The 55,915-nt window shown below is 72.8% G+C and carries 54 protein-coding genes and 1 riboswitch (2 of these 55 only partly in view); of the genes, 26 read left to right on the top strand and 28 right to left on the bottom strand.

Annotated elements, in window-relative coordinates; all coding sequences use genetic code 11:
* Positions 1-1,062, top strand: partial view of a ricin-type beta-trefoil lectin domain protein gene (locus tag ACFY29_RS21405; protein ID WP_386988755.1) — the 3' portion only. Its footprint begins 45 nt before the window's first position; 1,062 of the gene's 1,107 nt are visible here — the last part of the coding sequence; its start codon lies beyond the left edge, outside the window; its stop codon occupies positions 1,060-1,062.
* Positions 1,063-1,104: 42 nt separating this feature from the next.
* On the opposite strand, the gene ACFY29_RS21400 is transcribed toward ACFY29_RS21405, so the two are convergent.
* Together ACFY29_RS21400 and ACFY29_RS21395 are read right to left on the bottom strand one after the other, a co-directional pair.
* On the bottom strand, positions 1,105-2,199 hold the full coding sequence (locus ACFY29_RS21400; RefSeq protein ID WP_386988752.1) for a hypothetical protein: 1,095 nt from the start codon (positions 2,197-2,199) through the stop codon (positions 1,105-1,107).
* Between the two features lie 21 nt (positions 2,200-2,220).
* On the bottom strand, positions 2,221-2,541 hold the full coding sequence (locus ACFY29_RS21395) for a helix-turn-helix transcriptional regulator (protein WP_328426421.1): 321 nt from the start codon (positions 2,539-2,541) through the stop codon (positions 2,221-2,223).
* Positions 2,542-2,685: 144 nt separating this feature from the next.
* Here ACFY29_RS21395 and ACFY29_RS21390 point away from each other — a divergent pair, with 144 nt between their 5' ends.
* The 5 genes from ACFY29_RS21390 to ACFY29_RS21370 all read left to right on the top strand — a co-directional run bounded on the left by ACFY29_RS21390 (position 2,686) and on the right by ACFY29_RS21370 (position 7,296).
* Positions 2,686-3,822, top strand: coding sequence for a hypothetical protein (locus ACFY29_RS21390; RefSeq protein ID WP_386988750.1), 1,137 nt, complete (start codon positions 2,686-2,688; stop codon positions 3,820-3,822).
* 90 nt (positions 3,823-3,912) lie between these two features.
* Positions 3,913-4,980, top strand: coding sequence for a nitronate monooxygenase (locus ACFY29_RS21385; RefSeq protein ID WP_386988747.1), 1,068 nt, complete (start codon positions 3,913-3,915; stop codon positions 4,978-4,980).
* Positions 4,981-5,046: 66 nt separating this feature from the next.
* Entirely contained in the window at positions 5,047-6,138 is a 1,092-nt protein-coding gene (locus tag ACFY29_RS21380; protein ID WP_386988744.1) for a cellulose binding domain-containing protein, read from the top strand.
* A gap of 112 nt (positions 6,139-6,250) precedes the next feature.
* The gene (locus ACFY29_RS21375) at positions 6,251-6,886 is read left to right on the top strand and encodes a hypothetical protein (RefSeq protein WP_386988741.1); all 636 of its coding nucleotides are present in this window, start codon (positions 6,251-6,253) and stop codon (positions 6,884-6,886) included.
* 68 nt (positions 6,887-6,954) lie between these two features.
* Positions 6,955-7,296, top strand: coding sequence for an MmcQ/YjbR family DNA-binding protein (locus ACFY29_RS21370; protein ID WP_328425504.1), 342 nt, complete (start codon positions 6,955-6,957; stop codon positions 7,294-7,296).
* Positions 7,297-7,337: 41 nt separating this feature from the next.
* Here ACFY29_RS21370 and ACFY29_RS21365 read toward each other — a convergent pair whose 3' ends face one another.
* Positions 7,338-9,374: a glycosyl hydrolase family 28-related protein gene (locus ACFY29_RS21365; RefSeq protein WP_386988737.1), complete on the bottom strand. Its 2,037-nt coding sequence runs from the start codon at positions 9,372-9,374 to the stop codon at positions 7,338-7,340.
* A gap of 220 nt (positions 9,375-9,594) precedes the next feature.
* Between ACFY29_RS21365 and ACFY29_RS21360 the strand changes: the two genes are divergently transcribed.
* From ACFY29_RS21360 to ACFY29_RS21350, 3 genes are all read left to right on the top strand, one after another.
* Positions 9,595-10,707 carry an NYN domain-containing protein gene (locus ACFY29_RS21360; protein ID WP_386988735.1) on the top strand — a complete coding sequence of 371 codons (1,113 nt, stop codon included), beginning with the start codon at positions 9,595-9,597 and terminating at the stop codon, positions 10,705-10,707.
* A 181-nt stretch (positions 10,708-10,888) separates the two neighbouring features.
* Positions 10,889-11,107 carry a hypothetical protein gene (locus ACFY29_RS21355; RefSeq protein ID WP_252419515.1) on the top strand — a complete coding sequence of 73 codons (219 nt, stop codon included), beginning with the start codon at positions 10,889-10,891 and terminating at the stop codon, positions 11,105-11,107.
* Between the two features lie 278 nt (positions 11,108-11,385).
* Positions 11,386-11,562 carry a hypothetical protein gene (locus ACFY29_RS21350; protein WP_328425513.1) on the top strand — a complete coding sequence of 59 codons (177 nt, stop codon included), beginning with the start codon at positions 11,386-11,388 and terminating at the stop codon, positions 11,560-11,562.
* Between the two features lies 1 nt (position 11,563).
* On the opposite strand, the gene ACFY29_RS21345 is transcribed toward ACFY29_RS21350, so the two are convergent.
* The 6 genes from ACFY29_RS21345 to ACFY29_RS21320 form a co-directional block, all read right to left on the bottom strand.
* Complete coding sequence (locus ACFY29_RS21345) at positions 11,564-12,343, bottom strand: MerR family DNA-binding transcriptional regulator (protein WP_386988731.1); 780 nt, start codon at positions 12,341-12,343, stop codon at positions 11,564-11,566.
* A 44-nt stretch (positions 12,344-12,387) separates the two neighbouring features.
* Positions 12,388-13,155: an ABC transporter permease gene (locus ACFY29_RS21340; protein WP_328425517.1), complete on the bottom strand. Its 768-nt coding sequence runs from the start codon at positions 13,153-13,155 to the stop codon at positions 12,388-12,390.
* A complete protein-coding gene (locus tag ACFY29_RS21335; RefSeq protein ID WP_386988727.1) occupies positions 13,152-13,949 on the bottom strand; it encodes an ABC transporter ATP-binding protein in 798 nt (265 codons plus the stop codon). The genes ACFY29_RS21340 and ACFY29_RS21335 overlap by 4 nt, the downstream gene beginning before the upstream one ends.
* Positions 13,950-14,013: 64 nt before the next feature.
* Complete coding sequence (locus ACFY29_RS21330; RefSeq protein ID WP_386988725.1) at positions 14,014-15,075, bottom strand: Gfo/Idh/MocA family oxidoreductase; 1,062 nt, start codon at positions 15,073-15,075, stop codon at positions 14,014-14,016.
* A gap of 259 nt (positions 15,076-15,334) precedes the next feature.
* Positions 15,335-16,000 (bottom strand): response regulator, encoded by a 666-nt coding sequence (locus ACFY29_RS21325; protein WP_386988722.1) that lies wholly within the window; start codon positions 15,998-16,000, stop codon positions 15,335-15,337.
* Positions 15,988-17,280: a histidine kinase gene (locus ACFY29_RS21320; protein WP_386988719.1), complete on the bottom strand. Its 1,293-nt coding sequence runs from the start codon at positions 17,278-17,280 to the stop codon at positions 15,988-15,990. Before ACFY29_RS21320 ends, ACFY29_RS21325 begins: the two co-directional genes overlap by 13 nt.
* A 193-nt stretch (positions 17,281-17,473) precedes the next feature.
* On the opposite strand from ACFY29_RS21320, the gene ACFY29_RS21315 reads away from it, so the two are divergent.
* The 6 genes from ACFY29_RS21315 (at position 17,474) to ACFY29_RS21290 (ending at position 24,714) form a co-directional block, all read left to right on the top strand.
* On the top strand, positions 17,474-18,169 hold the full coding sequence (locus ACFY29_RS21315; RefSeq protein ID WP_328425527.1) for an SDR family oxidoreductase: 696 nt from the start codon (positions 17,474-17,476) through the stop codon (positions 18,167-18,169).
* Positions 18,163-19,797, top strand: a complete 1,635-nt coding sequence (locus ACFY29_RS21310; protein ID WP_386988715.1) for an MFS transporter — start codon at positions 18,163-18,165, stop codon at positions 19,795-19,797. Before ACFY29_RS21315 ends, ACFY29_RS21310 begins: the two co-directional genes overlap by 7 nt.
* A gap of 211 nt (positions 19,798-20,008) precedes the next feature.
* Positions 20,009-20,323, top strand: coding sequence for a hypothetical protein (locus tag ACFY29_RS21305; RefSeq protein ID WP_328425531.1), 315 nt, complete (start codon positions 20,009-20,011; stop codon positions 20,321-20,323).
* A gap of 57 nt (positions 20,324-20,380) precedes the next feature.
* Positions 20,381-21,160: a TetR/AcrR family transcriptional regulator gene (locus ACFY29_RS21300; RefSeq protein ID WP_386988712.1), complete on the top strand. Its 780-nt coding sequence runs from the start codon at positions 20,381-20,383 to the stop codon at positions 21,158-21,160.
* A gap of 169 nt (positions 21,161-21,329) precedes the next feature.
* Positions 21,330-22,532 carry a low temperature requirement protein A gene (locus ACFY29_RS21295; protein ID WP_386988709.1) on the top strand — a complete coding sequence of 401 codons (1,203 nt, stop codon included), beginning with the start codon at positions 21,330-21,332 and terminating at the stop codon, positions 22,530-22,532.
* Positions 22,525-24,714: a hypothetical protein gene (locus ACFY29_RS21290; RefSeq protein ID WP_386988706.1), complete on the top strand. Its 2,190-nt coding sequence runs from the start codon at positions 22,525-22,527 to the stop codon at positions 24,712-24,714. The genes ACFY29_RS21295 and ACFY29_RS21290 overlap by 8 nt, the downstream gene beginning before the upstream one ends.
* Before the next feature lie 35 nt (positions 24,715-24,749).
* Here the strand turns inward: ACFY29_RS21290 and ACFY29_RS21285 are convergent, their stop codons facing one another.
* The 3 genes from ACFY29_RS21285 to ACFY29_RS21275 form a co-directional block, all read right to left on the bottom strand.
* Positions 24,750-25,145 (bottom strand): hypothetical protein, encoded by a 396-nt coding sequence (locus ACFY29_RS21285; protein ID WP_386988704.1) that lies wholly within the window; start codon positions 25,143-25,145, stop codon positions 24,750-24,752.
* The gene (locus tag ACFY29_RS21280; RefSeq protein ID WP_355607477.1) at positions 25,142-25,591 is read right to left on the bottom strand and encodes a hypothetical protein; all 450 of its coding nucleotides are present in this window, start codon (positions 25,589-25,591) and stop codon (positions 25,142-25,144) included. The genes ACFY29_RS21285 and ACFY29_RS21280 overlap by 4 nt, the downstream gene beginning before the upstream one ends.
* A gap of 373 nt (positions 25,592-25,964) precedes the next feature.
* The gene (locus ACFY29_RS21275; RefSeq protein ID WP_386988700.1) at positions 25,965-26,843 is read right to left on the bottom strand and encodes an alpha/beta fold hydrolase; all 879 of its coding nucleotides are present in this window, start codon (positions 26,841-26,843) and stop codon (positions 25,965-25,967) included.
* 154 nt (positions 26,844-26,997) lie between these two features.
* On the opposite strand from ACFY29_RS21275, the gene ACFY29_RS21270 reads away from it, so the two are divergent.
* From ACFY29_RS21270 to ACFY29_RS21260, 3 genes are all read left to right on the top strand, one after another.
* Complete coding sequence (locus ACFY29_RS21270; protein ID WP_386988698.1) at positions 26,998-30,315, top strand: BTAD domain-containing putative transcriptional regulator; 3,318 nt, start codon at positions 26,998-27,000, stop codon at positions 30,313-30,315.
* A gap of 124 nt (positions 30,316-30,439) precedes the next feature.
* On the top strand, positions 30,440-32,011 hold the full coding sequence (locus tag ACFY29_RS21265) for a Na+/H+ antiporter (RefSeq protein WP_386988695.1): 1,572 nt from the start codon (positions 30,440-30,442) through the stop codon (positions 32,009-32,011).
* A 203-nt stretch (positions 32,012-32,214) separates the two neighbouring features.
* The gene (locus ACFY29_RS21260) at positions 32,215-33,525 is read left to right on the top strand and encodes a hypothetical protein (protein ID WP_386988692.1); all 1,311 of its coding nucleotides are present in this window, start codon (positions 32,215-32,217) and stop codon (positions 33,523-33,525) included.
* A 43-nt stretch (positions 33,526-33,568) separates the two neighbouring features.
* On the opposite strand, the gene ACFY29_RS21255 is transcribed toward ACFY29_RS21260, so the two are convergent.
* The 4 genes from ACFY29_RS21255 to ACFY29_RS21240 form a co-directional block, all read right to left on the bottom strand.
* A complete protein-coding gene (locus ACFY29_RS21255) occupies positions 33,569-34,312 on the bottom strand; it encodes an amino acid ABC transporter ATP-binding protein (protein ID WP_355607464.1) in 744 nt (247 codons plus the stop codon).
* A complete protein-coding gene (locus tag ACFY29_RS21250) occupies positions 34,309-35,091 on the bottom strand; it encodes an amino acid ABC transporter permease (RefSeq protein ID WP_355607461.1) in 783 nt (260 codons plus the stop codon). The genes ACFY29_RS21255 and ACFY29_RS21250 overlap by 4 nt, the downstream gene beginning before the upstream one ends.
* A 47-nt stretch (positions 35,092-35,138) precedes the next feature.
* The gene (locus ACFY29_RS21245; RefSeq protein WP_328425555.1) at positions 35,139-36,008 is read right to left on the bottom strand and encodes an ABC transporter substrate-binding protein; all 870 of its coding nucleotides are present in this window, start codon (positions 36,006-36,008) and stop codon (positions 35,139-35,141) included.
* A 274-nt stretch (positions 36,009-36,282) separates the two neighbouring features.
* Positions 36,283-36,395: riboswitch (SAM riboswitch) on the bottom strand.
* 86 nt (positions 36,396-36,481) lie between these two features.
* The gene (locus tag ACFY29_RS21240; RefSeq protein WP_386988688.1) at positions 36,482-38,431 is read right to left on the bottom strand and encodes an amino acid transporter; all 1,950 of its coding nucleotides are present in this window, start codon (positions 38,429-38,431) and stop codon (positions 36,482-36,484) included.
* Between the two features lie 222 nt (positions 38,432-38,653).
* Between ACFY29_RS21240 and corA the strand changes: the two genes are divergently transcribed.
* Positions 38,654-39,784, top strand: coding sequence for a magnesium/cobalt transporter CorA (gene corA / locus ACFY29_RS21235; RefSeq protein ID WP_386988685.1), 1,131 nt, complete (start codon positions 38,654-38,656; stop codon positions 39,782-39,784).
* Between the two features lie 15 nt (positions 39,785-39,799).
* On the opposite strand, the gene ACFY29_RS21230 is transcribed toward corA, so the two are convergent.
* Both ACFY29_RS21230 and ACFY29_RS21225 read right to left on the bottom strand, forming a co-directional pair.
* Entirely contained in the window at positions 39,800-39,991 is a 192-nt protein-coding gene (locus ACFY29_RS21230; RefSeq protein WP_146218288.1) for a hypothetical protein, read from the bottom strand.
* 214 nt (positions 39,992-40,205) lie between these two features.
* The gene (locus tag ACFY29_RS21225) at positions 40,206-40,721 is read right to left on the bottom strand and encodes a 2'-5' RNA ligase family protein (protein WP_328425566.1); all 516 of its coding nucleotides are present in this window, start codon (positions 40,719-40,721) and stop codon (positions 40,206-40,208) included.
* Positions 40,722-40,797: 76 nt separating this feature from the next.
* Here ACFY29_RS21225 and ACFY29_RS21220 point away from each other — a divergent pair, with 76 nt between their 5' ends.
* A complete protein-coding gene (locus ACFY29_RS21220; protein WP_328425568.1) occupies positions 40,798-41,307 on the top strand; it encodes a DinB family protein in 510 nt (169 codons plus the stop codon).
* Between the two features lie 9 nt (positions 41,308-41,316).
* On the opposite strand, the gene ACFY29_RS21215 is transcribed toward ACFY29_RS21220, so the two are convergent.
* The gene (locus tag ACFY29_RS21215; RefSeq protein ID WP_386988680.1) at positions 41,317-42,363 is read right to left on the bottom strand and encodes an NAD(P)-dependent alcohol dehydrogenase; all 1,047 of its coding nucleotides are present in this window, start codon (positions 42,361-42,363) and stop codon (positions 41,317-41,319) included.
* Between the two features lie 161 nt (positions 42,364-42,524).
* Between ACFY29_RS21215 and ACFY29_RS21210 the strand changes: the two genes are divergently transcribed.
* Both ACFY29_RS21210 and ACFY29_RS21205 read left to right on the top strand, forming a co-directional pair.
* A complete protein-coding gene (locus ACFY29_RS21210) occupies positions 42,525-42,914 on the top strand; it encodes an SCP2 sterol-binding domain-containing protein (protein ID WP_386988677.1) in 390 nt (129 codons plus the stop codon).
* A complete protein-coding gene (locus tag ACFY29_RS21205; protein WP_386988674.1) occupies positions 42,911-44,974 on the top strand; it encodes a glycogen debranching N-terminal domain-containing protein in 2,064 nt (687 codons plus the stop codon). Before ACFY29_RS21210 ends, ACFY29_RS21205 begins: the two co-directional genes overlap by 4 nt.
* A 64-nt stretch (positions 44,975-45,038) precedes the next feature.
* Here ACFY29_RS21205 and ACFY29_RS21200 read toward each other — a convergent pair whose 3' ends face one another.
* The 3 genes from ACFY29_RS21200 to ACFY29_RS21190 all read right to left on the bottom strand — a co-directional run bounded on the left by ACFY29_RS21200 (position 45,039) and on the right by ACFY29_RS21190 (position 47,430).
* Entirely contained in the window at positions 45,039-45,761 is a 723-nt protein-coding gene (locus tag ACFY29_RS21200) for a Pr6Pr family membrane protein (protein ID WP_386988672.1), read from the bottom strand.
* A 228-nt stretch (positions 45,762-45,989) separates the two neighbouring features.
* Positions 45,990-46,811, bottom strand: coding sequence for a hypothetical protein (locus ACFY29_RS21195; protein WP_386988669.1), 822 nt, complete (start codon positions 46,809-46,811; stop codon positions 45,990-45,992).
* Between the two features lie 115 nt (positions 46,812-46,926).
* The gene (locus tag ACFY29_RS21190; protein ID WP_355607434.1) at positions 46,927-47,430 is read right to left on the bottom strand and encodes a DinB family protein; all 504 of its coding nucleotides are present in this window, start codon (positions 47,428-47,430) and stop codon (positions 46,927-46,929) included.
* A gap of 133 nt (positions 47,431-47,563) precedes the next feature.
* Here ACFY29_RS21190 and ACFY29_RS21185 point away from each other — a divergent pair, with 133 nt between their 5' ends.
* Complete coding sequence (locus ACFY29_RS21185; RefSeq protein WP_386988667.1) at positions 47,564-48,499, top strand: DUF72 domain-containing protein; 936 nt, start codon at positions 47,564-47,566, stop codon at positions 48,497-48,499.
* 90 nt (positions 48,500-48,589) lie between these two features.
* Here the strand turns inward: ACFY29_RS21185 and ACFY29_RS21180 are convergent, their stop codons facing one another.
* On the bottom strand, positions 48,590-48,958 hold the full coding sequence (locus ACFY29_RS21180; protein ID WP_386988664.1) for a hypothetical protein: 369 nt from the start codon (positions 48,956-48,958) through the stop codon (positions 48,590-48,592).
* A 175-nt stretch (positions 48,959-49,133) separates the two neighbouring features.
* On the bottom strand, positions 49,134-49,772 hold the full coding sequence (locus ACFY29_RS21175) for a hypothetical protein (RefSeq protein ID WP_355607426.1): 639 nt from the start codon (positions 49,770-49,772) through the stop codon (positions 49,134-49,136).
* 206 nt (positions 49,773-49,978) lie between these two features.
* Between ACFY29_RS21175 and ACFY29_RS21170 the strand changes: the two genes are divergently transcribed.
* Positions 49,979-50,149, top strand: coding sequence for a hypothetical protein (locus ACFY29_RS21170; RefSeq protein ID WP_328425588.1), 171 nt, complete (start codon positions 49,979-49,981; stop codon positions 50,147-50,149).
* Positions 50,150-50,191: 42 nt separating this feature from the next.
* On the opposite strand, the gene ACFY29_RS21165 is transcribed toward ACFY29_RS21170, so the two are convergent.
* Positions 50,192-51,055 (bottom strand): alpha/beta fold hydrolase, encoded by an 864-nt coding sequence (locus ACFY29_RS21165; RefSeq protein WP_386988660.1) that lies wholly within the window; start codon positions 51,053-51,055, stop codon positions 50,192-50,194.
* Between the two features lie 124 nt (positions 51,056-51,179).
* Positions 51,180-52,436 carry a hypothetical protein gene (locus ACFY29_RS21160; protein WP_386988657.1) on the bottom strand — a complete coding sequence of 419 codons (1,257 nt, stop codon included), beginning with the start codon at positions 52,434-52,436 and terminating at the stop codon, positions 51,180-51,182.
* A gap of 99 nt (positions 52,437-52,535) precedes the next feature.
* Here ACFY29_RS21160 and ACFY29_RS21155 point away from each other — a divergent pair, with 99 nt between their 5' ends.
* Positions 52,536-53,264 (top strand): uridine kinase, encoded by a 729-nt coding sequence (locus ACFY29_RS21155; protein ID WP_386988654.1) that lies wholly within the window; start codon positions 52,536-52,538, stop codon positions 53,262-53,264.
* Between the two features lies 1 nt (position 53,265).
* Here the strand turns inward: ACFY29_RS21155 and ACFY29_RS21150 are convergent, their stop codons facing one another.
* Together ACFY29_RS21150 and ACFY29_RS21145 are read right to left on the bottom strand one after the other, a co-directional pair.
* Complete coding sequence (locus tag ACFY29_RS21150) at positions 53,266-53,961, bottom strand: hypothetical protein (protein ID WP_386988651.1); 696 nt, start codon at positions 53,959-53,961, stop codon at positions 53,266-53,268.
* A 47-nt stretch (positions 53,962-54,008) separates the two neighbouring features.
* Positions 54,009-54,674, bottom strand: coding sequence for a class I SAM-dependent methyltransferase (locus ACFY29_RS21145; RefSeq protein WP_328425598.1), 666 nt, complete (start codon positions 54,672-54,674; stop codon positions 54,009-54,011).
* A 278-nt stretch (positions 54,675-54,952) separates the two neighbouring features.
* On the opposite strand from ACFY29_RS21145, the gene ACFY29_RS21140 reads away from it, so the two are divergent.
* A protein-coding gene (locus tag ACFY29_RS21140) for a DNA topoisomerase IV subunit B (RefSeq protein WP_328425600.1) crosses the window boundary here: on the top strand, positions 54,953-55,915 show its 5' end (the start). It continues 1,095 nt past the right edge of the window; only the first 963 of its 2,058 coding nucleotides appear in the window; it begins with the start codon at positions 54,953-54,955; its stop codon lies beyond the right edge, outside the window.

Below are 55,915 nucleotides of genomic sequence, written 5' to 3'. Positions count from 1 at the left end.
GTCCTCGGCGCCGTGCTGGCGCTGGCCCAGGTCGCACCCGCGCAGGCCGAGTCGAACGGCGGGGTACGGGTGATGCCGCTCGGTGACTCGATCACCGACGGGTACAACGTACCCGGCGGGTACCGGATCAACCTGTGGCAGCGGCTGGCCACCGGCGGTTACACGGTCGACTTCGTGGGCTCGGGGTTCAACGGGCCGGCCAGCCTCGGCGACCACGACCACGAGGGCCACTCGGGTTGGCGCATCGACCAGCTCGATGCCAACATCGTGGCCTGGTTGCAGGCCACCACCCCGCGTACGGTGCTGCTGCACATCGGCACCAACGACGTGAACCAGAACTACGACCTGGCCAACGCTCCGGCCCGGCTCTCCGCCCTGATCGACAAGATCAGGGCGACGGCGCCAGAGGTCGAACTCTTCGTCGCCACCATCACCCCGGAGACCGACCCGACCCGGGAGGCGCGGGTGCAGGCGTACAACGCGGCGATCCCCGGCATCGTGGCGCAGAAGGGGAGCCGGGTGCACCTGGTCGACATGCACGCCGCGCTCGGCACCGCCGACCTCGCCGACGGCGTCCACCCCAACGCCGGCGGGTACGACAAGATGGCGGCCCGCTGGTACGACGCGCTGCGGTCGGTGCCCGGCAGCCTGATCCCGCCGGGACCTCCGGTCGGCAGCCCGGTCGGCCTGACCAACCCGAACTCCGGGCGCTGCCTGGACGTCTCCGGTGCCAGCACCACCGCTGGTGCCCAGACCATCATCTGGGACTGTCACGGCGGTGCCAACCAGCGCTGGACCCGCACCGCCGCCGGGGAGCTGCGGGTCTACGGCGACCGGTGCCTGGACGTGGACGCCGGGGGGAGCGCCGACGGCACCAAGGTGCAGATCTGGACCTGCAACGGCAGCGGCGCCCAGCGTTTCACCTTCCGCGCGGACGGGGCGATCGTGCTCACCGCCGTCGGCAAGTGCGTGGACGTGGCGTCCGCCGGCACCGCCAGCGGCACCAAGGTGCAGCTCTGGACCTGTAACGGCACCGGCGCCCAGCGCTGGTCCGTGCGGTAGCGGTCGCGGGGCCAGCCCGCCGCGGCCGCGGGTGGCGCGGGGTCAGTCGACCAGCGCCACCGGGGACCGGTCGCGGCGGGGCGCGGCGGCCAGCCCCAGCGCCAGCAGCGCGCACACCGCGCCGACCAGGAAGAGCAGCGAGGCCACCGGCTGACCGAGCCACTCCCACAGTGGGTGCCACGCCGGGTGCGACTCGCGGAGGTGGTGCTCCAACAGTTGCGGCGCGGCCAGCAGCACCGGCAGCCACCACAGCACCATGGTCGTGCCGAAGAGGACGCTCGCCGCGCCACTCACCCGGCGTCCCTCGGTGCGTCGGCTCGCCCAACCGAAGACCAGCCAACCGGCCACCGCACCGAGCAGCGCGCCGAGCACCCCGGCGGGGGCCACCGCCGGCGGCGGCGCCCGGTGCACCTCGACCGCCAGATAGGTGGCGTCGAGGGCGGTCTGGGAGGAGACCGAGGCGTTCAGGATGGTGTCGCCGCGCCGGGCGACCAGGGAGGTTTCGGTGATCGCCAGCGGAGTGGCGCACAGCTTGTCCGCGCAGCTCGTGCCGCCGGTCACCTCCGGGTCGTACACCCGCCAGCCGGCGTCGGTCAGGCGTTGCCGTGCCACCGTGACGATCTGCTCGGCGGGCACCGGTGGCGCGCCGAAGGCGGCGGCGCCGGTGGCGCTCTCCTGGTATTCGCCGCCGTCGCCGAGGAGCACCGTCTTGACGTTGCGCAGGCTCAGCGGCTGCCCGTAGACCACGAAGAGGGCGGGCGGCGTGTCGATGTCGCCGAGGTCGTGCCCGGGGAAGACCTCGGTCAGGATGGCACCGGCCTCGGCCCGGTCGGGTTGCGGTCGAGAGGTCTCCCAGGCGGCCCGGCTGGCCAGCGCGCCGGCGAAGAGGCCGCAGATGACCGAGGCGAGCGCGGCCCATGCGACGACCGTGCGACTGGCGGGACGGCCGAGCCGGCAACGCAGCCCGGCCCGTACCAGGTCGGTGGTTTCCCGGACGGTGGGCCGGGTGCGGCCGGTCGGTGCCATGTCGAGCAGCAGTGAGATCACCTCCGTGGCGCGGGCCTGCCGCCACTCGCGGGGATAGCAGCGCAGCAGCCGCCGGTACCGGCGGGCCAAGGAGGGGTCGGTCGGCGGCATGACCATCCTTCGGATCCGAGATCAGGCGGGGCGGGAACGCAGGTGACGCAGCCGCGCCTCGGCGGCGGTGGTGAGCTGGCGGAGCCGGGCCGTCTCCGCGTCGAGTGCGGCGATGCCGCCGCCGGTGAGCCGGTAGTAGCGGCGTAGCCGCCCGTCGACGGTCTCGTCGTGGTCGTGGGCGATCAATCCTTCGGCGGCCAGCCGGTCCAGCGCGGTGTAGAGGGTGCCGGCCAGCACGGTGACCCGCCCGTCCGACAGCTCGGAGACCTCGCGGACGATCCCGTAACCGTGCCGTGGACCGTTGGCGAGCGCGGTGAGGATGAGGAACGTCGGCTCGCGCATTCCTGCCATGCCAGCACTATAGATAGATCATCGATGCATAGGGAAGGATCTGGTCGGTTCCCCGTCGATGTTCACCACCTGCGGCCGGGATCAGCCAGGATTGGCGAGGCGGCCGGGCCATGGCCGCGACGAGGAGGGCGCACGATGGGGGTACGGAAGCGGGTGACCCGGTACCGGCACGCCCGCGCCGGTGCGGCGCTGGCCACCCTGCTCACCGGTGCGGTGGTGCTGACACCGGGCGCGGCGGTGGCCGGCGCGCCGGGGGCCGGGGCGCCGGTGTGCGAGGTGCGCGACGAGCGGCTCACCGAGATCTCCGGGCTGGTCGCCACGGACACCGGGTACGTGGTGGTCAACGACGGCGCCGACAACGAGGCCCGCCGTCAGATCTTCTTCCTCGACCGGCGCTGCGCGGTGGTGCGAACGGTCGGCTATCCCTCCCGGCCCCGGGACACCGAGGACCTGGCAATCGGCTCGGACGGCACCATCTGGGTCGCCGACATCGGCGACAACGACCGGTCCCGGGAGACGATCGCGCTGTGGCGGCTCGCGCCCGGCGCGGACCGGCCGGTGCTGCACCGGATGGCGTACCCGGACCGCCCGTACGACGCGGAGGCTCTGCTGCTCGACGCCGACGGCCGGCCGTTGGTCGTCACCAAGGGAGGCAGCGGCACCGTCTTCCTGTACGCACCGGCTACCGCGCTGCGGCCGGCCGCGACGACGCCGCTGGCCTTGGTCGGCCAGGTGGTCCTGCCAGCCTCGACGACCAGCAACCCGTACTTCTTCGTCGGCCGGGGTGTGGTCACCGGCGCGGCGAGTGCGCCGGACGGGCGCCGGGTGGTGCTGCGCAGCTACGCCGACGCCTTCGAGTACGACGTGCCCGACGGCGACGTGGTCGCCGCGCTGACCACCGGCACCCCGCGGATCACCCCGCTGCCGGACGAGCCGCAGGGCGAGTCGATCACCTACAGCCGCGACGGCCGGTCGCTGCTCACCGTTTCCGAGTCTGCCAACCAGCCGCCGGGCACCCGTCCCGCGATTCTGCGGTACCCCACACCGACAGGGCCGGCTGCCTCCCCGCGTCCACCGGAGCCTTCCACCGCCGGCGCGGAGCCTTCCACCGCCGGCCCGGAGCCTTCCACGGCCGCCCCGGCCAGCCCGGCGGCCGGGAACGCGGGTGCCGCGGGCAACCGGACCTGGCCGGTGGCGGCGGGCGCCGGGACGCTGGTGGCGCTGCTCGGGCTGGCCGGGGTGCTGCGGTGGCGGCGCGCCGCCCGCCGATGACCGGTCCCTCAGTGGACCCGGGCAGCCGCCGGGGGCTCATCTGCGGCTGACCGATCTGACCGCCGAGCACCGGCCCGAGGAGTCGGGCCGATGCGACAGGATGGGTGGATGTCGGTGCTGTCCGCGTTACGCCACCCGATCGTCGCCGCCCCGATGGCCGGCGGCCCGTCCACGCCTGCGCTCGTGGCGGCCGCCTCCGCCGCCGGTGGGTTGGGCTTCCTGGCCGCCGGGATGATCGACACCGGCCGGCTGGCCGCCGACATCGCCGAGGTCCGTGCGCGCACCGACCGGCCGTTCGGGGTCAACGTCTTCCTGCCCGGTTCCGGCAGCGTCGACGAGGCCGGCATCCGGGCGTACGCCGACCGGCTCGCCCCGCAGGCCGGCCAGCATGGGGTGACCCTGGGCGAGCCGGTGGGCGGCGACGATGGGTACCCGGAGAAGCTGGCGGCGCTGCTCGCCGACCCGGTCCCGGTGGTGTCCTTCGCGTTCGGGCTGCCCGACCGTGCCGCGGTGGCCGCCCTGCGCGAGCGGGGTACCGAGGTGTGGGCCACGGTCACCCGGCCGGACGCCGCCACTACCGCCGCCGAGCTCGGCGTGGACGCCGTGGTGGTGCAGGGCACCGAGGCCGGTGGGCATCGCGGCGGCCTGCCGGACGACGACGACTACGCGCTGCTGCCGCTGCTCCGGCTGGCGGCCGCCGGCTGTCGCCTCCCGCTGGTGGCCGCCGGCGGAATCGTCGACGGCCCAGGGGTGGCCGCCGTGCTGGCCGCCGGCGCCGCCGCCGCGCAGCTCGGTACGGCGTTCCTGCGCTGCCCGGAGGCGGGCACCTCGCCGCTGCACCGGGAGGCGGTGGCCAGTTGGACGCCGACCGCCCTGACCCGGGCGTACACCGGCAAGCGAGCACGTGGTGTGGTCAACGAGTTCCTGCGCCGGCACGACGCGACGGCGCCGACCGGCTACCCGCAGGTGCTGCACCTGACCCGCCCGCTGCTCGCCGCCGCCCGGCGCGACGGGGACGCCTCGGTGGTCAACCTCTGGGCCGGGCAGGCACATCCCCTCTCCCGGGACGTGCCGGCGTCCGCGCTGGTCGCCGCGCTGAGCGCCGGTGCTCGGGCCGCGTTGGCGGCGGCGGCCGAGCGGTCGACCCGCTGGGGCTGAGCGGGCTGCCGACAACTGGCCCGGGCGGGCGGTACGGGCCGTGCGCGAAACCCGTAGAGTCGCGCCGTGATCGAGATCGGTGCGCAGGTCGACCTGTCCCACCCGCCTGACCGGGTCTGGCTCGCATTGACGGATCGGGAGCTGCTCGGCCGGTGGTTCGCCGAGGCCGAGACGGTGGCGGGCGTGCCGGACCGACTGGTGCTGCAGACGGCCGGGTTGCCTGGCTTCGACGCCAACGTCGAGGTCGAGGTGACCGAGCGGCGGGTGCCGGAGCTGCTGGCGCTGCGCTGCGACGAGGCCGGCCGGCTCACCGAGCTGACCTGTGCCGTCACCGTCACGAAGCAGGGCTGCCGGCTGGCGGTCCGCGAGGTCACGACGCACGGCACCTGGTCCGCCGAGCAGAGCGAACCGCGCGAGCAGCAGCTCCGGCAGGCGCTGGCCGTTCGCCTGCCGGCCATCCTCGACTGGCTCGCCTTCCAGCAGGTCGACCTTCGCCGTGGCGAGGCCGGGATGACGGCCGAACTGCCGATGATCGGCGTGGTCGGCACCGGACGCGCCCGGGCCCGCCGTCGCCGCACGGTGGTCGCGGTGCTGGCCGGTGCCGTACTGCTGGCGGGGCTGGCGGCGTGGGTCACGATGCCGGCCGAGTCGGACCACGCCGCCGCGCCACTCCCGACGACATCACCGACGCCGACCGTGGCGGCCGACGCGCCCACCGACACTCCGAAGGCGACGGCGGCCTCGGCGCGCCCCTCGCGGACCACCGCGTCGCCGACCACCAGCCCGAGCCGTACCCCGACGGCCAAGCCGTCCCGTACCCCGACGGCGGCCCCGCCGCCGCCGACGCAGCCGGTGACGGCCCGCTACGACACCGACTCCAGCCGGCTGTTCGGCTACACCGGCGAGGTGGTGGTCGAGAACCCGGGCAGCGCGCCGGCGGAGCAGTGGGCCGTGGTCGTCACCCTGGCCGAGGGCAGCACCATCGACGACGTCGACGGCGCGGACTGGCGGCAGGACGGGTTGGCGGTCACCTTCACCGGGCCGGCCGTGCCGACCGGCGGGTCGCAGACGTTCCGCTTCGACGTGCGCGACAGCCGGCCCAAGGCCAGGGAACCGGAGGGTTGCACGGTGAGCGGCAACCCGTGCGCGGGCCTGTGACCCGAGCGCCGCTGCGGCGACCATCAGACCACGCCCACCGGTGCTCTCGGCCGACGGTGGGCGGCCCCGACCCGGGGGTGGCCGGCCGGTAGGCCGTCCCTAGGCTGGCGGCATGGCACTGCTGCACCGGGCGACTCTGCGCCCCTCGAAGCTCGACCTGCTGGCGACCTGGCTGCCCGGCCGACCGTGGTACCACGGGCCGGCCGGCGTGGAGGTGCTGAGCCGCGGCGCCTACCGCTTCGACGACCCGGCCGGCGAGGTCGGCATCGAGACGATGCTGGTCGGCACCGCCGACGGGCCGGTCCACCAGGTCCCGCTCACCTACCGCGCCGCGCCCCTCGATGGCGCCGACGACTGGCTGGTGGGCACCACCGAACACTCGGTGCTCGGCCCGCGCTGGGTGTACGACGGCTGCGCGGACCCGGTGTACGCCACGGCGCTGGCCCAGGCGATCCTCGCCGACACCGGTCAGGCGGAGCAGTACATCGAGGTCGACGGTCGGCGCGAACTGCGCGAGCCCACCATGACGATCGCCGCCAGCGGCGCCGGGGACGCCGACGTGGTACCGGTCGGCGCCGTGCGGCGGGTGGTCGACGAGGACAGCACGCTGATCGTCACCGACTCCGTCGAACTGGCCGTCGTCCGCCGGCCCGGGGGCGGGGACGCCGCTGCCTCCGGGGCCACCCTGTTCGGCACCTGGAACGGGCAGCCGACGAGCGTGCCGCTGGCGTACGCCCGGCCGCGCTGACGTCACGGCGGCCCGGTCCGCCCGTTCGCGGGTCGACGGACGGGCCGGCCGGCCGTTACGGTCGGGGCGTGGTCACCGTCGCCGACGTGCGAGCCCTCGCCCGGACGCTGCCGCGCAGCAGCGAGCACCTGATCCGGGACCGGGTGAAGTTCCGGGTCGGGTCGATCGTCTATGTCGCGTTCTCGCGGGACGAGGCGACGATGGGCTTCGGGTTCCCGAAGCAGGAGCGGGCCGGGTTGGTCGCCGCCGAGCCGGAGTTGTTCTTCCTGCCAGGAGAGGCCGACCTGCGCTTCCACTGGGTGTGCTGCCACACCGCGCGACTGGACCACGGGTACATGACCGAGCTGGTCACCGAGGCGTGGCGGATGGTGGTGCCGAAGTTCCTGGCCCGGCAGCGGCTGGGCAGCTGACGGACGGCGGGCGGCCCGACTGCTCGGGCCGCCCGCCGCGCTCACCAGTGCGCCGGGGGTGGCGGCGGCGAGACCGGCGGCCGGTCGTCGCAGGTGATGGTGTTGGGCAGCAGCCACGGGGCCAGCCAGCCACCGTCGTTGCCGCCGAGGTCGGTCAACGCGAACTCCGAGCCGGCCGGGGTGAAGTGGAAGGACCCGCAGTTGTTGACGCCGACCGCCCCCACGTTGCGGGCGTCCACATTGGCGAACGAGGCCGATCCGGCCGTGCGGGCGCTGACCACCGAGGTGCCGGTGCCGTCGACCCGGATGTCCCGGAAGTGCACGTTGGTGATCGAGTAGAGGTCCTTCACCGGCCAGTCGCTGACCAGCATGATCGCGTTGTACGTGCTGTCGAGGTACGCGTCGCCGGCCACCTCGATGGTCGCGTCGATGCTCCGGTCCAGGGCGAAGAACCAGATCGCGCCAAGGCCGATGTTCCAGTTCAGCTCGTACGTGCCGGCCCGGGCGGTGGTGTTGTTGGTGATCCAGAGGTGCCCGGTGAACGGCTCCGCGCCGAAGCGGGAACCGACCTGGATGCCGCTGCCCTCGCGGACCGGATCGGCGATGAGGTTGTGCGAGACGGTGTTGTCCGTGCCGCCGTAGATGGCGATGCCGTTGGCCAGCGTGGGCGACTGCACCGTGTTGTGGTCGAACGTGTTCCGCGTGTTGGCTGTCTTCTCCGACCACATCGCCAGGCCGTCGTCGCCGGTGTTGCGCACGAAGTTGTGCGCGACGAGCGAGTTGGTCACGCCGGTGTGGAAGTTGAGCGCGTCCGCGATCTGGTCGACGATGATGTTGTTCGTGACGCGTACGTTCGTCATCGGCCCGTCGAACCAGAGGCCCACCTTGGTGTGGTGCAGGTAGAGCCCGTCGATGGTCGAGTTGCTCATCGCCCCACCGATCGCGTTGACCTGGTCGGTGTCGATGCGCTCCCGGACGTCGCCCTCGATGGCGAAGCCGGAGAGGTGGACGTTCCGGCTGCCACCGTCGGCGGCGTCCCGGCCGTAGAAGCCGACGCCGGTGTGCACCGAGCCGTCCGGCGCGGGCGTGGGCAGGGCGACCTCCCGGCCCTTGATGATGGTGTACCAGTTGCCGGCGCCCTCGATGGTCACGTCGTCGACGATGATGTGCCGGTTGACCTGGTAGGTGCCCGGCGGGATGTACACCTTCAGGTGGGTGCGCCGGGCGAAGGCGATGGCCTTGTCCAGGGCATCGGCGGAGTCCCGCCGCCCGGTCGGGTCGGCGCCGAAGGCCAGCACGTTGGCCGCGAGCAGCCGGATGCGCGGCGGCGCGACCAGCTCGGAGTCGAGCAGGTCGATGACGGTCCAGGCGGCGGCGCTGCCGGCCGGCGCGGTGAGCCGGATCCGGTCACCGGCCCGGTAGGTGCGCCCGAGCAGGAGTCGCTGCTCGTTGTAGAAGTGGGTGGGCCGGAACGGCGTGCTGATGGTCGGGTACGGGGTGGTGGCCGACGGCACGCACGAGCACTCGGTGATCCACCAGTCCGGGTGCAACAGCCCGGCCTGGGGGTCGTTGGAGAACGGGTACTGGTTGTAGAGCCACGAGTACTGCGAGGTCAGCGTCATGCTGCGCAGGTGCTTGCCGTTGACCGCGACGCCCAGCGGTGCGGTGATCCCGCCGCCCTGCGGCGCGTCCGGGATGCTGTACCGCACGGTGATGGCGTTGGCGGCGCTGGGCAGGACGAACTCCACGTACCGGCCCGGGGTGAGCCGGACGGCCCGACGGCCGGAGGCCTCCGCGGGCAGTGTGTACGCGGACCGGTCCGGACCGATGATCTCGCCGTTGGTGCGGGCGTTCTCCGCCTCCTGCTCGACGAAGTCGACGTCGGCGCCGCGCCCGGCGACCAGAGCCGGATCGAGGGCGGCCCGGGTGACCACCGGCGCCGCTCCGGAGGGCGTGGGTGGACCGGCGACGGCCACGGTGGGCCCGCCGACCAGCGTGGTGAGGGCGGTCGCGAGCGCGACTGCGGTGGCGACCGATCGGCCCGGGCGTCCCCGCGCCGGCATGATGCTCCGAAACATCGGTGACCCTCCTGTGTGGGTGGTGGTGGAGGTCCGCCCGGCGTTCCCCCGACGCCCGACATTGATCGTCATGATGCAGCACCGAACACTGTGCTGCAAGACACCTATCGAACAACGAAAAGAAGCGACAGTTTGCCCGCAAGAACTGAACGGGCAGCGAAGCGACGTGTCGTGCGTCACCTGGGCCCGGCCAGGTCACCCCCGGCGTAGGCTGGCCGACGTGGATCAAGAAGACCGGATCGCCCTTTTCCTGGACTACGAGAACCTCGCGTTGGGGGCGCGCGACAACCGTGCCGGCGCGGACTTCGACTTCCGGCCCATCGCCGACGCGCTGGCCGAGCGGGGGAGGGTGGTGGTGCGGCGGGCGTACGCCGACTGGTCGTACTTCGACGAGGACCGCCGGATGCTCACCCGGTCCCACGTCGAGCTGATCGAGATCCCACAGCGGATGGGCGCCTCCCGCAAGAACGCGGCCGACATCAAGATGGCGGTGGACGCGATCGAGTTGGCCTTCGAGCGCGACTACATCTCCACCTTCGTGATCTGCAGCGGCGACAGCGACTTCACCCCGCTGGTGCACAAGCTCCGCGAGCTGAACAAGCGGGTCATCGGCGTCGGGGTCGAGGGGTCGACCTCGGCACTGCTCCCGCCAGCATGCGACGAGTTCCTCTACTACGACCGGCTGGAGGGTGTGGACATCCCACCGACCAGCAGCCGGCGCGGCCGTCCGGTGCGGCAGCCCGGCCCGGACCAGCGACCGCCCGAGCCGGAGCGCGAGCACGTGGCGCCGGAGCGGGAACGGGAGCCGGAGGCGGAGCGTCGGCCGGCGGGGGAGGAGCCCGGCCGGGACGTGGATGCCCTCGCCGTGCTGGTGGCCCAGACGGTGGCCGGGCTGCAGGGCAGCGCCAGCGGCGAGGTGACCGCCTCCCGGCTCAAGCGCACGCTGCTGCGCAAGGACCCGACGTTCAGCGAGTCCGACTACGGGTTCCGCACCTTTGGTGAACTGCTGCGCCACCTCGCCGGGCACAACGTGGTCGAGCTGGCCGAAGGCCCCGCGAAGGGCGACCCCGAGGTCTCGCTGCCCGAGCATGGTGACCGGGAGGTGGCCTTCGGCCTGCTCCGTGGCGTGGTGGCGGAGCTCGGCAGCGGCGGCAATCCGGTGGCGCTGTCCGGGCTGAAGAACCAGCTGCGCAGGGCCCGCCCCGACTTCAGTGAGAAGAAGCTCGGCTACCGCAGCTTCCTCCAGTTCTGCAAGGCCGCCGCGACCAGTGGCGCGGTCGACCTACGGTGGAGCCCCGAAGCCGACGACTACCTGCTCACCGCACAGGGGTGAGTGCGGGCGCAGGCAGCGTCTGATCCGTGGTCTGTTTCGTTGCTCAGGATGGGAGGAAACCGCCGGTACGGTCCTTCCTCGTCAGCAGGCGGCCGGAAATGTGACTGAATTGCGGTTTTTGCCACGGTTGCAGCCCACCTGTGCCGTACCCCTGGCCGGCGAATTGCTATACGGTCGGCGAATGATGGTGGAGGAGCACTGGTGGAACGGAGACACGACCCCACGCGGGCGTCGGGACGTGTACATCCGTACTGACGGGCAGGGTTGGGAGGTCCGCGCCCAGATTGGTGGGGCGTCGGGTCGTGAGCGGGTGCAGCAGTGCCCCAGCCGGGCCTCGGCGGCCATCCTCGCCGACGCCTGGCGCGGTACCCACCCTTCCTGGCGCGAACTGAAGCGCTGATCCGGCACCGGGCCGGGCCGGCGACGCGCCCGGGCACCAGCCCGGCGCGGTCATCGGCCGGCCCGGTGTTCGACTCCCCCTGACGGTGCCAGGGTGCGGGTCACTGCTTCTGGACCATGACTGAGGCGACCTCCGCCACAATCGCTAGCGGCTGCCCTTCGCTGGTCTGCGGCCTTACCTGGCCGACTGAGCGCGGTTCCTGCCCTGTCGGCCGTGTCCGCCGCGCCAGTCGGGGTACCAGGAGAGGGTAGGCACCCGCCCGATGGAGGTCGTCGCCCATGTCCCAGGAGCCCGATGAGGAGAGCCCTCAGATCGACGAGGAGGCGCGGGAGGCCCAGCGTCGGCTCGCCGTGTTCGACGACCGGTCTGACCGGTCCGACGGGTCCGACGACGCGCTGACCGACGAGGACGCCCGGGAGCCGGACGACGCCCCTACCGACGAGGATGCCGAATAGGTCAGTCGGGCGGCTCTGCCAGCCGCTCCATCCGGTTCCAACCGGTCCAGCCACGCTCGCGCATCAGTTCCACCATCCGCTCCGTCCGCGGGTCGGACTCGACGGCAAGTGCGTCCAGAAGGTCAAACGGTAGATCGTCGTGCCCCAGGTCGCCGAGGCCGGCCTCACCGGAGGCGTATGCCTGCTCGGCCAGGCCGGCCATGATGTCGGCGGCTTCCTCCAGACGCCGGTCGTCGCCTGCGTCGCAGTCGAGGATCTCCGACAGGACCCGATAGAGCCGAACGATTTGCGGGTCGTCGAGCATCGCGAATTTTCCGGACATCACCTCGGGGATCCGATCCGGCCAGCGCGCCGCAACCAGGATCCACCCGTCCCGTTCGGACTCCACCATTCGCTCTGACACCCCCATCTCCCGAAGCCGATCGAGATATGAGGTCACCTCCGGTGGGAGCGCCAGGCTGTCCCCGGCAGCGAGCTGCGCGATCTGCTTGCGGCTGGTCTCCAGCCGTTCGATCTCGTCGCGCAGGTGGCTGTCGATTCTCTCGACAACGTCGGCAAACGTCGACGCGTCGGCTTCGAGCATCCGACTGATCTGCGACAGCGGCACGCCTGCGTCGGCGAGGGTGCGGATCTTGATGAGGGACACGACTGCCATTGCGCCATACCGCCGGTAACCCGAGGCATCCCGCTCCGGCTCGGGCAGTAGTCCGATCTGGTGGTAGTGCCGCACCGCCCGCACTGTGACGCCGGCGTACTCCGCCAGTTGACCGATCGTCAGCATGCTCTGATCCTGCCCTCAACTCGCCCAGACCGGTCGACGCCGGTTCAGGAGATTCTGCGACGGTAGGACATGTTGGCGAAGATGTAGGCAACGACGAGGATGCCGACGCACCAGGCGAGGGCGGTCCAGATGTCCGCGCCGACCGGCTGCTGGGTGAACAGGTCTCGGATCGCGTTGACGATGGAGGTCACCGGCTGGTGCTCGGCGAAGGCGCGCACCGGACCGGGCATGGACTCGGTGGGCACGAAGGCCGAGCTGATGAACGGCAGGAAGATGAGCGGGTACGAGAACGCGCTCGCGCCGTCCACGGACTTTGCGGTGAGGCCGGGGATCACGGCGATCCAGGTCAGCGCCAGGGTGAACAGGACCAGAATGCCGGCGACCGCGAGCCACCCCAGCACGCCCGCCCCCGTGCGGAAGCCCATGAGGAGGGCGACGAGGACGACGACCACGAGTGAGATCAGGTTGGCGACCAGCGAGGTCAGCACGTGCGCCCACAGCACCGAGGATCGTGCGATCGGCATGGACTGGAACCGTTCGAAGATGCCGCCCTGCATGTCCAGGAAGAGCCGGAAGGCGGTGTAGGAGATTCCCGAGGCGATCGTGATGAGCAGGATGCCGGGCAGCAGATAGTTGACGTACGAGCCGGTCCCGGTCCCGGTCTCGATCGCGCCGCCGAAGACGTAGACGAACAGCAGCATGAAGGCGATCGGCATGATCGCGGTCGTGATGATGGTGTCCGGGCTGCGGCTGATGTGGCGCAGCGAACGTCCCAGGAGGACGGTGGTGTCGCCGAGGAAGTGCTTGTTCATCGTTGTTCCTTGTCCGTCCTGGCGCCGACGATGGTGAGGAAGACGTCCTCGAGGCTTGGCTGCTTCTCGACGTACTCGACCTTGGCGGGTGGGAGGAGCTGCTTGAGCTCGTTGAGGGTGCCGTTCACGATGATCCGGCCCTCGTGGAGGATCGCGATCCGGTCGGCGAGCTGCTCTGCCTCGTCGAGGTACTGAGTCGTGAGCAGCACGGTCGTGCCGCCCTCGGCGAGCTTCTTGACCGCCTGCCACACCTCGATGCGCGCCTCCGGGTCCAGCCCGGTCGTCGGCTCGTCGAGGAAGATGACCGGCGGATCGCCGATGAGACTCATCGCGATGTCCAGACGGCGGCGCATGCCACCGGAGTACGTCGCCACCCTCCGGGCGGCCGCCTCGGTCAGCGAGAAGCGCTTCAGTAGGTCGTCCGCTATGGTGCCCGGGTCCTTGAGATGCCTCAACTTGGCGACCAGGACGAGGTTCTCCCGCCCGGTGAGGATCTCGTCGACCGCCGCGAACTGCCCGGTGAGACTGATGGACTCGCGTACGTCGGCGGCCTGCGTCGCGACATCGAAGCCGTTGACCCGGGCAGCCCCTGCGTCGGCCTTGAGCAGCGTGGACAGGATCTTCACCACTGTGGTCTTGCCCGCCCCGTTTGAGCCGAGCAGGGCGAAGATGCTGCCCCGTGCCACGTCGATGTCCACGCCGCGCAGCACCTTCAGCTGCTTGAACGACTTTTCCAGGCCTTGCACGCGTATCGCGGGTTGCTCGACCCGATCGGTTGTAGGTGGGGTGCTCATGACAGCCAGCATGAAGGGTTGACGCAGCGTCAGGGTCAAGCCCGCAAGCAGATTCGATTCGCGGTCAGGAGGCCGGAACCGGAAGCACCACGCCCTCGGCCGCCGACCGGTGCGCCAGCTCGATCAGCTCAACGGTGGCAACCGAGTCCCGTGGATCCACGGGCATCGGCGCGCCATCCCGCAGCGCCGCCGCCACCTGCTGGTAGAAGCTCTGGTAGGCGCCGGGCTCGGTGGGCACCGGCCGCAGGTCACCGTCGACACCGAGCAGGCCGTACCGCTCCGGCGGGACCTCGCCCCAGCCCGGCTGGTCCGGCCGGCCGCCCTCGTGCAGCGCCGCCTCCTGCACGTCCAGCCCGTACGTCGTGTAACCGGCCCGGTCGCCGAGCACCCGCAGTCGCGGCCCGAGCTGAGCGGTCATCGCGCCCATCCACAGGTGCGAGTGCACCCCGGTGGCGTGGGTCAACGCCACGAACGCGTCGTCGTCGACCGCGGCGCCCGCGCGACGACGGTCCACCTCCGCGTAGACGCGGTCGACCGGGCCGAAGAGCTGCACCGCCTGATCGATGAGGTGGGCGCCGAGGTCGAACAGGGCGCCGCCGGCCTCCTCGGGACCGGCAAGCTCCCGCCAGCCCGGCTTGATCGTCGGACGGAACCGCTCGAACCGGGACTCGAAGCGGAGCACCCGTCCCAGCTCGCCCTGCTCCACCAGGCGGCGGGCGGTCAGGAAGTCGCCGTCCCAGCGGCGATTCTGGAACACGGTCAGCGGCACTCCCTGGCGGTCGGCCTCCTCGACCAGCGCCCGACTCTCGGCGGCGGTGGGGGCCAACGGCTTGTCCACCACCACCGGCAGGCCGGCGGTCACCGCAGCCCGAGCCATCGGCACATGCAGCCGGTTCGGCGTCGCCACCACGACCAGGTCCAGCGCGTCGGGCGCACGCCACAGCTCGTCGGCGTCGTCGACCAGGCGGGCGTCCGGGAAGTGCTGCCGGGCCTGCTCGCGTCGCTGCGGATCACGGGTCATGATGGCGTCCAGCCGCAGCCCGGGCGTCGCGGCGATCAGCGGCGCGTGGAACACCCGGCCCGCCAGCCCGTAACCCAGCAGACCGACCCGCAGCGCCTCCGCCATGCCGTACTCCCGTCTCCCGGTCCGCGTCTCGGTGACGGCGGTCCCGCTGATCGAATCTACGCCCCGGCTGGTCAGGCCCGACCCGAGCCCGGGTGGACAACGGCGCAGACCGAGTGGCCGCCCCGATCCGGGGCATCACTCGGTTGAGGGTGATACCTGTGAGTCATAGATATGACCCACAGGTATCACGCTCGAAAGACAGACATGCCCGGTGCGCGCCACGCCGGACTGCTCATACTGAGCCGCGGCAGCGCGCTGGTCAGGCGGCCGGGTCGGCGCGCAGGTAGGCGAGCACCGCGAGCACCCGACGGTTGGTGTCGTCGTTGGGCGGCAGGTCGAGCTTCAGCAGGATGTTGCCGACGTGCTTGCCGACCGCCGCCTCGGTGACGTGCAGCCGGCCGGCGATCGATGCGTTGGACCGGCCCTCGGCCAGCAGCGCCAGCACCTCACGTTCCCGGGCCGAGAGTGCGGCGAGCGGGTCACGCGGGCGGTGCAGCAGTTGCCGGATCACGTCCGGGTCGATGGCCGTGCCGCCGGCGGTGACCCGGCGCAGCGTGTCGACGAACTCGGTCACCTCCGCCACCCGGTCCTTGAGCAGGTAGCCCACCCGCTGGCCGTCGCCGCTGTCCAGCAGCTCTGCGGCGTACCCGGTCTGCACGTACTGGCTCAGCACCACGACCGGCAGTTGGGGCCGCTCGGCGCGCAGCGCGACGGCCGCGCGCAGCCCGTCGTCCCCCCGGCCCGGTGGCATCCGGATGTCGGTCAGCACCAGGTCCGGCTGGTGGGCTCGGGCCGCGTCCAGCAGCTCCGGCGCGGAGCCGACGGCGGCGCACACCGCGAAGTCGAAGCGGGTCAGCAGCGCGACCAGGCCCTCTCGCAGCAGCACCTCGTCCTCGGCGAGCACCACCCGGGTCACCGATGACATGGCAGCTCCACCCGGATCAGGGTGGGCCCGTCGGGCGGGCTGGCCAGCAGCAGCCGACCGTCGGCAGCCGCGACCCGGTCGGCGAGGCCGGTCAGGCCGGTACCCCGGGCCGGGTCGGCGCCGCCGCGGCCGTCGTCGGACACCTCGACGACGAGATCCGCGCCGACCCGGGTGAGGCGCACCTCGGCGCGGGTCGCCCCGGCGTGCCGGGCCACGTTGCCCAGTGCCTCGGACACCACGAAGTAGGCGGTGGTCTCGACGATCTCCGGCAGTGCGCCGTCGAGGTCGGTGCGCACCGTGACCGCGACGGTGGCCGCGTCGGCCAACTCCCGTACCGCGCCGGCCAGGCCGAGGTCGGTGAGAGTCTGCGGCCGGATGCCGTGCACCAACTGCCGGAGCATCACCATCAGACCCCGGGCCTGGTCGTGGGCGACGGCCAGTGGGCGGGCCGCGGGGGAGTCGTCGGGCACGTCCAGCCGGGCCAGGCCCAACTGGAGGGTGAGGCTGGTCAGCCGGGGTTGCGCACCGTCGTGCAGGTCACGCTCGATCCGACGGCGTTCGGCCTCGTACGCGCCGACCAGCCGGGTCCGGGACCGGGCGACCTCGCGCAGCGCCGTCGCGTCGACCGGCCAGGCCAGCGCCCACCGGGCCACGGCGGCCTGGGCGGCGGCGAGCAGCCCGGCCGCGTACCAGAGCACCGGGATGAGCAGCACACCCACGATCGCGTACGGGGCCGCCTCGCTGGCGGTGTCCACCGTGCCCCACACCACGATGACCTCGTTGGCGTCGCCGGCCAGCCAGGGGCTGGCGACCAGCCCGAGGTCGAGGAGCACCAGCAGCAGGAACACCCAGTACGCGACCGGAACGAACCCGCCGAGCCAGAACAGGTACGCCACCTCCCGCCAGCCGGCGGCGGTGCGGTAGCGGGCAGCCAGGCCCTGCCACCGGGACGGGGGCAACGGTCGGCCGTCCACGAGGCCGAGCCGCCACCGCTCGACGGCGGCCACCGGGAAGCTCGCGAGCGGCGCCAGCGCCAGCAGAGTGAGGCTGCCGACCGCCAGGAACAGCATGAGCCCGATCTCGGGCGGCCGGCCCTGTAGCCGTACCGCGTTGACGGCTGCCAGCAGCGGCGCGACGATGACGAGCAGCCCGGCGGCGAGCGCGCCGGCGATCGGCACGGTGCTGACCAGGTAGACCAGCGCGCGCCAGGGCCAGGCGGAGATCAGCCAGCGGCGGCGGCGCAGCGCGTCGGCCAGGTGACGGGGGTGTTCCGGGGTCATGCCGCAGACGCTAATCGCCAGCGTACGGGTCGACCCAGCCGTCCAGATCCACTTCTGAGGTATGCCCAGCCCTACCCTCGCCACCCGGACGCCGGCCGCAGGTCGGGCGGAACGGGTGTGGCGCGGCCGGAAATGGGAAGAACGCGCCGTCACGCGGCACCGCGTGACCTGCGTTGGCGGCGGCTGGAGTGACATGGGTGCCAGAACCTTCGTGGTGGTCGGCGGTACCAGCGGGCTCGGCCTAGCGGTGGCCCGGCTGCTGGTCAACGAGCACCAGGTCGTGGTGTTCGGCAATGTGGCGGGCGAGGTCGCCGCGGCGACCGACGAGCTGGGGTGCGACGGCGCGCTCTGCGACGTCTCCTCCTACGAGCAGGTTCGTGAGGCGTTCGCCGAGGTGGTCGGGCGTTACGGCAGGATCGACGGGGTGGCGGCCTGCGCGTCGATGTGGGCGGGCGGCGACCTGGCGGACCTCGCCGTGGAGCACATCCGGCGGGCCGTGGACATCAACGTACTGGGCATCACGTACCTGCTCCGGGAGGTGCTGGAGCACCTGCACCGGCAGGGCCACGGGAACGTGGTGTACATCGGCGCGCTGGCGCTGGCGGCCCCCCGGCCCGGCATCCCGGTGTACCGGGCCACCAAGAGCTACGGCAGCAGCCTGGTCGATTCGCTGGCCGAGGCCCAGCACAGCAACCAGATCAAGGTGATGCAGCTACATCCCGGGCCGATGCCGACCCGCCTGCAGGAACGGGTTGGCGCCGAGTTCCTGGACGAGGTGTACGCCATGCCCGAGCAGGTCGCCACCGAAGTCGTCCGGCTGCTGCTGCTCGAACCCGACGATCTCTACGTCTCCGGCGAACGCGTGCTACGCGCGGACGGGCGGTGGTGACGGCGGCAGCCGGACCCGCCGACCGTCCGGCCTCGGCGTGGGCGCCGCTGCGGACCGCTGCCTACCGCAACCTGTGGCTGGCCCTGCTCGCCGCCAACATCGGCACCTGGATGCAGACGGTCGGCGCGCAGTGGTTGCTGATCCACCACTCCAATGCCTCCACCCTGGTCGCCCTGGTCCAGACCGCCAGCCTGCTGCCGGTGCTGCTGCTGGCGCTGCCCGCCGGCGTGCTGGCCGACAACTTCGACCGCCGACATCTGTTGATCGCCGTGCAGCTGTTCCTGGTCGTGGTGGCGCTGGCGCTGACCCTGCTCACCGTGACCGACCGGATGCCGCCGGCGCTGCTGCTCACGCTCACCTTCGCGTTCGGGGTCGGGCAGGCGCTCACCCTGCCGGCCTGGGCGGCGGTGATCCCGGAGCTGGTGCCGCAGGGTCAACTGCGGGCGGCGTCCGCGCTCGGTTCGATCAGCGTGAACGTGGCGCGGGCGGTCGGGCCGGCGGTGGCCGGCGTGCTGATCGCGCGGACCGGTGTCGCCCCGGTCTTCGCGCTCAATGCCGTCGCGTTTCTGATCTTCACGTACGCGTTGGTGCGTTGGCGACCCGGCAACGCTCGTGCGGTCGAGGTGCCCGAGCGGTTCGCCGCGGCGCTGCGCGCCGGTGGCCGCTACGTGAAGCACTCGCCTACCGTGCGTCGGCTGCTGCGCCGCTCCCTGGTCTTCGTGGTCCCGGCCAGCGCACTCTGGGCACTGTTGCCGCTGGTGGCTGCCCGGCGGCTCGGGCTGGGCTCCGGCGGGTACGGGCTGTTGCTGGCCGCCCTCGGGGTCGGGGCCATCGTGGGTGGGCTGCTGCTGGCCGTGATCCGGGCCCGGCTGTCGGCCAATCAGCTCCTGCTGATCGCCGGGGTGCTGTTCACCATCTCGCTGACCGTGGTCGGCGCGGTACCGGTGGTGCCGCTGGTGCTCCTCGCCCTGCTGCCCGCCGGGATGGCCTGGGTGACGGTGCTGGCCAACGTCAACGCCGAGATGCAGCTCTTCCTACCGAGCTGGGTGCGGGCCCGGGGGTTGGCCGTCTACCAGGTGTGCTTCGCCGGTGGGCAGGCGGTCGGTGCGCTCGTCTGGGGGCTGTTGGCCGACGTGGCCGGGCTGGTCCTCGCCTATCTCGCGGCGGCGGGGTTGATGCTGGTCGGCACCGTGACCAGTCAGATCTGGCCGCTTCCGGACCTGCGGACGGTGAACCGTGACCCGGCGGCCTACTGGCCGGAACTGCACCTGGCGTACGAGCCGGACCCCGGGGTGGGGCCGGTGCTGGTGACGGTGCAGTACACCGTCCAGCCGGAGCGGACGCAACCGTTCCTGGTCGCGATGGACCTGGTGCGTGGTGCCCGCCAGCGGACCGGCGCGATGCGTTGGGGGCTGTTCCGGCCGGCCGAGACCACGAACCTGTTCGTCGAGGTGTACGTGGTGCCGTCCTGGGGCGAGCACCTGCGCCAGCACGGCGGCCGGTTGACGGGCGAGGACCGCCAGGCCGAGGAGCGGGCGCGGGAGCTGACCGACGGCGAACCGGAGGTTCGTCACCTGGTGCCGGCCGCCGCCGGCCCGACGCTGCGCGACAACGACGAAGGTGTGTGATCCGGCGGCTGCGCGTCAACGCGGCGTCACAATCGCGCTGATCGGCGTAGTGGACGCGTGAAAGCCGTCGCCGACGCCCGCCACGGTGCGCTGATATGGCCATTGGCGGGTCCGAGGTACGGGCCGTCGCCCTCGCCGGAGGCGTGCTGTGGTTGTCGATCAGGAGCAGAGGACCGCGGCGGCCGGCGGATCGACGCCGACCGGGATTAGTGTGGCGATCGGTTGGGCGGTCATGATCGGCGCGGCGCTGCTCGCGGGGGCGCTGTTCTCCCCGGCGGAACTGCCGGCCCGGACGCTGCTCATGTCTGTCGCCGCCGGGGCGTACGCGGCGGTGGTGGCCGATCTCCGCGCGGTCGTCGCGGTCACCGGGCTGGCCATGGCCACCTTCGTCGGCTTCCTCGCGCACCGCTTCGGTGAGCTGACCGGTGGCGGGGACGCCTGGTCGTACGCCATCGTGATCGCCTTCGCGGCCACGCTCGGGGCGGGATACCGCTGGTTGCGGTCGATCGCCCCGGCGGGCGACTGACCGTCGGGCCGGCGCGCGGCGTACGGCGTACGCCCGCGTTGTTAGGATTGCCGCACCATGGCGAGTGAGCGCAAGGCGACGGCGGACCCGGCCCGCAGCCTGGCCATCCTCTGGCGCACCCGGGAGCCGACCAGCCGCAGCGCCGGGCCAGGGCTCAGCGTCGACCGGATCGTCCGGGCCGCCATCGGCATCGTGGACGCCGAGGGCCTCGACGCGCTGACCATGCGCCGGGTCGCTGAGGCGCTGGGCGTCGGCACGATGTCGGTCTACACCTACGTGCCGGGCAAGGCCGAACTCGTCGACGTCCTGATCGACACGGTGTACGGCGAGATGCCCCGCGCCGCCGTCGCGGGGGACTGGCGGGCCGGGCTGGAGCGGATCGCCCGGGACAATCTCGTGCTCTACCAGCGTCATCCCTGGATGCTGCGGGCCGAGACGACGACCCGGCCGGTGCTCGGTCCCCACCTGCTGGCCAAGTACGACCACGAGCTCACCGCGATCGCCGACATCGGGCTCACCGACGTGGAGATGGACGCGGTGCTCACCCTCGTCCTCGGGCACGTGAAGAGCGCCGCGCGTGCCGCGTCCGAGGTGGTCGACCTGGAGCGGGAGACCGGCATGACCGACGGCCAGTGGTGGCAGTCGCACGCGCCCTGGCTGGAGACGTTCATGACGGCCGGCAGCTATCCGACCGCCGCGCGGGTCGGTACCGCGGCGGGCCAGCAGCACGGCGCCGCGTACGGGCCGGAGTACGCCTTCGAGTTCGGCCTGCAACGCGTCCTCGACGGCATCTCGGTGGTGGTCGCCGAGCGGGCGGCCGCCGGCCAACCCGGGTAGCCCGACCCGATCGCCAGCCGGTGTCGCCCGGTCCGGGGTACCGCGCCACCAGGGGATCGTCCGCCTCGACGATCGTGATCCGCCCGGACCCGGCGGAACCCGCCCAGCCACCGCCCTTCGGGTGGTACGACTGGGACGGCGGTGGCATCGGGGGCCGGGAAGGATGGCGATGGCGAACGGGCTTCCCGGGCGGCTGCTGCAGCGGCGGGAAGACCCGCGCCGGGCGTCGTTCCTGGAACTCTTCTTCGACCTGGCCTTCATCTTCGCGCTGACCCGGCTGTCCCGGGCACTGCTCAACGACCTCAGCCTCCACGTCGCCTTCCAGGTGCTCCTGCTGCTGGCCGCGATCTGGTGGGTGTGGTTCGTGACCGCCTGGTCGGCGGACTGGTTCGACCCGCGTACCCCGCTGATCGTCGCCCTGCTGCTCTGGGTGATGTTCGGCGGGCTGCTGATGGCCGCCGTCGTGCCCACCGCGTTCGGCGGGCACGCCATGGTGTTCGCCGTCGCGTACGTGGCCATCCACCTGGGCCGGGCCGCCCTGCTGATCCCCGCCCTGCGGGGGCACCCGCTGCAGGTGCGTACCGCCCGGGTGGCGATCTGGTTCGCCGCCTCCGGCGTGCTGTGGGTGGTCGGGGCGGCCGTCGCCTCGGCCCGGGAGGTGCTGTGGACCCTCGCCCTGGTCCTGGAGTACGTCCTGGCGCGCCTGGGCTGGCCGACGCCGCGGCTCGGCCGCAGCTCCTGGCCGGACCTCCAGGTGAACGGCGAACATCTCTCGGAGCGCTACCAGCAGATCTTCATCATCGCGTTGGGTGAGCTGATCCTGATGTCCGGCCTCGCGTACGGCGACTCCGGCTTCGACTGGCACCGCACCCTGGCGTTCGCCGGGGCGTTCCTGACCGCGGTGGCCCTCTCCCGGCTCTATCTGGTGCCCGCCGGCGGGCGGCTGGGCGCCGCCATCGAAGCGGCCGGGCCGCCCGGTAGCCGGCTCGCGCTGCTTGCCGGCTACCTGCACCTCGTCATGATCGCCGGGGTCCTGACCACGTCGGTCGGCATGGAGCTGGCGATCACCGACCCGAGTTCGCGCGAGCCGGCCGCACTTGCCGTGGCCGTCACGGGTCCGGTGCTGTTTCTGCTCGGGCGGATCCTGCTCTCGGTGGTGGTCGACGGCAGCCTGTCCTGGCCCCGGCTGATCGTGGTACCGATGATCGTGGTGGCCGGCTTCGCGAGCGTGGAGCTGCCACTGCTCGGTGCCGGCGCGATCGTCACCGTCCTGCTTCTGATGGTGATCGCGGCCGAGGATCTGCTGGACCGGAGTCGCTGGCGCCGATCGGCCCACGCGGGCGTGGCCGTTGAACGGCGGCGGCATGGGTAGTCACCCGGAGTCGCCGCGCCACCGCGACGGGCCGAGGCGGTACGACATCGTGGAGTTGCGCGTGCACGGCGTGTCCGGGGCGCGCCCGGAGCGTGTCCTCGACCGGGCGGACGTCCAGCAGGTCGCCGGCGACCGCAGTGGCGGCTTCCACCGCCCGGTGCCCGAGCGGCCGGACGACGCCGCCGACCCGGACGGGGTGACGCTGGAGGCGTACCGGTGGGGCGACCTGCCCTCGGGCACCGTGGCCCGGACGCTGTCCCTGGTCTTCCTGCTTCCGTTCATGCTCAGCAACGTGGCGGTCTGGATGCGACCGGTCGACCGGCGGAGCGGTCCCGGTGTTTCCGTGCTGTGCCGGCTACTCGCGCTCAACCTCACCGTGGTGTACGTGCTGTCGATCGCCGGGGTCGCGCTCGACCTGCTCGCCTGGCGGTGTCTCGAGGTCGCCCAGTGTCCGGCACCCTTCACCACGATGACCGAGCTCAACGGCCGGCAGGTGGGGCAGCGCCTGGCGGTGCTGGCTCTGCTCCCGGTCGCCGCCGTCGCCTTCCTCCGCCTGCTCGGAACCCGCCGATCCCGTCCGGCCGGCAACCCGCTGTGGGCCGTCGAGCCACTGGTGGGACGGCTGCGGGCGATCCACGTGGCCGCCGCGCTCGCCGTGCTCGACGTGGTGTTGCTCGCGGCCCGTTCCACCGGCGGCCGGACGGCGTGGACGACCGTGCTGCTGGCGCTCGGCGGAGCGGTGCTGCTGGCCTGCGTCGGCCTGCTCGCCGCCCCCGGGCTGCTGGACGGGGCGTCGACCGCGCGGGCGGCCACCCGGACCGCCGGTACCTTACGGGCGTTGGCGTACGGCCTGAGCGTGGCCGCCTTCGCCGCCGTCGCCCTGGACGGGCGCGACTGGCCGTCGTCGGCCGGGCTGCCGGGCTACGACCAGATCGCCGGCTGGGCGAAGCTAGGCCAGATGACGCTGCTGGTAGCGCTCAGCGGGCTGGTGCTGTGGCACCACGGCCGGGGGGACCGCCAATCCCCGCTGGCGCGTGGGCTGGGCGCGGCGGTCATCGCGGCTATCGCGGTCGGCCTGGCCGGCGCGTTCGCCTCCGATCTGGTCTACCAGACCGGGCACCTGCTCGGTGGCTACCGCGGCGACGGTGGGCCGCCGCTGTCGTACCGGTGGACGATCCTGGCGTTCTTCCTCCACGTGGCCGCGGCGGTGGTGCTGTGCGGCGCGTTGACCCTCACCTCGCGGCGCCGCCGGTGGCGGGCCGCGGCGGCGATCACCGCCCGGGACTTCCCGGTGCCGCCGCCGGGAGCCGCCGGGCAGCTGCGGCGGGTGACGAAGGCCATCGCCCAGGCGCGGTTCACCGAGTGGCTGGGAAGGCTCGCCGTGACGTACGCGGCGCTGGCGGCGATCGGCCTGACCACGAGCCTGCTGGGCCTGTTCGGGCTCGAACCGGACCAGTTGGCGCGGCGTCTTTTCGGGCTGCCGGCCGGGGCCGTCGGTGTCGGCCTCGCCGTGGGCAGCTACCTCACCGCCGGCGTGGTGCTCGCCCTGCTGTTGGGTGGGATCCTCGCCTACCGGACGGCGTGGTTCCGCCGGCACGTGGGGATCCTGTGGGACCTGGGCACCTTCTGGCCCCGGGCCGCCCACCCGTTCGCACCCCCGAGCTACGCCGACCGCGCGGTGCCGGAGCTGGCCGATCGGATCACCCAGCTCGCCGAGCGACACGCCGGGGTGCTGCTCTGCGGGCACAGCCACGGCTCTGCGCTGCTGGCCCTCGCGGTGCTGCGGCTGCCCGCGGAGGTGCGCCAACGGGTCGCGCTGCTCACCTACGGGTCCCCGCTGAACCGCCTGTACGCCCGGCTGTTCCCGGCGTACCTGAACGAGGAGGTGCTCCGCGAGGTGGGGAAGCGGATCGGGTGGCGGTGGTTGAACCTGTGGCGGGACACCGACCCGGTCGGCGGCTGGATCTTTGCGGCGCACCGGCCCGGCGATCCGCCTCTGGATCCCGCCGACCCCGCCGCACGGGTCGATCGGCGGCTGCGGGACCCGCGGGACGTGGTGCCGCCGTCGGGGGAGCGCCAGCCGCCGCCGTTGCGGGGACACCAGCCGGGCGAGTCCGATCCGGAGTTCCGGGCTGCGGTGCGCGAGCTCGCCGGACGACTACGCGACCAGGGCCGCACCTGAACGGTCGACGGATCCGGGTCGTCGGGAGCCGATCGTCACCGGTCCTCCGGCAACCGTTCGGACTCCGCGACCACCGCACGGACCTTGCGCAGGGTGGCGTCGGGCGAACGGATCGCGGCACGCCACCGGTCGAGCGTCCGGGTGAGCACCCGGACCACGAACTGCAACTGGTTGACCTGTTCGCGCAGCACCCCCAGCTCCGATCGGGCGCTCAGCGCCTCTTCCTCCAACTCGGTGATCCGGCTCTGCAGTGGTTGCACCAGGGTGATGGCGGCCTCGGTGAGGGTGTCGGCGGCGTCGGCCTTGAACTTGCCGCGTTGCACCACGACGGTGGCGATGGCGGCCAGGCCGGTGGTGCCGCCGAGGATGCCGAAAACGCTGAGCGCCACCTGCAGCCACGGGGGTGCGTCGGGCGCCGGTGTGGAGATCACGTGACACCGCCTTCTACCGGTGCGTCGCCTATGCACTGGCTGGCCTGGGCCAGCCGGCGCAGGTCGATGGCGATCTGAGCGGCTCGCCACAGGGACCCGACCGCGAGCGCGGTGATGAACGACGCCGCCGCGGTGGCCTGTCGGCCCGACACGACCAGCAGCGCCATCGTGTACATGCCGCTGATGGTGCCGAACACCAGGACCGACGCGAGCTCGATGCCGAGCCCGGTGGCGAGCCGGCCGGGCCACAGGATGCCCAGCATGCCGCCCACACCGACCAGGACCAGACCGATCTCCCAGCCGAACTGGATCGGCAACGGCATGGACATCTGGACCGACGTGGGTCGGACGCCGAGCAGCAGCATGAGGACACCGCAGATGGGAGCCATGGCCAGGGCGGCCATCTCGAACGGCTGGTGCCGGGACCGGATGCGCAGATGCCCCACGGCAACTCCCTGGTCGAGGACCATCGTCACCCGCCGACGGCCGGTGGGCGGTGCCGTGGTGGGCCTTGATCGGCCCCTGCGGTCCGCGTGGCAAGCCCTGGGTCGGGGTGTGGACGGTCGGTGGTCGAGGAGATGAGCGACTCGCCGCCGTTGGCTGGCCGGTTACTGCCTGTGTATCACCGGTGACCGCTTGGCGTCCACCTGGTGTCACGTCGCATATCCGCAGGTCAGGGCCCATTTTGGGGGGCGGAGGCCCGGCTTGTGCGCCGCGGGCCGGGAGAAGGGGTCGGTGGGCCGGCCACCATGGCGCTCAGTGACGGCGAGTGTCGGAAATCTTACTTGCCGTGACGTGGCGGCCGGCCCGCTGGATCGGTTAGCGGGCGAGCAGGGCGCGCAGTGCCCGGACCACCTCGGCCGGTGCCTCCTCCGCCATGAAGTGCCCGCAGGTGACCGTCCGGTGCTCCAGATCCGGCGCCCAGGCCCGCCACACCCCGGCCGCGTCGTAGCCGAGCGCCGCGCCCCAGTCCTGTTGCAGCACGGTCACCGGCATCCGCAGCTGGTTACCTGCTGCCCGGTCGGCGGTGTCGTGGGCGACGTCGACACCGGCGGACGCCCGGTAGTCGGCGACGATCGAGGTGACCGCGGCCCGGGACGCGCTCAGATACGCGGCCCGCACGTCCGCCGGCAACGCCTCCGGATCGCGGGTCCAGATGTCCAGGAAGTGGCCGAAGAAGGCGTCCGGGCTGCCAGCGATCAGCTCCTCGGGCAGGCCGGGCGGCTGCGCCATCAGGTACAGGTGGAAGGCGACCGAGGCGCTGGCGCCGTGCAGCACGTCCCACATGTCCAGGGTGGGCAGCACGTCGAGCATGGCGAGCTGGGTGATCGCCTCCGGGTGGTCGAGGCCGGCGCGGAACGCGACCAGGGCACCCCGGTCGTGCCCGGCCAGCGCGAAGCGCTCGTGGCCGAGCGCGGCGGCCAGCGCCACGATGTCGTCGCCCATTTTGCGCTTGGCGTACACGTTGCCGTCGGTGTCGACCGGCTTGTCACTCTCGCCGTAGCCGCGCAGGTCGGGGCAGATGACCGTGTGGTCGGCGGCCAGGTCGGCCGCAACGTGCCGCCACATGAGGTGGGTCTGCGGAAAGCCGTGCAGCAGCACGATCGCGGGCCCGGAGCCGCCCACGGCGACGTTGAGCGTCACGCCATCGGCGACGGTGACGCGTCGGTAGTCGAATCCGTTGATTCTGGGATCCACGGGGAACACCTTCCTGATGAGCGGGGCCGGCGCGGGTGGTGGCCCGTCGCCGCCGTACGTCGCCGAGCCTGCTCGGTGGTGATCAGCAGCCGGTCAGCGTCCGATCAGTGCCGGCGGCTGCGGCCGGCCGCGTGCACCTGCCTAGATTGGTGCCATGACCAGGCAGCCGACGGCACCCGTGGCGGTGACCTTCGGCGTGCTGGGACCGGTGACCGCCGCGGCCGAGCGTGGCCCGGTCCCGCTCAGGGGGCCCCGGCAGCGCACGGTGCTGGCCCGGCTGCTGATCGCCCGGGGCCGGGTGGTGCCGGTGGACCGTCTGGTCGAGGACCTGTGGGAGGCCCCTCCGGAGGGCGCGGTGGGCGCGATCCGGACCTTCGTCGCCGACCTGCGCCGGGCACTGGAGCCCGACCGGCCGCCCCGGCAGCCGCCCCGGCTCCTGGTCACCGAGCCACCGGGGTACGTGCTGCGGGCCGCCCCGGAGGCGGTGGACGCCGAACGGTTCGAGGCGGCGGTCGGCGAGGCGGGCCGGCTGCTGGCGGCGGGACGTCCCGCCCCGGCCCTGGCCGCGTTGGACGAGGCGCTCGGGCTCTGGCGCGGGCCCGCGTACGCCGACTGCGCGGGCGAGGTCTGGGCGGTCGCGGAGATCAACCGGCTGGACGAGCTGCGGCTGCTCGCCGTCGAGCGGCGAGCGGAGGCGCTGTTGGCGCTGGGCCGGCCGGACGAGGCCGCCGCCGACCTGCCGGCCCACCTCGCCAGCCACCCGCTCCGCGAGGACGCCTGGCGGCTGCTCGCGACCGCCCGATACCGCTCCGGACGGCAGGGCGAGGCGTTGGCCGCGCTGCGCCAGGCCCGGGACGTCCTGGTGACCGAGCTGGGTGTCGACCCGGGGCCCGAGCTGCGGCGGCTGGAAGCCGACATCCTCGCGCAGGCGCCACACCTCACCCTGCCGGTTGAGCCCGCCGCTGCGGTGGTCGCCACCCTGACCGCACCGGAGCTGACCGGACCCGTCGGACCGCGCGGGCCGGCGCCGGTGGAGAAGCGACCGTTCGTCGGCCGTGACGCGGAGCTGGACCGGCTGCGGCAGGCCGCCGGGGCCGCCGCCCGGGACGTCCGACCCACCCTCGCCCTGCTCAGCGGGGACCCGGGCGCCGGCAAGACGGCGCTGGCCGAGACGCTGACCCGCCGGCTCGCCGCCGAGGGCTGGACCACGGCGTGGGGTCGCAGCCCGGAATACGAGGGCGCCCCGGCCGCCTGGCCGTGGACGCAGATCACCGACGCGCTCGTCGGGCCGTCCGACTCCGTTGTGGCCGCCGGGACCGAGGGCGCGGGCGATCCCGCCGTGGCCCGTTTCCGCCGGCACCGCGCGGTGGCGTCGCTGGTCTCGGCGGTCGCCGACCGGGGGCCCGTGCTGCTGGTCCTCGACGACCTGCACCGCGCCGACGGGGACACCCTGGACCTGCTGACCGCGCTGCTCAGCGGTCCGCAGCCGGCCACCGGGCCGGTGCTGCTGCTCGGCACCTACCGGGCCACCGAGATCAGCCCGGCGCTGACCGCGACCCTGGCCCGGGCCGCCGGGCTGGAGCCGGTCCGGGAGTACCTCGCCGGCCTGCCCGAGCCGGCGACCGGCGAGCTGGCACGCACCGTCGCCGGGGTGGAGCTGGACCCGCCCACCGTGCGGCTGATCCACCACCGAAGCGGCGGCAACCCGTTCTTCGTTCGGGAGCTGGCCCAGCTGTACGCCGCCGAGGGTGGCGCGGCGCTGGCAGCGGTGCCACCGGGGGTGCGCGACGTCATCCGGCACCGGCTGGCGCAGCTACCCGCGCCGACCCGCACCGTGCTGCGGCAGGCAGCCGTCCTCGGCCGGGACGTCGATCCCGAGGTGCTCGGCACGCTGGCCGACGACCCCACGACCCTGCTGGACGCCGTGGACCGCGCGTTGCGGGCCGGCTTCCTCACCGAGCAGGACCCCGACGGGCGGCTGCGCTTCACCCACATCCTGGTCCGCGACACGCTCTACGCCGACCTGTCCGCGCCGCGCCGCACGGCCTGGCACACAGCCGTCGCCGAGGCGTTGCGACAACGGCAGCCCACCGACCCCGCCGCGCTCGCGCACCACCTGCTGCGCGCCGGTGGACCGGTCGCCGCCGGCCGCGCCGCGGTCTATGCCCGCACCGCCGCCGAGCAGGCGGAACGGGGCGGTAACCCGCATGAGGCGGCCCGCCTGTGGGGGCAGGCGATCGACGCGTACGACCGTTCCGGCGGGACCGACCGGCGCGAGCGGCTGAGCGCGGTGCTCGGCCTGGGGCGCGCGCTGGCCGTGACGGGCCGGCTGGCCGAGGCGCGGCGGCGCCGAGCCGAGGCGATCGACGACGCGGAGGCCGTCGGCGACCCCCGGCTGATCGGGGAGGTGCTGGCCGGCTTCGACGTACCCGCCATCTGGACCCGCAACGACGACGACCTCCTCTCCAAGCGGATCGTCCGGGCCGCCGAGCACGCCCTGGCCGCACTCGGCGTGCAGGACTCGGCGCAGCGCAGCCGGCTGCTGAGCACCCTCGCACTGGAGCTGCGCGGCACCACTACCGACCGTGGTCGCCGGGCGGCGGACGAAGCCGAGTCCATCGCGCGCGCCATCGGAGACCCCGGGCTGCTGGCGTTCGCGCTCAACGCCCGCTTCATGCACGCCTTCCACCGGGTCGGCATGGCCGGTGAGCGGGCCCGGATCGGTGCCGACCTGGTCGACCTGGCCGCCCGGCACCAACTGGTGACCTTCGAGGTGCTGGGCCACCTCGTCCGGGTGCAGGCCTGCTGCGCGCTGGCCGACCGGGCGGGCGCCGACACGCACGCACGCGCCGCCGACCGCCTCGCCCAGCGGTACGAACTACCGCTGGTCGGCCTCTTCACCCGCTGGTACGCCGCGCTGCGCCTGGCGCTGGACGGCGAGTCGGCCGCGGCGGCGGACGCGTACCGGGCGGCTGCCGACCGGCTGCCCACCGACGGCATGCCGGGCCTGACCCGTGGGCTGCTCCCGCTCGCCCTGCTCGGCCTGCGCCTGGCTGACGCCGTCGGGGACGACCGGCCGATTCCCGGGCCCGACGGCGAGGACTGGGCGGGCATGGACTGGGGCCCGCACGAGCCGTGGGTCCGGCCGCTGCTGCTGCTCACCGCCGGCGACCGGGACGCCGCCGGAGCGGCCCTGCGGGCCCTCCCAGACGGGCCGCACGACCTGCTGCGGGAGGCGCGGCTCTGCGTCACCGCCCGGGCGGCGCTCGCCCTGGACGACCGGGCCACGATGACGCGCGTCGCCGCCGAGCTCCGACCGGCCGCCGACGAACTGGCCGCCGGCAGCGGGGTGCTCACCGTCGGTCCGGTGGCCGGACACCTCGCCGACCTGGCCGCCGCCCTGGGCCGCGACGAAGAGGCGGCCGGTTACCGCCGTGCCGCCCGGGCGGTCACCGCCCGCGCCCGCGCCTGACCGCTGGCGGTGGCGTCACCCCGCCCCGGCGACTTGCCGGTTTCCCCCCGAACCGGGCGGCACGGTGCGGTCAGATGGAACCACCGGCGCGGCCACAGTCGGCCATGGATCGAGGGGGTACGCCGTGGAGGTGCTCGTCCTGATCGTGGTGCTGGGCGTCACCGTCCTGATCGGCACCACGCTCGGCGGCCGGTACAGCGTCGCGCCGCCGGTCCTGCTCATCGCGTTCGGGGTGCTGATCGGGCTGGCGCCACCGCTGTCCAACCTCACCCTGGAACCGGAGCTGGTGCTGCTGATCTTCCTCCCGGCGATCCTCTACCGGGAGAGCCTCACCATCAGCCTGCGCGAGATCCGGGCCAACCTCCCGGTGATCGGGCTGCTCGCCGTGGTGCTGGTCGTGCTCACCATGGTCACGGTCTCGCTGACCGCGCAGGCGTTCGGGGTGAACCCCGCCGCCGCCTGGGTGCTCGGCGCGGTCCTCGCGCCGACCGACGCCGCCGCGGTCACCGGGCTGGCCAAGCGGCTGCCCCGGAAGCTCCTCACCACCCTGCATGCGGAAAGCCTGATCAACGACGGCACCGCACTGGTGCTCTTCGCGGTGACCGTTGGCCTGCTCGCCGGGAGCGCGGCGCCGGGCGCGCTCGGCATCGGCGGGGAGTTCCTCGGGGCCAGTGCCGGGGGAGTGATCGCGGGGCTGCTGGTCGGCGGCGTTGTGGTGCTGATCCGCAAGCGGCTCGACGATCCGCTGCGCGAGGGCGCGTTGAGCGTGCTGACCCCGTTCGCCGCGTTCCTGCTCGCCGACGCGGTACACGCCAGTGGCGTGCTGGCGGTGGTGGTCGCCGGCCTGGTCCTGGCCTACGCCGGCCCTCGGGTGATCCGCGCTCGGTCCCGGGTGCTGGCGTACGCGTTCTGGGACCTGTCCACGTTCCTGATCAACGGCGGGCTGTTCGTCCTGCTCGGCACGCAGATCCCCCGGGCGGTGAAGGGCATCACCAGCACCTCGCCGGGGCGGGCGCTGATCATCGTGCTGGTGGTCACCGTGGTCGTCCTCGTCACCCGGCTGCTCTTCGTCTACGTAACGGCGGAGTCGGTGAAGTTGCTGGACCGCCGAGTAGTGAGCATGAGCCAGGGGCAGGGCAGTTGGCGGGTGGGCACCGTCGCCGGCTGGTCCGGCTTCCGGGGTGCCGTCTCGCTCGCCGCGGCCCTGGCGGTCCCGGCGACGACGGCCGCCGGTCGACCGGTGGCCGAACGCGACCTGATCATCTTTGTCACCGCGCTGGTGATCGTGCTGATCATGCTCGTTCAGGGCACCACCCTGCCGCTGGTGGTGCGCTGGGCGGGGCTGGTCGGCGACCCCGAGCGCGTCGACGAGTTGCGGCAGGCCCGACAGCGGGCCACCGAGGTGGGTCTGGCCGCGCTGCCGCAGGTCGCCGCCGACATCGGCGCCGGGGAGGACGCGGTACGCCGGCTGCAATCCGAGTACCAACGGCACCTGGATGACGTCAGTGAGGGCGTTGGTACTTCCGAGGAACGCCGCCTGGAACGCGACCTGCGCCTCGGCGTCCTCGAACACAAGCGGCGGGAGGTCACCCGGTTGCGCGACAGCCGGGAGATCGACGACCTCGTGCTGCGCGACCTCCAGGCCGCGCTGGACAACGAGGAGATCCGGCTGCTGGGTCGCGGACCCAACGAGTGACCTCGCCCGGCCTGACCCTCGGGTGCCGACGGCCGTGCGGGACGAACCGGAGCGGAGGTCTTGCCGCCGCACACCGCCACGGGCCCGACCGACGGATTGGTGACAGTGGCCAGCCCCTGTGGAGGGCACCCGGCCGTCCCGCCGCCGGGTACGGTGGGACGAGTCGGCGTCGGTCGATGCGCTGGGTTCGCGAGGGGGTGCCCGTGACCACCGGAGCGACAGAGGCCGACCTGCGGGTGGTCACCGAACGGGCGTTCCTCGACGAGCTGACCTCGGTCACCGGCGAGCGCGGCGCCACCGAGTTCCTGTATCTGATGGCGCAGGGCGACGGCGTGATCGGGGTGCAGTGGGAGCAGCCCGGCGTCGACCATCTGCGCCGCTATCGGGTGCGCGAGTCCGGTGGCCCGGCCTGCCCGCACTGCGCGATCCTGGCCGCGGTGCTGGCGCTGGCGCCGGTGCTGCCGCTGGACGTGTTGCGGACCATGCGCGCCCGGCCGCAGTACGAGACGGTGTTGCGCACCGGTCGGCTGCCACACCTGGCGTTCGCCCGGCCGGTGCGGCAACCCGGGACGAGTTGGCTCGGTGACTGCCACGCGGTGCCCGGCGACCCGCACACCGAGGCCGACTGCGCGACCCACGCCGTGCCCGCGCCGAGCGGCGACCTGCTGGACCTGCGCCTCGGGACGCTGCCCCGGGCGGTGCGCGAGCTGTACCCGCACGACGGTGCCGCGACCGCGGATCTTCAGCAGCGGCTGCAGATCGCCCGGGACTGGCGGGCCGACGCGCAGGCCGTGGCCAGCGGGATCCGCGAGGCGGAGGCGACCTGGGCGTTCCTGCGCAACTCCTGCGTGCTGGGCGTGCCGGTGCCCGGCGCCGCCGGCCTCGTCCTCACCCTTGCGCCGGACCGGGCCCCGGACGACCGCCCGCTGGCCGAGTTGCACACGGCGGCGGTGCGCGCCCTGCCCGCCGGTGGTCCGCCGTTGGCCTACCAGGAGCGGGCCTGCCTGGTTCCGGAGCCGGGCAGCGGGGCGCAACGGATGCCGTCGTACGGCGGTGCGGTGGACCTGACCGGTGCGGCGCCGGTGCGTACGCTGCGGTTGCCGGCGCCCCGCCGGCCACTGAGCACCACCGGTCGGGGCGTACTGCTGCTGTACGAGGCCCGGCACGCGATGGGCCGGCACCATGCGAGCGCGCCGGAGCGCGACAGTGCGTACTGGGAGTCCGAGGCGGCGTTGAACGTCTTCGAGTTCACCCTGCTGGAACGGGTCGCCGGCCGGCCCTACCAGGACGCGGTGGCCGCGTACCTGCAGGCCCTGCGCCGGGAGGGCGACCTGCTCGCCCGCCCGCACAAGGTGCTCGACCGGCGCCGACGCAAGGCCCTGTCGGCGGCGTTCGGTGGGTTGGACGACGAGGAGCTGCACCTGTGGGCGTCGGTCGCCTACCGCAATGCCATCCTGGTGCTGCTCGGCGACCTGCAGGCGTTCGCCGCGCACCTGCGGCGGCAGGCCGGCTGACGTCGATCGGGGCCAGGTCGGACGGGCCGTCGTCGGCGCGGGCTCAGAGCACCTGAGCGAGGAACCGGCGCAGTCGCGGATGCTCGGCCCGCTCGAAGATCGCCTCCGGCGGGCCGGCCTCCAGCACCACGCCCCGGTCCATGAAGGCGACGGTGTCGGCGACCTGCCGGGCGAAGCCCATCTCGTGCGTGACCACGACCATGGTCATGCCCCCGGCGGACAGGTCGGCCATCACCCCGAGCACCCCCTTGACCAGCTCCGGGTCGAGCGCCGAGGTGGCCTCGTCGAAGAGCATCACCTCGGGCCGCAGCGCCAGCGCCCGGGCGATCGCCACCCGCTGCTGCTGACCGCCGGAGAGCTGCGCCGGCCGTGAGTCGGCCTTGCCGGCCAGCCCCACCAGCTCCAGCTGTGCCCGGGCGACCGCCACCGCCTCGTCCTCGTCGAGCTTGCGCAGTCGACGCAGCGCCAGGGTGACGTTGCGCAGCACGCTCATGTGCGGGAAGAGGTTGAACTGTTGGAAGACCATGCCCACCCGCTGCCGCAGCGCGTCCGGGTCGTCGCGCAGCACGCTGCGCCCGTCCAGCAGCACGTCGCCGCGGTCCGGCTCGATCAGCCGGTTGATCGTCCGCAGCAGGGTGGACTTGCCCGACCCGGACGGGCCGATCACGCAGGCCGTCGCGCCGCGTGGCACGGCCAGGTCGACGCCGCGCAGCACCCGGTTCGGGCCGAAGGCGAGGTGCACGTCGCTTACGTCGAGGCTGACCGAGGTGGTCGTGCCGGTGGTCATCGCCGGTCCCCTTCGGTCGTGCCGGCCAGCGCCGACTCGGTGTCGTCCTCGTCATCGTCGGCCGGCGCGGTGGCCGGCCGGCCGTGGCGCAGCCGCCGGTCGATCCAGTTGACCACGTGCGTCAGCGGCACGGTCAACGCCAGGTAGAAGAGCCCGGCCAGCAGCAGCGCGGACTCGTTGCCGGTGGTGGCCGCGTAGTCCTGCCCGATCCGGAACAGCTCCCGCTGGCTGGCCACCAGTCCGAGGAAGTAGACCAGGCTGGAGTCCTTGATCAGTGCGATGAGCTGGTTCACCCAGGCGGGCAGCACCCGCCGGATGCCCTGCGGAATGATCACCAGCCGCATCGAGTCGGCCCAGGAGAAGCCGAGCGCCCGGGCACCCTCCAGTTGGGCGGCCTCCACCGACTGGATGCCGGAGCGGAAGATCTCCCCGATGTACGCCGCCGCGATCAGCGACAGCGCCAGGATGCCCAGCGGGTACGGGTCGGGTCCCCAGACCTCCATGCCCAGCGGCGCCAGCCCGACGCCGATCAGGAGGATCGTCGCCGCGGCCGGCAGCCCCCGGAACACGTCGGTGTAGACCCGCGCCGGCCAGCGCAGCCACCGGGTACGGGAGATGCCGGCGACGGCCAGCAGCAGGCCCAGCACCGAGCCGAGCAGGGCGGCGGAGACCGCCAGGATCAGCGTGTTGGGCAACCCGACAGTCAGCATCTCGGGTAGCGCCTCGCGCATCGCGTCCCAGTCGAAGAAGGTCTCCCACAGGGTGCTCAACGGATCCATTGGTCGCCTCTCCTACCGCCCTGCTCGCTCGTCACCGGGTATGTGCCTCAGGACGCGGTCGACGCGGACGCCGACGCCGACGGCACGGTCACCGTGCCGCTGCCCGGTCGGAAGTCCTCCGGAACCGGCCGGCCCGGGTAGTACTGCGCCTGCAACCGGCTCCAGGTGCCGTCCGCGATCACCTCGTCGAGGCCCTTGTTCAGCGCCTCGCGGAGCTTGTCGCTGCCCTTGGCGACCGCGTACGCGGTCGGTGCCGGGCTGAGCTGCTTGGCCGCCACGGTGATCTTGCCGTTGCTGTCGGCGGCCGACTTCTCGCCGATCTCCGCCGGGGCGATCCACGCGTCGGCGGTGCCCGCCTTGAGCTGGTTGATCGCGCCGTTGTAGTCCGGCACCCGGACCGGGTCGAGCTGCTTGCCGGTGGCGTAGTCGTCCTGGACGGTGCCCTGGACCACCACGACCCGCTTGCCGGCGAGCTGGTCGAAGCTGGTGATCGGCGAGCCGGCCGGGACGTCCAGGCCGAAGTAGCCGAAGTCGTAGCCGTTGCCGAAGTCGACCGTCTTCTTCCGCGCCTCGGTGATGGTGATCGAGGAGCTGCCGACGTCGAACTTGCGGTTGTTCACCTGGGAGAGCAGCGCGGAGAAGTCGGTACCGACGAACTCGACCTTCAGGCCGAGCTTGCCGGCCACCGCCGCCAGCAGGTCGTTGTCGAACCCGGTGAACTTGCCGTCCTTGAGGTACACGTTCGGAGGGGCGTCGGTCAGCGTGCCGGCGCGCAGCACGCCCGGCTGCGACAGGCCGTACGGGTTGGCGGTGGCGTCGGACGACGTGTCGTCGCCGCAGGCGGTCAGCGCGGTGGCGGCCAGGATCGTGGCCGCGCCGAGGGCAGCGGCGCGGGTCAGGGCAGGAAGAATTCGCACGGGTGTCTCCGAAGGTTGCGCAGCGGCGGGCACAGGCGTGCGCCGCCGACGGTGCGCCCGATGGGCGTACCGCTGGGGTGGGTTCGGGAAAGAGGGGTGCGCTAGTGCGCGGTGTGGCACCGACAGGCGGCGCTGCACACCCGCATCATGTCCACGTGCCGCCGCCTGGTCAGTGCCGGCGGAAGCCAACCGGCGCGGGAATCCGCGGCGTCGGTTGGTGGGGCGGTGCTGAGGATGCGCATGGTTCTCCCAGGTCTGTGCTGACCTGGGTGCCAGGCCACGCTTGCACCGACGTCTTTGCCGGTGCCTGGTCTTCACCCGGGGCACCCCACCGCGGAGGAGGGTTGCCGGCCAGCGAGCCGGGGCTTCGCGCTGGCGCTCATGACCTGTCCAGAGGCTAGCAGCCGGAACCGGCGGATCGTCCAGCCGCTATGACCACGCTCACCCTCCGCGACGACCACCGGACCGCCGGGTCAACCGGCGTGCACGTGCGGCCGGCGGCTCCGGTCGGGCTCCTGCCGGCGCAGGATCTCGCGGGTGACCGGGGCGATCTCGCCCTGTCCGAAGGCCAGGTAGCGCAGGAGGTTGCCGCCCGGGTTGCCCTCGGTCCACTCGAAGTAGATGTGCGGGCGCCGCTGGATCCGGTCGCGGATCTCCAGCAGCAGGGCGGCCAGCGCGTTGGGCACCGCGGAGCTGGCCAGGCTGAGCACCAGGTAGTGGTCGTGCACCACGCTGCCGCGCACCAGCAGCTCGGTCTCGAAGTCGGACGGGTCGGTGACCGTCACCTCGACGAAGATCACGTCGCTGTCGGCCGGGAAGTCGTTGTCCGCGACGGTCTGGGCCAGCTTGTCGCGGTACTCCGCCGGGTCTCGGCCGGCCGGCTCGTGCGCGATCAGCCGGATCCGGCGCCCGATGCACTCGTCGATCATCCGGGCCGCCTCGGGGTCCAAATCCACCCGTTGGACCCGCAGTTCGAAGGCGCGGTTCAGCCGTGACAGCAGCGAGACCAGGATGATCCCGCCGATGAAGCAGGCCGCGATCTTCACGCCGTCGGGGCGCTCCACCACGTTCGCCGCGGTGGTGTAGACGAAGATCACCGTGATGATGCCGAAGGCGATCGTGCGGCCGCGCTGGCGCCGTCGCCGTGCCGCGAGGGTCACGGCCGTCGCCGCCGAGGTGATCAACACCAGAACCCCGGTGGCGTACGCGCCGCCCTGCGCGTCCACGCTGGCCTCGAAGACCACGGTGATCAGGAACGCCACCGCGGTGAAGACCAGCACCAGCGGCCGGACCGCCCGGGCCCAGGTCGGTGCCATGCCGTAGCGGGGCAGGTAGCGGGGTACGAGGTTGAGCAGGCCGGCCATCGCCGAGGCGCCCGCGAACCAGAGGATCCCGATGGTGGACAGGTCGTAGGCCGTGCCGAACACCTCGCCGAGGTACTCGTGCGCCAGGTAGGCCAGCGCCCGGCCGTTCGCCGGCCCATCCGGCTGGAACGCCTCGGGCGGGATCAGCACGGTGGTGGTCACGCTGCTGGTGATCAGGAAAACGCTCATGATCGTCGCGGCGGTGGTGAGCAGCCGGCGCGTGCCGCGGATCCGGCCCAGTGGTCGGTCCTCCGTGTCCTGCGGGTCGCCCCGCACGCTCGGCATCACCGCCACCCCGGTCTCGAAGCCGGACAGGCCCAGCGCCAGCTTCGGGAAGACCAGCAGGGACAGCCCGACCACCATCCAGGGGTCGCCGTGGCCGGTGGTCAGCGCGGTGGTCCAGTCCCCGACCGCGCTGGGGTGCGTCACCACCTGGAACAGCGCGGCGGCGATCACCACCGCGTTCAGCGCCAGGTAGACCGCGACCAGGACGACGGCGATCCCGATGGCCTCGGTGAATCCCTTGAGGAACACCGCGCCCAGCAGCGCCACGAGCAGCAGCGTGAGCAGGACTCTCTGCCCTCGGAGCCCTTCGGGCCAGAACGGGTTCTCGTCGATGTGTGCGGTCGCGTCGGCGGCGGAGAGGGTGATGGTGATGATGAAGTCGGTGGCCACGAAACCGAGTAGCACCAACACCAGCAGCTTGCCCGGCCAGTAGCTCAGCAGGCGTACCAGCATCGCGATCGAGCCCTCGCCGTGCGGGCTCTCCACCGCCACCCGCCGATAGACCGGCAGCGCGCCCAGCAGGGTCACCAGGACCAGCACGAGGGTCGCCACCGGCGAGAGCGCCCCGGCGGCCAGTGCCGCGATGCCCGGCTGGTAGCCCAGGGTCGAGAAGTAGTCGACGCCGGTCAGGCACATCACCTTCCACCACGGGTGGTGCTGGCGCTCCGGCGGGCGGCCGTGCGGGCCCTGCTGCCGAGGCCGCTTTGAATCGGCGCCGAGCAGCCAGTTCCGCAGCCGGCGGGTCCGCGGGCCGGCGCGCCTGTCGACCTCCATCGGCGCTTCCCCCGTCATCCCGCCCGTGGTCACCGCGAGTATCCGCCAGCCGGCCCGCGTCCGTCCGGCGGTGCGCGGAAACCGCCCCGGCCGGGCAACCGGCGCGTCGGAGGGTTTTGGCGCGCGGGCGCGGGGGAAGCAGCGCGTCCCGGCGTCCCTGCCCGAACTGCCCGGGCGGTTCGGGCAGCCGCCGGTTGAGGCGTCCGGGGGAGGGAGCGGGTCATGGTCGGTGGCCGTCGGTTCCGCCGGGGCGAGGGCTTTGGCCGCCAGCTCGACGAGCACGAGATCCGCGGCAGCGAGCCGCCGCACGAGCAGCCGGCCGAGCCAGGTGCTGGCGGTCTGGTGGACAGCGCCGTCTACATCCAGGGACACCGCTTCGCGTCGCCGGCCGGGCTCGCCGAGACGTACCGCTGCCTCCAGGAGCAGGACGAGGCGATGGCCTGGATCGGGTTGTACCGGCCCGACATCGACCAGATCACCTCGCTGGCCCGGGAGTTCCGGCTGCACGACCTGGCGGTGGAGGATGCGATCAACGCCCACCAGCGGCCCAAGCTGGAGCGGTACGGGCACACCCTCTTCGTGGTGCTGCGCGCCGCCCGCTACGACGACCTGCGGGAGGAGGTCGAGTTCTCCGAGCTGCACCTGTTCATCGGGCCCGGCTTCGTCGTCACGGTCCGGCACGGCGAGGCACCGGATCTGGCCGCCGTGCGGCGGCGGCTGGAAGCCGACGCGCAGATGCTCGCCCAGGGCCCGGAGGCCGTCCTGTACGCGATCCTCGACCAGGTGGTCGACGGCTACGCGCCGGTGGTGGCCGGCTTGGAGAACGACATCGACGAGATCGAGACCGAGGTCTTCGGCGGCGACCCGAACGCCAGCCGGCGCATCTACGGGCTCAGCCGCGAGGTCATCCAGTTCCAGCGGGCCGCCCGCCCGCTGCTCCACGTGCTCGACGCGCTGGCGGCCGGCGCCGGCAGCTACGGCACCGACGAGGAGTTACGCCGCTATCTGCGCGATGTGACCGACCACCTCACGCAGGTCGTGGAACGGGTCGACGGCTTCCGGCACCTGTTGCAGAACATCCTCACCGTCAACGCCACCCTCGTCTCTCAGCAGCAGAACGAGGAGATGCGCAGCCTCACCGCAGCCAGCTACGCGCAGAACGAGGAGCTGAAGAAGGTCTCGTCCTGGGCGGCGATCCTGTTCGCACCCACGCTCATCGGGACGGTGTACGGGATGAACTTCGTCCACATGCCCGAGTTGCAGTGGCGCTTCGGCTACCTGTTCGCGCTGCTGCTGATGGCGCTGGTCTGCGGCACCCTCTACCTGATCTTCAAGCGGCGCGGCTGGCTGTGACGGTGGGACCGAGGGTCACTCGATGCCGCGCAGGATATGCCGTTCGTCCTCACTGTCGTCATCGCCGGCACCGATCCGGCCGAGCAGCACGGCAGCGGCCCAGATGGTCAGTGGCGTGGCCGCCCCGGTCATGCCGCCGCCGGTCCGGTCGTCCCTGGTCTGGCTCCGCTCCGTCCGCGGTGGCCTGCGCTGAGCCTGCATGGGCACTGCCTCTCCTCGTCGAAGCCGTCCCGGGCAGCGCCGCGTGCGCCCGCGCCACCGGATGGGCCGGCCGCGTGCGGGCGGGAGGCCACCGGAACGACATCCATGTCGAACCATCCCACGCCCGGCCTCGTCAGCACCCCTCGTTTTCAGTTTCCCGACTGCGACCCGCCAAACCGGACATTCCACGCGGGGCCGCGTCTGTCGTGCCCTGGTCGCCTCAGGGCAGCGGGTGGGCGATGTTGCGGGCGTGGTCGGTGAGCGCCGCGCCGACCACGGTCGCGGCCAGCGGCAACACCTCCAGGCAGCGACGCACCGCGGCGGCCATCAGCGCGTTCGGCACCCGCATGGAGAGCGTGCAGTGCGGCACCCAGCGTCCCGGCTGGTAGTGCTCCACCAGGGTGATGCCGGCGGCGGCGAGCCGGTCGTGCACCAGCCGGTGGTGTGCCAGCAGCTCCGGGGTGGGCGTCGGGCCGAGCCAGAGCACCCGGCCGACGAACTGACCGGTGTGCTGGAATTCGAGCCGAAGTGGGGCGGCCACGACCGTGCCGCGCAGCGCCGCGGCGACCTGCTCGGGGTCGAAGCGGGGAGCCACGGCGAGCGAGACGTGCGGGCGGTGGCGCTGCTCCAGCAGCGAGCGCATGCTCTGCACGCCCTCGGCTTCGAGAGCGTCCCAGAGCACCCGGATCCGCCGGGTGGCGTCCGGGTCCAGATACAGCTCCAACGCCGCGACCACTTGATCACCGTAGCGGCCGAGGTTTGGCCGCCGGTTTCGGCGGTACCTGATCGGAAACAGACCAGGAGGCGTGCCCGTGGACGTGAAAGACCTGCTGACCGAGACGTACGACCGGCTGCCCGACCTCGTTCGCGCGGCGGTCGACGGCCTCAGCCCGGAGCAACTGCGCTGGGCGCCCGGCCCTGGTGCCAACCCGATCGGCTGGCTGGTCTGGCACCTGACCAGGATCCAGGACGACCACGTCGCCGACCTGCTCGACGCCGACCAGGTCTGGACGAGCGGCGACTGGGCGAGCCGGTTCGGGCTGGCCGCCGACCCGAACGACACCGGCTATGCCCACTCGCCCGCACAGGTCGCCGCGGTGCGGCCGGAGAGCGCGCAGGCATTGATCGACTACTACGAGGCGGTCGCGGCGCGGACCGCGCCGTTCCTGGCCGGCCTGCGCCCGGCGGACCTGGACCGCGTGGTGGACGAGGCGTGGGACCCGCCGGTCACCCTCGGCGTCCGGCTGGTCAGCGTCGCCGAGGACGACCTGCAGCACGTCGGCCAGGCCGGGTACGTCCGCGGCCTGCTCGGGGCCGCCTGACCGGCCGGCTCACGGCACGATCACGGCGCGGCCCTGCAGCGTGCCGTCGCGCATCTGGCGGTACGCGTCGAGGGCGTCGTCCAGCGCGAAGGTGGTGGTCTTCGGCCGGATCAGACCCCGGGAAGCCAGGTCCAGCACCTCGACCAGTTCGGGACGGCTGCCCCAGTAGGTGGTCGCGATGCTCACCTCGTACGGCACGGAGAAGTACGAGACCGGCAGGGTGCCCCCGCCGATGCCCACGATGGTCAGGTCGCCGACGGTGCGGGCCGCCGCCGCGCCGAGCGCCAGGGTGGCGTCCACGCCGACGAAGTCCAGCACCACGTCGGCGCCCCGACCTCCGGTGGCCTGGCGGATCTCCTCGGCGGCGGTCTCGCCCGAGGTCACGGTGCCGTCGGCGCCGCACTCCTCGGCCAGCCGCAGCGCGTCTGCGCGGGTGTCCACCGCGATCACCCGAGTGGCCGTGGTGGCCTTGAGGATCTGCACGCCGACGTGCCCCAGCCCACCGACCCCGATCACGACTGCCGTGCTGCCCGGCGGCAGCTTGGGCCAGGAACGCCGCACGGCGTGGTACGGGGTGAGCCCGGCGTCGGTCAGCGGCGCGGCGTCCACCGGATCGAGCCCGGCCGGCAGCGGGACGATGTGCCGCGCGTCCGGGACCAACTCGTACGTGGCCATTCCACCGTCCAGGCCGAGCCCGCCGCCTCCGCCCGGCACCGGCGCGCCGGCCGGGTTCTCGCAGTACGGGTCGATGCCGACCCGGCAGCGGGCGCAGGTGCCGCAGCCCCACGCGCCGAAGACGGCGACGGGTTGCCCGACCGTCAGCCCGTTCACGCCGTCGCCGAGGGCGTGCACCCACCCCGCGTTCTCGTGGCCGAGGGTGAACGGCGGGTTCCAGGGCACGGTGCCTGGCTCGAACTCGTCCATCAGGTGCAGGTCGGAGTGGCAGGCGCCGGCTCCACCGATCCGGACCACCACCTGGCCCGGCCCGGGCGTCGGCTCAGCGACCTCGACCAGTTTCGGTTCCGACTTCCACTCCCGCAGCCGCAACGCCCGCATCCGTTGCCTCCCGTCCGTGTCGGCCCGTCGGTGCCTGCCCTTTTCATCGGCCGGCAAACAGCGCCCTCCGGCCGGCCCGGGCGGGTTGTCACCCGGTTCGGGTGAGTCGGGCTCACCCCGGCTCGGGTGATCCTGCGGGGAACCGGGGAAGGGGGACGTGGATGAGCACGACGGCGGCGCAGTACCTGCAGCACCTGGACACCGGCCGGCGTCCCGATCTGCCGGAGACCACCGCCGGGACGCTGCGGCTGGACGTGCGCGGTGACGGCGGTACCAGTCACTGGTACCTGACCATCGCCGACCAGCACGTGGCGGTGACCCGGTCGGCCGACGAGGCCGAGCTGGTGGTCCGCGCCGACCGGGCGGTCTTCGACCAGCTGGCCAGCGGCGAGAGGCACCTCGCGGCGGCGTTGCTGCGCAACGAGCTGACCGTGCGGGGCAACATGCGGCTGCTGATGGTGCTGCGGCGGATCTTTCCCGGCCCGTCCGGCGCACGGCACCCCCGCGAGCTGGGCCAGGCTGCCCTGGCGGAGCGGGACCAGCGGCGATGAGACAGGAACAGGTGCACGTCATCGCCGGCAACGCGTTCGCGCTCAGCGACGCCCAGGGTGACATGGAGGTTGACCCGAAGGAGCCGGTCGGGCTCTTCTCGTTCGACACCCGCTTCCTGTCCCACTGGGTGCTCAGCGTCGACGGGGAACGGCTCAACGCGCTCTCCCGCGACGACATGACGTACTTCGAGACCCGGTTCTTCCTGGTCCCGGGCGGGGCGAGCCACTACGTCGACGCTGACGTGTCGGTGATCCGGCACCGTTCGATCCACGACTGCTTCCACGAGCAGATCATCTTGCTCAACCACTCGGCGCATCCCGCCGAGTTCACCGTGCGGATGGAGATGGGCAGCGACTTCGTCGACATCGTCGACGTCGGGGAGCGCAGGGAGCGGGTCGTGCGGGCCACCGCCGACTCCGCGCGCCACCAGCTCCTGCTGCGGTACGCGCGCGAGCGGTTCGTTCGAGAGACCACGGTGAGCAGCACCGCTCCCGCCGAGGTCGACGAGAAGGGGATGACGTTCCGGATCCGGATCGCGCCCGAGGGGAAGTGGGAGACCGACCTGCACGTGACCATGACCATCCGGGGTGAGGGTGGCCGGGACCTGCGCAGCGCTCTGGAGTCGCACCAGCAGATCGTGCGCGGGGGGATGCGCGAGGACCTGGCCGACTGGCTGGACCGGGCCCCGCAGTTGGCGGCGGAACGGGACGGCCTGGAGGCGATGTACCAGGGCAGCCTGGCCGACCTGGCGGCGCTGCGGTACAAGCCGCTGGCGTACAGCAATCGGGTGCCGGTCGGTGGCCTGCCGTGGGCGATGGGGCTGTCCGGACGGGACAGCATCATCACCTGCCTGCAGACCATGGCGTTCACTCCCGAACTGGCCCCCGCGACGCTGCGGATGCTGGCGCTGGTGCAGGGCGGCCAGCTCGACGACGAGCACGACGAGGAGCCGGGCAAGATCCTGGCCGAGCTCCGTTACGGCGAGTCGGCCGCGTTCGGTGAACGGCCGGACGCGCTGTACTACGGCGCGGCGGACACCACCCCACTGTTCGTCGTCCTGCTCGACGAGTACGAGCGCTGGTCCGGCGACGCCGACCTGGTTCACGAGCTGCGGCACCCGGCTCGGATGGCCCTGGACTGGATCGACGAGTACGGCGACCTGACCGGCGACGGATACGTGCGCTACCAGCGCCGCAACGAGCGGCACGGCGTGCTCAACCAGTGCTGGAAGAACTCCCCGGACGCGATCACCGACGCGCAGGGGCGGCAACCCGCCTTTCCCCGGGCCACCTGCGAGTTGCAGGGCTACGCGTACGACGCGAAACGGCGCGGCGCCCGGCTGGCCCGGGAGTTCTGGGGTGACCCCGGGTACGCCGACCGGCTGGAACGGGAGGCCGCGGAGCTGAAGGACCGGTTCAACCGCGACTTCTGGCTGCCGGACCGGGAGTACTACGCGCTGGCGCTGGGGCCGTACGGCGAACCGGTCGACGCGCTGACGTCCAACATCGGGCACCTGCTGTGGAGTGGGATCGTCGCTGATGACCACGCTGAGGCCGTCGCCGAGCACCTGGTCGGGCCGCGGCTGTTCAGCGGTTGGGGGGTGCGGACCTTCGCCACCGGGCAGCGCCCGTACAACCCGGTGGGCTCACACCTGGGAGCGGTGTGGCCGTCGGACAACGCCCTGATCGCCGCCGGGCTGCGGCGCTACCACTTCGATGCGCAGGCGGGCCGGATCGCGGCCGGAATCTTCGACGTGGCGCAGACGCTCGGTGGAGCGGTACCGGAGCTGATCGCCGGCTACGAGCGCAGCCTGACGAAGTACCCCGTCCAACTGCCAGCGGCCGGTCGTCCCCAGTCATGGTCGTCGGGCGCGCTGCTGATGCTGCTGAGCACCCTGCTGGGGCTCCGACCCACCGGCGACAACCTGCTGGTCGACCCGGCCCTGCCAAAGGGCTTCGGCCGGGTGGAGCTACTCGACGTCCCAGGCCGCTGGGGCCGCTCGGATGCCTACGCCCGCGACCATTCCACCACCCGAGGCCCCCGAAACCGCCTCCGCTAAACCCCCGCCCCTCCTCCCTCCCCTCCCCGTCCCCACCCACCCCCCGGTGATCATGAAGTTAGCGTCACGACACGCCGTTGCCGGTGACGCTAACTTCATGATCACCGGGCGGGGTTGGAGAGGGAGGGGGAGCGGGAGGGGGAGCGGGGGAGAGGGCGGGGGTTCGGGTGGTTAGGGTGTGGTCTATTCCGATGTAGAGCAGGCCGAGTAGCCAGAAGGCGATGGCGAAGAAGACGGCGCTGATCGCGACTCCGGCGTAGCCCAGCTCGGCCGCGTCCAGGAACGGGTACGGGTACCGGTGCACGACCAGCCCTCGGAGCAGGGCGAAGCCCAGATAGCCCAGCGGGAACGCCAGCCACCAGGCCGCGTACCGAAGGCGCAGCCGGCCGCGTTGGTCGAACAGCACCCAGTCGGCGACCGCCAGCAGCGGTACCACCGTGTGCAGCAGCTGGTTGCCGAGCGCCTCGCCGCCGGACCGGTCCGGCTGGACCATCGCGAACGGGCTCGCCGGGTTGGCCAGCACCAGGTGGTAGACCACGCCGGTGATGGTGATGTAGAGGGTGACCGCGCCGCGCAGCGCCGGCGGTGGGTCGGGCCGGTCCCGCCAGGCCTGCAGAGCGGCGTACCCGGCGAGGGCGCCGACCGCGAGGTTGCTCTGGATGGTGAAGTACGGCAGCAGTCCCGTGACGGTGGCCGGGCCGAGCGCGGTGAGCACGACCCCGGCCAGCACGCTGAACACCACCATCAGGCGCAGGATCGCCGCCGCGCGTCGGCGCCGCAGACTCATCGGGGCAAGCTATCAGCCCACGGCGGCCCGCGCTCCGCTGGACGAACCGCCCGCTGGACGAACCGCCCGCTGGACGAACCGCCCCCAGGGCCACAGGACCGCAGCGCCAGGACCGCAGCGCCAGGACCGCAGCGCCACCGGGCCACAGCGCCGCAGGGCACGGCCGCCGGGCACGGTTGCCCGGCAGGGCAACTCGGCACGGTCGCCAGGCGGGGCTGTGGGGCGTCGTCAGTGCGGGTCGCGGGCTGGCGTCGGTTGGCGGTCCCCGGGGGAGGGCCTCCGGTCGGCTGGTTCGCTGCGGTCCGGTCCGGGTGCGGTGGGCCGTCCGGCGGGGAGAGCCGCCGGACGGCTCGTTCCGCTGCGGTTAGGGACGTCGGGCCGACCATCGGGCGGGCCGGGCGACGTCGGACGTCGGCTCGGCACGGAACCGGGCCGTCCATGGGTCGTGTCCGGAACGGCCTCGGGGGCTAGGACCCGCACGCAGTAGTCCGCCACCTGCTCCGGGCCGCCCGCGGCGGCGATCAGCCCGGAGAAGACGGGGTTGTCCAGTGCCCGGCCGTGGTCGTTTCCGGCGACCGTCTGGTACGCCCGACACCGGCCGACCATCCCAGCGGGAACCGAGGTCGACGGCACCGCCCCAGTCGTGGCGGGTGCGCCCGCGGTGCCCTGCTCGGGTGTGGCCGGGGCGGTCGCGGCGGGCGGCGTCGGGGTGGCCGTGGGTGGGTGCGGCGGACGGGGCGCAACGCCTGTCGCGGCGGCCAGTGCCACCCCGCCGATGGCGGCGAGCGCCAGGGCCGCCACCGAGGCCCGGGCACCGAACCCGGCGAGGGTGCGTGACCGGCGGGCCGGCCGTTGGGCAACGGCCGGCTCAGCCAGGGCACGGCGGAAGGCCTGCACGGCCACGTCTTCGCCGGCCAGCTCGGAGGGGCGGGGTGTGGCGCGTACCGCTGTCATCAGCAGCACGACCGACTGCGGGCCGCCCGATGGGCCGACGATGCTCCCGCCGAGCAGCCGCTCGGCGGTCTCCTGATCGATCCGGTCTGCGTTCATCTCGTGTCCCTCAGCGCCGCTCACCTGTGCGCTGTCACATCCGTTCACGCAGGGCGGACCGGAGGCACCGCGCGGAAGGTGGACGGTGGGGGAACGTCGCCGTGGCCGGCCGGGCTCAGCCCATGGTCTTGGCGCCGTCGATCGCCTCGCGCAGGATGTCGGCGTGCCCGGCGTGCTGGGACGTCTCGGCGATCAGGTGCAGCAGCACCCGCCGAACCGTCCAGCTCGCCCCCGGCTCGAACCAGGGCGCCTGCGGCAGGGGATGCGCCGCGTCCAGGTCGAGGGTGGTGATCAGCTCGTCGGTCTGGTCGGCCACCTCCCGGAACCGCACGACCAGACCGGCGAGGGTCTCGCCCGGCGTCATCCGGAACTGACCGGTCCAGTCGACCGCCTCGCGCTGCATCGCCTCCGCGCCGCCCACGGCGAAGCGCATCCACCGCTCCTCGGTGCCGGCCACATGCTTGATGAGGCCGCCGAGGCACAGCTCGCTGACGGTGGTGCAGGTGGCCGCCTGTTCGTCGGTCAGCCCGTCCACGGTCTGCAACAGGAAACCCCGGTGCCGGCGCAGCGTCTGCAGCAGGTCTGCCCGCTCTCCGGTGAGCTGCTCGGTGCTGGTCATGGTGCCGCCCTTCGGTCGAAGTTCGCTCGGCGCCAGCGTAGGACGCGGCACCGATACTTCCGGCTCGACACGGTGGCGGCGTGCGCGCCGCCAGCGGTTGCCGATCCACGCGCGGGGCGGTCCACTGAATGACATGGGTGTGATTAAGGTGGGTACGTCCTCCTGGGCCGACCAGTCGCTGCTGCGCTCCGGGTGGTACCCGCGTTCGGCCAACACGCCGGCCGGCCGGCTGGGTTTCTACGCGGGCCGCTTCCCGCTGGTCGAGGTGGACACCTCCTACTACGCGATCCCCGCACCGGAGACCACCCAGGGCTGGGTCGACGCCACACCGGACGACTTCACCTTCGACGTCAAGGCGTTCAGCCTCTTCACCGGTCACCCGACGCCGGTTGCCGCGCTGCCCCGCGACCTGCGGCCGGCCGCCGGTCCGAGCCGGATCCGTCGCCGCGACCTGCCGGAGCGGGCGTACGACGAGCTGTGGTCCCGATTCCGAGCTGCGCTGGCCCCGGTCACGGCCGCCGGCAAGCTGGGTGTGGTGCTGCTGCAGTTCCCGCCGTGGCTGGTACGCGGCGCCGCCGCCGAGCGCCGGATCATCGAGTTGGCGCAGCGGTGCCGGCCGTGGCGGGTCGCCGTGGAGCTGCGGCACGGGTCCTGGTTCGACGGTCCGGCCGCACCCGACACGATGGACCTGCTGCGTGCGCACGACCTCTCACTGGTCTGCGTCGACATGCCGCAGGGGCACCCGTCGTCGGTACCACCGATCCTGGCCAGCACGGCGGAGCCGGCGATCGTCCGGTTCCACGGCCACAGCGGCGCCTGGCGCGACGGCGACAAGCAGGACAAGTTCCGCTACGCGTACGCCGAGGAGGAGCTCCGGCACTGGGCCGGGCTGCTGGCCGAGTTGGCCGGGTCGGCCGACGAACTGCACGTGCTGTTCAACAACTGCTGCGCCGGCCAGGCCCAGCGCGACGCGACCCGGCTGGCACAGCTGCTCACCGAGACCATGCTCTGGCCCGAGCCCCGCGAAGACCGACGGGACGTCCCCGCCCGGGCCGCGTCCACCAATTGACGGTGCCCGGCAACGGCGCCCGGAGCACCACCGCCCTGGGAGCACCAGCCGCCGCCGGCCGCAGACCGGCGGCGGGCGTCGCGGGTTGTGCTAGGACCGCCGGCCGCGGGAACGCAGCGCGTCCTGGCTACGTTCGTTGATGTCCGCGTCGTCCGGGAAGGTCCGGCCGCTGGGTGCCGGGTCCGGTGGCGCACCTGGGCCGGCCGCGGGGGTGCGGGTGGGTTCCACCGAGCCGAAGCCGTGCCGACCGGCCGGGTTGGCTCGGCCCGCCGGGGCGCCCGCGCGGCGTTCCCCACGCTGCCCCTCGGGCACCGCCGTCTCCTCGCTGCCCTCGTCCATCGGGGAGTCCTCGCCCGTGCCCCACGGCGGTTCGGCATCGAAGCCGTCTCTGGTGCCCCATGGCTCGACCGCCTCCGGCACCAGCCGATCGCCGCCGCCCTTGCGTCCCTCGTGCGCCATCGTGGTCACCTCAGCTCGTCGGTCCGCCGCTATGGGCGGACGATTGCCCGTCCCCGGGCCGGTCATGCCGGTCCCGCCGGACCGCGTGCCGTACCCCGGTCGTGCCCGGTGGTTGCGTGGGGCCGGCCGGCGCCCCGCCGTCAAGGAGCCGGCAGGGTGCCGCCCGGCCCCATGCTCAGCGTCCGGCCATCGCCATCGGCCGCTTGCCGTTGCTCATGGTCGCCATGCTTGCCATCTTGGCCATCCCCTTCGGGGCGCTCATCAGCCCGCTGGCGCGGCCGAGCATCCCCCGGAACACCTGGCCGGGCTTCTGCTGCTCGCCCATGTACGCGGTGATGACCACCAGGGTCCCGGTCAGTGCCGGGATGGCCCACTGGAGCAGCTTCATCTGCCGCTGCGAGGAGGCCACGCCGGCCGGAGTCTGGTGGTTCGGCTCGGTGGCACCGTTCACCGGTGGGGCACCCGCCTTCTCCAACCGCATGCCGATCAACCGGCTGTAGCCGGTCACCGCGAGCGCGCCGATCGTCAACGCCGTCTTGATGGTGCTGGCCCGGGCGACCCCTGACTGGGCGGCCATCCGTGGGCTCTCCGTCACCAGCTCGCCCACCGCCCCGGCCAGGTGAGCGCCGATCGCCGCCGCGTTGACCGGGGTCCACTTGGACCATCCTGCCGAGGCGACCGGGAGACGCTGGGTCGAGTCGCTGATCTTCGCCGCTGCGCCGTTGACGCCGAGCGCTCCCATCAGGGAGCCGCCGAACCAGGCCGCCAGGCCCAGATCGTGCATCGAGCGCAGTGCGGTATGCCGTTCGGACATCTGATCCCCTTCCGCCGTGTCGGGCGCTGCGGCTTACCCGCCGCCCGGGCCGCTAACCCCGCCCCGTGCGTGCCGAACCGGCGCCGCATCGGTACGTCGGGGACGTCAGGGACATCGGTTCGCTGCGGTGCCGGACCGCCGCCGGCAGGAGTCGTCCGGTCGGTGGCGGGTAGATGTCGGGGGACGCTGACGGAGAGGGGAACGGGATGTCGCAGCCGGACGAGAGCCGGGAAAAGACCGCCAAAACCGACGCGGTGCTGATGCATCCGGACAACGACCCGCACAGGAACATCGCCGAGGTCGCCCCACGCAAGGACCACGGCGAGGTCCGGGTGGAGCGCGACGGCAAGCTGGTGCCGCTGGACCAGGAGGAGTGAGCGGGCCGGTCGGGCGGCCACCGACCGGTCGGCCGGTACGGCTCAGCGGGGCGGCAGGTCGCTGGCGAAACCGGCGATCCGCTGCGCCAGCGGGGTGGCCGCCCGGACCCAGGTGAAGTGGTCCAGCGCCGCGCCGGCCTGCGCCACTGTGTACCGCTCCCGGGTCACCGGGGCCGCGGTGAGCTTCCCGCAGAGGTGATCCATGGTCTCGTGCGGGGTGTACTGGTCGTCGTCGACGCTGACGGCCAGCACCGGGGTCCGCACCGCGCGCACCGCCGCCTCGGTGTCCGTACCGTCGAGACGGGGGAAGCGGCCGGTCCGCGCGGTGTACGCCCAGTCCCGGATCACCCCACGTGCCTGCCGGCCGCCGAAGCCCCACCCCGGCCAGACCCCGAGCAGCGCCGTGGTGGCGGCGATCCCCTGCGTGTACGGCAGCACGCCGACGCCACGCCGGCCGGGATAGCTTCGCCAGTACGGGATTCCGACCGCGACCAGCGCCAGCCCGTCCACCGCGTCGGCGCCGTGCAGGGCGAGGTGCAGCAGCGCGGCCTGCCCCCCGAGTGAGTGCCCGAGCAGCAGCCGGGTGCGGCCGTCCAGCTGCGGCTTGAGCGCGGCCAGGACAGTGCCCACGTCGTCGGCCAGTTCGGTGTAGCCGTGCCGGTCGGCGCGACTCGGCGCGGGGGTGCTCGCCCCGGTACCGCGCAGGTCGGCGACGACCACGGCCAGCCCGGCGGCGCGGAGCGCGGTGGCGAACGGCCGGTAGTAGCGGGCCCGCACCCCCATCGCCGGCCAGATCACCACCACCGGCGCACCCGCCGCGCCGGTCGGCTCCGGATAGATCTGCACGCCGAGCCGACCGCCGGCGATGTCAACGAACTCCTGCGCGTACTCCGGGTCCCCGTTCACGGGCCTAGCCTACGGGCCGAGGTTACCGACGGGTAGCCGCAGGCGTCGGGCGACCGGTTCGAGCCGACGTGGCCGGACACGACGGAGGCCCCGCCAGGTGGCGGGGCCTCCGGTGACGATTCGGTCAGGATACGGAGATCGTCCCGTTGCTGGCGCGAACGCAGGCCACCGACCGCGCGCTGGTGGCGGCCGCGCCGGCCAGGCACTGGCCGAGCACCTGGTGCCCGGTGGCGTTCGGGTGCCACGACTCCTGGCAGGTCTGGAAGTAACTGACGCAGGTGTTGGCGATCCGCTGAATGTCGATCTTGTCCTTGCCGGAGAGGCTGGTGACGAAGGTGCCGCTCGCGCCGTCCTGCAGCCGGATCGGGGTGGCCAGCGAGCCGGTCGGGCTGGCCGCCGACTCGCAGAGCCGGGCGCCGTCGAAGGCCCGCTGCACGTTGAGGTAGACCAGGTCCGCACCGGGGAACTCGGCAGCGAGGGTGTCCCGGGTGGACTTCACCAGGGTGCCCAGGCCCTGCGAGAAGCGGTGACCGGGCGCGAGGCTGGCCCGATGGATCGGGCAGCCGCCCGCGTACCGCTCGGCACCCAGGTCGCGGAACTTGTCCCGGGTGTCGTCCCGGCTGTCCTGGGTGTGGAACGTCGGCTCGAGATCCAGCGGCAGCGGGTTGGTGTAGTCCTGGAACACGACCCGGTGCTGCCCATCCGCGTCCACCTGGTCCAGGGTGGTCAGCAGTTGGCGTACCGCGGCGGTGGTCTCGGCGGTGGCGGCATTGAACTGCGCGGCGGTGGCCAGATCGGCGTCGGTGCACGGCTTCTGCTCCACCGGGCCACCCAGGTACGCCCAGAACTCCCACCAGCCCGTCCACGCGTCGGCGATGAACCGGTTGGCGCACTTCTCCGCGACGCTGCCGAAGGTGAACGAGCTGTTGTTCGAACCCAGGCCGAGCAGCACCAGGTCGATGTCCTGCGTCTGCGCGACGGTGCGGAGCTGGGCGATCTGCGCGGCCACCGTACGGCCGTTGGTCCGGGCGTTCGATGCGTTGGCGATGTCGTGTGGCTGGCCGCCGGAGCAGGCCAGGTTGAACCGATTCTGGATGCCCGGCAGGTTGGCCTGGTTCAGCGAGGCGTTCGCGGAGCGGTGGCAGAAGAACGCGTTGTTGTTCGGCGCCGTCCAGCCGGGGAAGCCCTGGGCGACCCCGTTGACGTCGACCACCGGGGTGTACGCCCCGGCGCCCTCGCCGCTGATGAAGCTGTCGCCGACCGCCACCGCAGCGGTGGGCAGCGCGGCGGAGGCGGGAGCGGGAAGCGCGATGGCGGTCGACAGCGCGGCCATGGCGATCGTGAGTGCCGCGGCGAACGCGGTACGCCGGAACCTGAGCATTGGCTCACATCCATCCATCGAAAGATGAAAGATTCTCTGAGGGCGCGATCAGATCACCCCCGTGCGACGGGCGTCAATGGCCCGTAACAGAATCGTTCGATGAAAGACACGCCCGCCCCGGTGCGCCATTCGGTCTCCACCTGGCAGCAGCCCCTGCCTCCGCCCGCGTCGGCCACCCGGACCGCGCTGGTCGACGATTTGACCAACCGGATCCTCGCCAGTGGACCCGCCCGCCTCCGGGTCGGCGTCGACGGCCTGACCGCCGCCGGCAAGACCAGCCTCGGCCACGAACTGGCCCAGCGCGTCGCCGCCGCTGGTCGGCCGGTGCTGCGCGCCAGCCTGGACGACTTCAAACGCCCCTGGTCGGAGCGGCACCAGTACGACCGGACCTCCGGGCCCGGCTACTACCGCAACGCCTTCGACCTGCCGGCGATCCGCGCCCTGCTGCTGGAACCGGCCGGGCCGGCCGGATCCGGGGCCTGCGTGCTCTGCCTGCGCGACCCGCTCACCCAGCGCGCGCACACCGACGTCGTCACCCCGTCCCCGCCGGACGCGGTGCTCATCGTGGACGGTGTGTTCGCGTTCCGCCCCGAGCTGGACGACCTCTGGGACTACCGGATCTGGGTGGAGGTCGCGGCCGAGCTGTCGGTGCGGCGCGGGGTGGCCCGCGACGGCGACCGGGAAGGCGTCGCGGCGGCCGAAGCGCTGCACCGGGACCGGTACCTCGCCGCCCAGCGCGTCTACCTGGCCGAGGCGGACCCGCTGTCCCGGGTGGACGCGATCGTCGACAACACCGACTTCGCCCGGCCCCGACTGCTCTCGACCTGACCTACCGGGCGGGCTGCTGGCGCCGCTTCAGCAGCGCCGCGCCGGCGGCGTTCAGACCGACACCCCAGATCAGCAGGACGCAGAGCCACTGCACCCACCGCAGCACGCTCATGTCCCCGGAGAGCAGGTTGCGCACGCTGCCGAACGGGGTGAGCCACGCCTGCGCGGGACGGAGGGCGTCGACAGCGCCCAGCAGTGCGAACAGGCCCAGTGGCAGGACGATCGTGGCGAGGAACGCGACCACCGGTGAGCGCAGCAGCAGGCCCAGCCCGGTGCCCACCAGCCCGGCGACGATCTGCACCAGCACGCTGCCCACCGCGATCGTCCCGGAATGCCGCCACGGCTCGTCGGCGATGTCGGCCGGGGTGAGCGCGAGCGTCGCGGCGCAGATCAGCACCCCGACGACGCCGATGACGGCGGCCGGGAGCCCCACCGCCAGCACCGTGGGGATGATTCGGGCGGCGTCGGGTGCCCGTCGCAGGTCGCGCACCAGCAGGATGCCGAAGAGGGGCGTCAGGACCGACATCAGGCTCTGGACCGTGCCCGAGAGCTCGGCGAACGTCCGGTCGGCCGGGGCCGCCGCCGCGGTCAGCGCCACGGCGGCGAGCAGCCCCGCCAGCAGGGTGCCCGCGAGCAGCCACCGCCGGGCCCGCGTACCGATGGCCCGCCGGAGCGCACCGCGAATCGTCCCGTCCATCTCGATGGCCTCCTGACGATCGGTCGTACCCGGCTCTGTCGGCGCGGTCATCGGATCGGCCCGCGACGGAACTCGGCGCGCCAGCGGCGTACCCCGCTCTGGTCCTGGATCTCTTCCACCCGCACCGGCGCGAGCCCGACGCCCGCGAACGTGTCGATCTCGGCACGGGTCAACGGCCACGGCGGCCCGGCCGGCGTGGGTTCGTCGTCGGCCCGGCCGGCGGCGATGACCAGCAGCGTGCCGCCCGGCGCGACCAACTCGCCCACCGCGCCGACCGCGCCGGCCCGGATCTGCGCCGGCAGCGCCTGCACGGTCATGCTCTCCACCACCAGGTCGAACGACCGTCGCCAGGCCGGTGGCGGGTCCAGCAGGTCGGCGGGACGGTAGTCGACCGCCGAGGCGGGGTGCCGTCCACGGGCGCCGGCCACCGCGGTGGGGGAGATGTCGAAGGCCACCGTGTCGAAGCCCAGACCGGCGACGTGCTCGGCGTCGCGGCCGTAGCCGCAGCCGACCACGACCGCCCGACGGCCGGTGCCGGTCAGACCCCGCTCGACGGTCCACTCGGTGAGCAGGCTGTGCGGGGCGTCCCGGTCCCACGGGACGACCGCCTCGCCGCGCTCGGCCTCGGTGTAGAGCCGCTCGAACCAGCCGGTCGGATCACCCGCCGCCAGCGACTCGGCCGCCAGCCGGTCTGCCGACTCGTCCTCGTCCATGTCGCCCCCCGCCCCGCGCCGGCGCTCCGACCGGCCGCGATCGCCGGTCAGAGTACCGGCCGGACGGCCCCTCTGTGGCCCCGCGAACGCCGCCGCCGGGCTGGTCCGGGCGCTGAAGGGCTGTTCCGTGGCTCACTTCCGGTGGGTCGACACCCGGCGGGTCGCAGAGGTCCTCCGGGAGTTGTCCTAGCCTCGGGCTAGGCTCGCTGCGGCGCGCCACGCCGGCTGATGTCGCCGGTGAACGGCAGCACACCGCCGAGACCGGGGAGTACGACCAGTTGACCGCAGAGCCTGACACCCTGTACGGGGCCGACGACCTCACTCACCTTGAGGGGCTGGACGCTGTCCGCAAGCGGCCCGGCATGTACATCGGTTCCACCGACAGCCGTGGCGTGGGTCACCTCGTCAACGAGATCCTCGACAACTCCACCGACGAGGGTGTCGCCGGTCACGCCGCCAACGTCGAGGTGATCCTGCACGCCGACGGCTCGGTGCAGGTCGACGACGACGGCCGGGGCATTCCGACCGACGTGCACGCCAAGTCCGGCATCTCCGGCGTCGAGCTGGTGCTCACCCGGCTGCACGCGGGCGGCAAGTTCGGCGGTTCCGGCTACAAGACCTCCGGCGGCCTGCACGGCGTCGGCGCCTCCGCGGTCAACGCGCTGTCCCGCCGGTTCGACGTGACCGTCCGCCGCGCCGGCAAGATCCACTCGATGTCCTTCCGCCACGGCGTGCCGGGGATCTTCGACGGCGACGGGCCGGACGCGCCGTTCACCGCCGGCCCCGGGCTCCAGGTGGTCGGGGCCATGAAGCGCAGGCAGTCCACCGGCACCTCGATCCGCTGGTGGCACGACGCCCGCTACTTCGAGACCGGCGCGGCGCTCGACGTCGACGCGGTCCGGATGAAGCTGCGCAACACCGCCTTCCTGGTCCCCGGTGTGCTGTACGTGCTGCGCGACCTGACCGGCGAGGAGCCCGTCGAGGAGAAGTTCCACTACCCCAACGGGCTCAGCGACATGGTGGACTTCCTCGCCCCGGCCGGCGACCGGCCGGTCTCCGGCACGCTGCTGGTCACCGGCGAGGGGACGTACCGGGAGAACGCCGCCGACGCCAACGGCGTCATGCAGTCCAACGTGCAGCGCCGCGCCGAGGTCGAGGTGGCGTTCCGTTGGGGCACCGGCTACGAGCGCACCGTCGAGTGCTTCACCAACACCATCCGCAACGCGCACGGCGGCACCCAC

The sequence above is a fragment of the Micromonospora sp. NPDC000668 genome, from assembly GCF_042897975.1.
Taxonomy (GTDB): Bacteria; Actinomycetota; Actinomycetes; order Mycobacteriales; family Micromonosporaceae; genus Micromonospora.
Note: the sequence above shows the minus strand (reverse complement) of the source record. Positions and strands in the feature narration are given on the sequence as shown.

Coding starts and splice junctions, on each gene's coding strand:
- ACFY29_RS21200 (WP_386988672.1), bottom strand. CDS start 45,761: ATGAGTCTGCGGCGCCGACGCGCGGCGGCGATCCTGCGCCTGATGGTG.
- ACFY29_RS21215 (WP_386988680.1), bottom strand. CDS start 42,363: ATGCGGGCGTTGCGGCTGCGGGAGTGGAAGTCGGAACCGAAACTGGTC.
- ACFY29_RS21325 (WP_386988722.1), bottom strand. CDS start 16,000: ATGTCATCGGTGACCCGGGTGGTGCTCGCCGAGGACGAGGTGCTGCTG.
- ACFY29_RS21395 (WP_328426421.1), bottom strand. CDS start 2,541: ATGCGCGAGCCGACGTTCCTCATCCTCACCGCGCTCGCCAACGGTCCA.
- ACFY29_RS21205 (WP_386988674.1), top strand. CDS start 42,911: ATGAGACAGGAACAGGTGCACGTCATCGCCGGCAACGCGTTCGCGCTC.
- ACFY29_RS21145 (WP_328425598.1), bottom strand. CDS start 54,674: ATGGACGAGGACGAGTCGGCAGACCGGCTGGCGGCCGAGTCGCTGGCG.
- ACFY29_RS21400 (WP_386988752.1), bottom strand. CDS start 2,199: ATGCCGCCGACCGACCCCTCCTTGGCCCGCCGGTACCGGCGGCTGCTG.
- ACFY29_RS21355 (WP_252419515.1), top strand. CDS start 10,889: ATGATGGTGGAGGAGCACTGGTGGAACGGAGACACGACCCCACGCGGG.
- ACFY29_RS21250 (WP_355607461.1), bottom strand. CDS start 35,091: ATGGATCCGTTGAGCACCCTGTGGGAGACCTTCTTCGACTGGGACGCG.
- ACFY29_RS21320 (WP_386988719.1), bottom strand. CDS start 17,280: ATGACCCCGGAACACCCCCGTCACCTGGCCGACGCGCTGCGCCGCCGC.
- ACFY29_RS21195 (WP_386988669.1), bottom strand. CDS start 46,811: ATGAACGCAGACCGGATCGATCAGGAGACCGCCGAGCGGCTGCTCGGC.
- ACFY29_RS21295 (WP_386988709.1), top strand. CDS start 21,330: ATGGCGAACGGGCTTCCCGGGCGGCTGCTGCAGCGGCGGGAAGACCCG.
- ACFY29_RS21290 (WP_386988706.1), top strand. CDS start 22,525: ATGGGTAGTCACCCGGAGTCGCCGCGCCACCGCGACGGGCCGAGGCGG.
- ACFY29_RS21210 (WP_386988677.1), top strand. CDS start 42,525: ATGAGCACGACGGCGGCGCAGTACCTGCAGCACCTGGACACCGGCCGG.
- ACFY29_RS21240 (WP_386988688.1), bottom strand. CDS start 38,431: ATGGAGGTCGACAGGCGCGCCGGCCCGCGGACCCGCCGGCTGCGGAAC.
- ACFY29_RS21160 (WP_386988657.1), bottom strand. CDS start 52,436: ATGCTCAGGTTCCGGCGTACCGCGTTCGCCGCGGCACTCACGATCGCC.
- ACFY29_RS21150 (WP_386988651.1), bottom strand. CDS start 53,961: ATGGACGGGACGATTCGCGGTGCGCTCCGGCGGGCCATCGGTACGCGG.
- ACFY29_RS21315 (WP_328425527.1), top strand. CDS start 17,474: ATGGGTGCCAGAACCTTCGTGGTGGTCGGCGGTACCAGCGGGCTCGGC.
- ACFY29_RS21340 (WP_328425517.1), bottom strand. CDS start 13,155: ATGAACAAGCACTTCCTCGGCGACACCACCGTCCTCCTGGGACGTTCG.
- ACFY29_RS21155 (WP_386988654.1), top strand. CDS start 52,536: ATGAAAGACACGCCCGCCCCGGTGCGCCATTCGGTCTCCACCTGGCAG.
- corA (WP_386988685.1), top strand. CDS start 38,654: ATGGTCGGTGGCCGTCGGTTCCGCCGGGGCGAGGGCTTTGGCCGCCAG.
- ACFY29_RS21190 (WP_355607434.1), bottom strand. CDS start 47,430: ATGACCAGCACCGAGCAGCTCACCGGAGAGCGGGCAGACCTGCTGCAG.
- ACFY29_RS21175 (WP_355607426.1), bottom strand. CDS start 49,772: ATGTCCGAACGGCATACCGCACTGCGCTCGATGCACGATCTGGGCCTG.
- ACFY29_RS21330 (WP_386988725.1), bottom strand. CDS start 15,075: ATGGCGGAGGCGCTGCGGGTCGGTCTGCTGGGTTACGGGCTGGCGGGC.
- ACFY29_RS21180 (WP_386988664.1), bottom strand. CDS start 48,958: ATGGCGCACGAGGGACGCAAGGGCGGCGGCGATCGGCTGGTGCCGGAG.
- ACFY29_RS21170 (WP_328425588.1), top strand. CDS start 49,979: ATGTCGCAGCCGGACGAGAGCCGGGAAAAGACCGCCAAAACCGACGCG.
- ACFY29_RS21350 (WP_328425513.1), top strand. CDS start 11,386: ATGTCCCAGGAGCCCGATGAGGAGAGCCCTCAGATCGACGAGGAGGCG.
- ACFY29_RS21300 (WP_386988712.1), top strand. CDS start 20,381: ATGGCGAGTGAGCGCAAGGCGACGGCGGACCCGGCCCGCAGCCTGGCC.
- ACFY29_RS21390 (WP_386988750.1), top strand. CDS start 2,686: ATGGGGGTACGGAAGCGGGTGACCCGGTACCGGCACGCCCGCGCCGGT.
- ACFY29_RS21185 (WP_386988667.1), top strand. CDS start 47,564: ATGGGTGTGATTAAGGTGGGTACGTCCTCCTGGGCCGACCAGTCGCTG.
- ACFY29_RS21385 (WP_386988747.1), top strand. CDS start 3,913: ATGCGACAGGATGGGTGGATGTCGGTGCTGTCCGCGTTACGCCACCCG.
- ACFY29_RS21270 (WP_386988698.1), top strand. CDS start 26,998: ATGACCAGGCAGCCGACGGCACCCGTGGCGGTGACCTTCGGCGTGCTG.
- ACFY29_RS21375 (WP_386988741.1), top strand. CDS start 6,251: ATGGCACTGCTGCACCGGGCGACTCTGCGCCCCTCGAAGCTCGACCTG.
- ACFY29_RS21255 (WP_355607464.1), bottom strand. CDS start 34,312: ATGACCACCGGCACGACCACCTCGGTCAGCCTCGACGTAAGCGACGTG.
- ACFY29_RS21335 (WP_386988727.1), bottom strand. CDS start 13,949: ATGAGCACCCCACCTACAACCGATCGGGTCGAGCAACCCGCGATACGC.
- ACFY29_RS21365 (WP_386988737.1), bottom strand. CDS start 9,374: ATGTTTCGGAGCATCATGCCGGCGCGGGGACGCCCGGGCCGATCGGTC.
- ACFY29_RS21345 (WP_386988731.1), bottom strand. CDS start 12,343: ATGCTGACGATCGGTCAACTGGCGGAGTACGCCGGCGTCACAGTGCGG.